Annotated in this window: 60 protein-coding genes (2 of these 60 running past the window's edge); 27 read left to right on the top strand and 33 right to left on the bottom strand. The window is 40.1% G+C overall.

Translation table 11 applies throughout. From position 1 onward, the window contains the following. Positions 1-408, top strand: partial view of a tetratricopeptide repeat protein gene (locus G6W43_RS00915; RefSeq protein WP_103617488.1) — the 3' portion only. Its footprint begins 144 nt before the window's first position; the window shows 408 of its 552 coding nt (coding positions 145-552); the start codon falls outside the window, past its left edge; its stop codon occupies positions 406-408. Between the two features lie 96 nt (positions 409-504). On the opposite strand, the gene G6W43_RS00910 is transcribed toward G6W43_RS00915, so the two are convergent. Together G6W43_RS00910 and prfB are read right to left on the bottom strand one after the other, a co-directional pair. Beyond that, positions 505-741, bottom strand: coding sequence for a hypothetical protein (locus G6W43_RS00910; protein ID WP_103617487.1), 237 nt, complete (start codon positions 739-741; stop codon positions 505-507). Between the two features lie 72 nt (positions 742-813). Continuing rightward, a complete protein-coding gene (gene prfB / locus G6W43_RS00905) occupies positions 814-1,914 on the bottom strand; it encodes a peptide chain release factor 2 (protein ID WP_103568484.1) in 1,101 nt (366 codons plus the stop codon). Between the two features lie 120 nt (positions 1,915-2,034). Here prfB and panC point away from each other — a divergent pair, with 120 nt between their 5' ends. Genes panC through tilS form a run of 3 tightly spaced genes read left to right on the top strand, consistent with a single transcriptional unit; the run spans position 2,035 to position 5,158 of the window. Beyond that, the gene (gene panC / locus G6W43_RS00900; RefSeq protein ID WP_194168923.1) at positions 2,035-2,856 is read left to right on the top strand and encodes a pantoate--beta-alanine ligase; all 822 of its coding nucleotides are present in this window, start codon (positions 2,035-2,037) and stop codon (positions 2,854-2,856) included. A gap of 2 nt (positions 2,857-2,858) precedes the next feature. Then, on the top strand, positions 2,859-4,169 hold the full coding sequence (rimO, locus tag G6W43_RS00895; RefSeq protein ID WP_148824803.1) for a 30S ribosomal protein S12 methylthiotransferase RimO: 1,311 nt from the start codon (positions 2,859-2,861) through the stop codon (positions 4,167-4,169). Continuing rightward, positions 4,166-5,158, top strand: a complete 993-nt coding sequence (gene tilS, locus G6W43_RS00890) for a tRNA lysidine(34) synthetase TilS (protein WP_148824804.1) — start codon at positions 4,166-4,168, stop codon at positions 5,156-5,158. Before rimO ends, tilS begins: the two co-directional genes overlap by 4 nt. 956 nt (positions 5,159-6,114) lie before the next feature. Here the strand turns inward: tilS and G6W43_RS00885 are convergent. Genes G6W43_RS00885 through gmhB form a run of 5 tightly spaced genes read right to left on the bottom strand, consistent with a single transcriptional unit; the run spans position 6,115 to position 9,968 of the window. Then, entirely contained in the window at positions 6,115-6,510 is a 396-nt protein-coding gene (locus G6W43_RS00885; protein ID WP_194168937.1) for an SseB family protein, read from the bottom strand. A 1-nt stretch (position 6,511) separates the two neighbouring features. Next, the gene (gmhA, locus tag G6W43_RS00880; protein ID WP_194168922.1) at positions 6,512-7,081 is read right to left on the bottom strand and encodes a D-sedoheptulose 7-phosphate isomerase; all 570 of its coding nucleotides are present in this window, start codon (positions 7,079-7,081) and stop codon (positions 6,512-6,514) included. Then, a complete protein-coding gene (gene rfaE1 / locus G6W43_RS00875) occupies positions 7,056-8,474 on the bottom strand; it encodes a D-glycero-beta-D-manno-heptose-7-phosphate kinase (protein WP_194168921.1) in 1,419 nt (472 codons plus the stop codon). The genes gmhA and rfaE1 overlap by 26 nt, the downstream gene beginning before the upstream one ends. Beyond that, entirely contained in the window at positions 8,467-9,456 is a 990-nt protein-coding gene (gene rfaD, locus G6W43_RS00870) for an ADP-glyceromanno-heptose 6-epimerase (RefSeq protein WP_107790962.1), read from the bottom strand. Before rfaD ends, rfaE1 begins: the two co-directional genes overlap by 8 nt. After that, entirely contained in the window at positions 9,453-9,968 is a 516-nt protein-coding gene (gmhB, locus tag G6W43_RS00865; protein ID WP_103614362.1) for a D-glycero-beta-D-manno-heptose 1,7-bisphosphate 7-phosphatase, read from the bottom strand. The genes rfaD and gmhB overlap by 4 nt, the downstream gene beginning before the upstream one ends. Before the next feature lie 92 nt (positions 9,969-10,060). Between gmhB and G6W43_RS00860 the strand changes: the two genes are divergently transcribed. Next, positions 10,061-10,363, top strand: coding sequence for a c-type cytochrome (locus G6W43_RS00860; protein ID WP_009294052.1), 303 nt, complete (start codon positions 10,061-10,063; stop codon positions 10,361-10,363). A gap of 24 nt (positions 10,364-10,387) precedes the next feature. On the opposite strand, the gene G6W43_RS10560 is transcribed toward G6W43_RS00860, so the two are convergent. From G6W43_RS10560 to yajC, 14 genes are all read right to left on the bottom strand, one after another. Then, a complete protein-coding gene (locus G6W43_RS10560) occupies positions 10,388-11,173 on the bottom strand; it encodes a hypothetical protein (RefSeq protein WP_242039992.1) in 786 nt (261 codons plus the stop codon). A gap of 31 nt (positions 11,174-11,204) precedes the next feature. After that, positions 11,205-11,756 carry a serine O-acetyltransferase EpsC gene (epsC, locus tag G6W43_RS00850; RefSeq protein ID WP_009294053.1) on the bottom strand — a complete coding sequence of 184 codons (552 nt, stop codon included), beginning with the start codon at positions 11,754-11,756 and terminating at the stop codon, positions 11,205-11,207. A gap of 4 nt (positions 11,757-11,760) precedes the next feature. Next, positions 11,761-12,666: a cysteine synthase A gene (gene cysK, locus G6W43_RS00845; protein WP_002942128.1), complete on the bottom strand. Its 906-nt coding sequence runs from the start codon at positions 12,664-12,666 to the stop codon at positions 11,761-11,763. 93 nt (positions 12,667-12,759) lie between these two features. Next, positions 12,760-13,428, bottom strand: coding sequence for an endonuclease III domain-containing protein (locus G6W43_RS00840; protein ID WP_194168920.1), 669 nt, complete (start codon positions 13,426-13,428; stop codon positions 12,760-12,762). Beyond that, positions 13,425-14,189 (bottom strand): ATP-binding protein, encoded by a 765-nt coding sequence (locus G6W43_RS00835; RefSeq protein WP_194168919.1) that lies wholly within the window; start codon positions 14,187-14,189, stop codon positions 13,425-13,427. Before G6W43_RS00835 ends, G6W43_RS00840 begins: the two co-directional genes overlap by 4 nt. Further along, positions 14,186-17,131, bottom strand: a complete 2,946-nt coding sequence (gene mfd / locus G6W43_RS00830) for a transcription-repair coupling factor (RefSeq protein ID WP_194168918.1) — start codon at positions 17,129-17,131, stop codon at positions 14,186-14,188. The genes G6W43_RS00835 and mfd overlap by 4 nt, the downstream gene beginning before the upstream one ends. Continuing rightward, complete coding sequence (locus tag G6W43_RS00825) at positions 17,112-18,314, bottom strand: glutamate ligase domain-containing protein (protein ID WP_103617475.1); 1,203 nt, start codon at positions 18,312-18,314, stop codon at positions 17,112-17,114. Before G6W43_RS00825 ends, mfd begins: the two co-directional genes overlap by 20 nt. After that, entirely contained in the window at positions 18,311-19,885 is a 1,575-nt protein-coding gene (locus G6W43_RS00820; RefSeq protein WP_103594561.1) for a GGDEF domain-containing protein, read from the bottom strand. The genes G6W43_RS00825 and G6W43_RS00820 overlap by 4 nt, the downstream gene beginning before the upstream one ends. Then, positions 19,866-20,405: an LPS assembly lipoprotein LptE gene (gene lptE / locus G6W43_RS00815; RefSeq protein ID WP_148824812.1), complete on the bottom strand. Its 540-nt coding sequence runs from the start codon at positions 20,403-20,405 to the stop codon at positions 19,866-19,868. Before lptE ends, G6W43_RS00820 begins: the two co-directional genes overlap by 20 nt. A gap of 3 nt (positions 20,406-20,408) precedes the next feature. Then, positions 20,409-22,874, bottom strand: a complete 2,466-nt coding sequence (leuS, locus tag G6W43_RS00810; RefSeq protein ID WP_148824813.1) for a leucine--tRNA ligase — start codon at positions 22,872-22,874, stop codon at positions 20,409-20,411. Between the two features lie 8 nt (positions 22,875-22,882). After that, positions 22,883-23,221 (bottom strand): DUF6394 family protein, encoded by a 339-nt coding sequence (locus G6W43_RS00805; protein ID WP_002942000.1) that lies wholly within the window; start codon positions 23,219-23,221, stop codon positions 22,883-22,885. A gap of 9 nt (positions 23,222-23,230) precedes the next feature. Next, on the bottom strand, positions 23,231-24,202 hold the full coding sequence (gene secF, locus G6W43_RS00800) for a protein translocase subunit SecF (protein WP_009294062.1): 972 nt from the start codon (positions 24,200-24,202) through the stop codon (positions 23,231-23,233). Between the two features lie 2 nt (positions 24,203-24,204). Further along, positions 24,205-25,785: a protein translocase subunit SecD gene (secD, locus tag G6W43_RS00795; RefSeq protein ID WP_103570025.1), complete on the bottom strand. Its 1,581-nt coding sequence runs from the start codon at positions 25,783-25,785 to the stop codon at positions 24,205-24,207. Further along, positions 25,785-26,057, bottom strand: a complete 273-nt coding sequence (gene yajC, locus G6W43_RS00790; protein WP_103617504.1) for a preprotein translocase subunit YajC — start codon at positions 26,055-26,057, stop codon at positions 25,785-25,787. Before yajC ends, secD begins: the two co-directional genes overlap by 1 nt. Here yajC and G6W43_RS00785 point away from each other — a divergent pair. Then, a complete protein-coding gene (locus G6W43_RS00785) occupies positions 26,033-27,325 on the top strand; it encodes an apolipoprotein N-acyltransferase (RefSeq protein ID WP_194168917.1) in 1,293 nt (430 codons plus the stop codon). The two genes, yajC and G6W43_RS00785, sit on opposite strands and share 25 nt — an antisense overlap. A gap of 43 nt (positions 27,326-27,368) precedes the next feature. Here the strand turns inward: G6W43_RS00785 and metK are convergent, their stop codons facing one another. Beyond that, the gene (gene metK / locus G6W43_RS00780; RefSeq protein WP_021084435.1) at positions 27,369-28,574 is read right to left on the bottom strand and encodes a methionine adenosyltransferase; all 1,206 of its coding nucleotides are present in this window, start codon (positions 28,572-28,574) and stop codon (positions 27,369-27,371) included. 138 nt (positions 28,575-28,712) lie between these two features. Here metK and sstT point away from each other — a divergent pair, with 138 nt between their 5' ends. The 13 genes from sstT to G6W43_RS00715 all read left to right on the top strand — a co-directional run bounded on the left by sstT (position 28,713) and on the right by G6W43_RS00715 (position 40,456). After that, positions 28,713-30,080 (top strand): serine/threonine transporter SstT, encoded by a 1,368-nt coding sequence (gene sstT, locus G6W43_RS00775; protein ID WP_411160777.1) that lies wholly within the window; start codon positions 28,713-28,715, stop codon positions 30,078-30,080. 88 nt (positions 30,081-30,168) lie between these two features. Further along, entirely contained in the window at positions 30,169-31,890 is a 1,722-nt protein-coding gene (locus G6W43_RS00770; protein WP_194168916.1) for a M3 family oligoendopeptidase, read from the top strand. Between the two features lies 1 nt (position 31,891). Continuing rightward, positions 31,892-32,341 carry a hypothetical protein gene (locus G6W43_RS00765; RefSeq protein WP_021084337.1) on the top strand — a complete coding sequence of 150 codons (450 nt, stop codon included), beginning with the start codon at positions 31,892-31,894 and terminating at the stop codon, positions 32,339-32,341. Between the two features lie 51 nt (positions 32,342-32,392). Then, positions 32,393-34,462 (top strand): ATP-dependent helicase, encoded by a 2,070-nt coding sequence (locus G6W43_RS00760; protein WP_035143675.1) that lies wholly within the window; start codon positions 32,393-32,395, stop codon positions 34,460-34,462. Continuing rightward, positions 34,459-35,280 carry a tRNA pseudouridine(55) synthase TruB gene (gene truB / locus G6W43_RS00755; RefSeq protein WP_194168915.1) on the top strand — a complete coding sequence of 274 codons (822 nt, stop codon included), beginning with the start codon at positions 34,459-34,461 and terminating at the stop codon, positions 35,278-35,280. The genes G6W43_RS00760 and truB overlap by 4 nt, the downstream gene beginning before the upstream one ends. Then, positions 35,274-35,504, top strand: coding sequence for a carbon storage regulator CsrA (gene csrA / locus G6W43_RS00750; protein ID WP_002941828.1), 231 nt, complete (start codon positions 35,274-35,276; stop codon positions 35,502-35,504). Before truB ends, csrA begins: the two co-directional genes overlap by 7 nt. Then, complete coding sequence (locus G6W43_RS00745; RefSeq protein ID WP_194168914.1) at positions 35,501-36,244, top strand: 4-(cytidine 5'-diphospho)-2-C-methyl-D-erythritol kinase; 744 nt, start codon at positions 35,501-35,503, stop codon at positions 36,242-36,244. Before csrA ends, G6W43_RS00745 begins: the two co-directional genes overlap by 4 nt. A 14-nt stretch (positions 36,245-36,258) precedes the next feature. Further along, positions 36,259-36,711: an SsrA-binding protein SmpB gene (gene smpB / locus G6W43_RS00740; protein WP_107917302.1), complete on the top strand. Its 453-nt coding sequence runs from the start codon at positions 36,259-36,261 to the stop codon at positions 36,709-36,711. Positions 36,712-36,719: 8 nt separating this feature from the next. Next, a complete protein-coding gene (locus tag G6W43_RS00735) occupies positions 36,720-37,316 on the top strand; it encodes a thioredoxin (protein ID WP_107916875.1) in 597 nt (198 codons plus the stop codon). A 62-nt stretch (positions 37,317-37,378) separates the two neighbouring features. Beyond that, positions 37,379-37,813: a flagellar basal body rod protein FlgB gene (flgB, locus tag G6W43_RS00730; RefSeq protein ID WP_009294075.1), complete on the top strand. Its 435-nt coding sequence runs from the start codon at positions 37,379-37,381 to the stop codon at positions 37,811-37,813. An 8-nt stretch (positions 37,814-37,821) separates the two neighbouring features. Continuing rightward, the gene (flgC, locus tag G6W43_RS00725) at positions 37,822-38,322 is read left to right on the top strand and encodes a flagellar basal body rod protein FlgC (protein WP_012139981.1); all 501 of its coding nucleotides are present in this window, start codon (positions 37,822-37,824) and stop codon (positions 38,320-38,322) included. Further along, positions 38,322-38,615 carry a flagellar hook-basal body complex protein FliE gene (gene fliE / locus G6W43_RS00720; RefSeq protein WP_002941937.1) on the top strand — a complete coding sequence of 98 codons (294 nt, stop codon included), beginning with the start codon at positions 38,322-38,324 and terminating at the stop codon, positions 38,613-38,615. The genes flgC and fliE overlap by 1 nt, the downstream gene beginning before the upstream one ends. 8 nt (positions 38,616-38,623) lie before the next feature. After that, the gene (locus tag G6W43_RS00715) at positions 38,624-40,456 is read left to right on the top strand and encodes a peptidoglycan D,D-transpeptidase FtsI family protein (protein ID WP_021085499.1); all 1,833 of its coding nucleotides are present in this window, start codon (positions 38,624-38,626) and stop codon (positions 40,454-40,456) included. A gap of 87 nt (positions 40,457-40,543) precedes the next feature. Here G6W43_RS00715 and G6W43_RS00710 read toward each other — a convergent pair whose 3' ends face one another. Genes G6W43_RS00710 through G6W43_RS00700 form a run of 3 tightly spaced genes read right to left on the bottom strand, consistent with a single transcriptional unit; the run spans position 40,544 to position 42,875 of the window. Further along, positions 40,544-41,005, bottom strand: a complete 462-nt coding sequence (locus G6W43_RS00710) for a hypothetical protein (RefSeq protein WP_009294079.1) — start codon at positions 41,003-41,005, stop codon at positions 40,544-40,546. A gap of 47 nt (positions 41,006-41,052) precedes the next feature. Then, complete coding sequence (gene hemH / locus G6W43_RS00705) at positions 41,053-42,006, bottom strand: ferrochelatase (RefSeq protein ID WP_194168913.1); 954 nt, start codon at positions 42,004-42,006, stop codon at positions 41,053-41,055. Beyond that, complete coding sequence (locus G6W43_RS00700) at positions 42,006-42,875, bottom strand: Gfo/Idh/MocA family protein (RefSeq protein ID WP_148787113.1); 870 nt, start codon at positions 42,873-42,875, stop codon at positions 42,006-42,008. The genes hemH and G6W43_RS00700 overlap by 1 nt, the downstream gene beginning before the upstream one ends. A 170-nt stretch (positions 42,876-43,045) precedes the next feature. On the opposite strand from G6W43_RS00700, the gene alaS reads away from it, so the two are divergent. The 8 genes from alaS (at position 43,046) to G6W43_RS00660 (ending at position 50,467) form a co-directional block, all read left to right on the top strand. Continuing rightward, the gene (alaS, locus tag G6W43_RS00695; protein WP_194168912.1) at positions 43,046-45,604 is read left to right on the top strand and encodes an alanine--tRNA ligase; all 2,559 of its coding nucleotides are present in this window, start codon (positions 43,046-43,048) and stop codon (positions 45,602-45,604) included. Then, on the top strand, positions 45,601-46,098 hold the full coding sequence (locus tag G6W43_RS00690; RefSeq protein ID WP_103617163.1) for a 3-isopropylmalate dehydratase: 498 nt from the start codon (positions 45,601-45,603) through the stop codon (positions 46,096-46,098). Before alaS ends, G6W43_RS00690 begins: the two co-directional genes overlap by 4 nt. Next, entirely contained in the window at positions 46,098-46,640 is a 543-nt protein-coding gene (gene maf, locus G6W43_RS00685) for a septum formation inhibitor Maf (RefSeq protein ID WP_194168911.1), read from the top strand. Before G6W43_RS00690 ends, maf begins: the two co-directional genes overlap by 1 nt. Continuing rightward, positions 46,637-48,565 carry a transglycosylase domain-containing protein gene (locus tag G6W43_RS00680; protein WP_107969512.1) on the top strand — a complete coding sequence of 643 codons (1,929 nt, stop codon included), beginning with the start codon at positions 46,637-46,639 and terminating at the stop codon, positions 48,563-48,565. Before maf ends, G6W43_RS00680 begins: the two co-directional genes overlap by 4 nt. Before the next feature lie 8 nt (positions 48,566-48,573). Further along, positions 48,574-48,888, top strand: coding sequence for a helix-hairpin-helix domain-containing protein (locus tag G6W43_RS00675; protein ID WP_009294086.1), 315 nt, complete (start codon positions 48,574-48,576; stop codon positions 48,886-48,888). Between the two features lie 284 nt (positions 48,889-49,172). After that, a complete protein-coding gene (locus G6W43_RS00670; RefSeq protein ID WP_194168910.1) occupies positions 49,173-49,316 on the top strand; it encodes a phosphoethanolamine transferase domain-containing protein in 144 nt (47 codons plus the stop codon). Between the two features lie 76 nt (positions 49,317-49,392). After that, positions 49,393-49,896: a sulfatase-like hydrolase/transferase gene (locus tag G6W43_RS10735; protein ID WP_194168909.1), complete on the top strand. Its 504-nt coding sequence runs from the start codon at positions 49,393-49,395 to the stop codon at positions 49,894-49,896. Then, positions 49,877-50,467: a sulfatase-like hydrolase/transferase gene (locus tag G6W43_RS00660; protein ID WP_194168908.1), complete on the top strand. Its 591-nt coding sequence runs from the start codon at positions 49,877-49,879 to the stop codon at positions 50,465-50,467. The genes G6W43_RS10735 and G6W43_RS00660 overlap by 20 nt, the downstream gene beginning before the upstream one ends. A gap of 44 nt (positions 50,468-50,511) precedes the next feature. On the opposite strand, the gene glyS is transcribed toward G6W43_RS00660, so the two are convergent. The 8 genes from glyS to leuB form a co-directional block, all read right to left on the bottom strand. Then, positions 50,512-52,530 (bottom strand): glycine--tRNA ligase subunit beta, encoded by a 2,019-nt coding sequence (glyS, locus tag G6W43_RS00655; RefSeq protein WP_194168907.1) that lies wholly within the window; start codon positions 52,528-52,530, stop codon positions 50,512-50,514. Next, positions 52,527-52,679 carry a hypothetical protein gene (locus tag G6W43_RS00650; protein WP_162141601.1) on the bottom strand — a complete coding sequence of 51 codons (153 nt, stop codon included), beginning with the start codon at positions 52,677-52,679 and terminating at the stop codon, positions 52,527-52,529. Before G6W43_RS00650 ends, glyS begins: the two co-directional genes overlap by 4 nt. Positions 52,680-52,682: 3 nt before the next feature. After that, the gene (locus tag G6W43_RS00645; protein WP_194168906.1) at positions 52,683-54,065 is read right to left on the bottom strand and encodes an endonuclease/exonuclease/phosphatase family protein; all 1,383 of its coding nucleotides are present in this window, start codon (positions 54,063-54,065) and stop codon (positions 52,683-52,685) included. After that, positions 54,062-54,541 (bottom strand): tRNA (cytidine(34)-2'-O)-methyltransferase, encoded by a 480-nt coding sequence (locus G6W43_RS00640; RefSeq protein ID WP_021085887.1) that lies wholly within the window; start codon positions 54,539-54,541, stop codon positions 54,062-54,064. Before G6W43_RS00640 ends, G6W43_RS00645 begins: the two co-directional genes overlap by 4 nt. 97 nt (positions 54,542-54,638) lie before the next feature. Beyond that, a complete protein-coding gene (locus G6W43_RS00635) occupies positions 54,639-55,805 on the bottom strand; it encodes a CCA tRNA nucleotidyltransferase (RefSeq protein ID WP_194168905.1) in 1,167 nt (388 codons plus the stop codon). After that, entirely contained in the window at positions 55,765-56,172 is a 408-nt protein-coding gene (locus G6W43_RS00630) for a CiaD-like domain-containing protein (protein ID WP_194168904.1), read from the bottom strand. The genes G6W43_RS00635 and G6W43_RS00630 overlap by 41 nt, the downstream gene beginning before the upstream one ends. Further along, positions 56,169-56,414 carry a hypothetical protein gene (locus G6W43_RS00625; RefSeq protein ID WP_002941772.1) on the bottom strand — a complete coding sequence of 82 codons (246 nt, stop codon included), beginning with the start codon at positions 56,412-56,414 and terminating at the stop codon, positions 56,169-56,171. Before G6W43_RS00625 ends, G6W43_RS00630 begins: the two co-directional genes overlap by 4 nt. Next, a protein-coding gene (leuB, locus tag G6W43_RS00620; RefSeq protein ID WP_149711811.1) for a 3-isopropylmalate dehydrogenase crosses the window boundary here: on the bottom strand, positions 56,395-56,661 show its end. It continues 816 nt past the right edge of the window; only the last 267 of its 1,083 coding nucleotides appear in the window; its start codon lies off the right edge, out of view; its stop codon occupies positions 56,395-56,397. Before leuB ends, G6W43_RS00625 begins: the two co-directional genes overlap by 20 nt.

Below are 56,661 nucleotides of genomic sequence, written 5' to 3'. Positions count from 1 at the left end.
GAAGGCAACTACCAAAAAGCTTGCAAGAGATTTTACGACTACGCAAAAGATGGCAACGTCCTAGCCATGCAGCAAACTGGCGTTTGTTTTCGTGACGGCAAAGGCTTTAGCAAGGATATCTTAAGGGCACTTTTTTGGTTTGAGACAGCTGGCAGATACGGCAACATAGACGGACTAAGAAGCGCTGGATATATCTATGAGTACGGCCTTGTGGTCAATAAAAATTTAGAAAAAGCGATATATTTTTACGAAAAAGCCACAAGCCTTGGCTCAAGCGAGGCCAGCTATGATCTAGGGCTTATCTACCTAGGTAAAAATGACTATAAGAAAGCTAGAATTTATCTTGACGAGGCTTGCTACCATGGCAAAGAAGAAGCCTGCACAAAGCTAAAAGAGATGAAATTTTAGCTCTTAATTAGTTTCGACAGAATTTAGAGCCGAATACCCGATCAAAATCACACTTGCTATCATAAGAACAGATACAAAAATTCCCATTTTTATCCTTTATTTCTTTAACTCTTTTATCTCTTTTAATATCTTTTTAGACTTTGTATTGCCAAGTAATATCAAAATCAATAAAAGAGCTGCGCACATACAAACACTATAAAATTCTAGCTTGTCGGCATAGTCCTTATAGTGAGTAAAAATCCAACTTATAAGGCCAACCAAAATTGTAACAAAAATTCCTAGCCAAAATTTTAGCATGCCTAAGCGCTCTTTAGCCTCATCCAATTTTGGCATTCTCTTCCTTTTTATTTTTGAGTGATTATAGCATTTAACACATAAATTTAACAGCTAGCTATATTTTAGCTCCTACGCCTCAGCCTTTTGAGCGATCAAAACGCCCTCTATCATCTTTTTGATATCCCCATCAAGTATCGCGTCAGTTTGCGAGTATGCCTCGCCACTGCGGTTGTCTTTTACCTGCTGATATGGGAAAAGCACGTATGATCTTATCTGATGACCCCAGCCGATCTCGCTCTTTTCGACGCTGTTGCTAGCCTCTTGCTGCTTCATCAGCTCAAGCTCATAAAGGCGTGACTTTAGCATTTTCATCGCTGTGGCTCTGTTTTTGTGCTGACTGCGGTCATTTTGGCACTGCACGACGATGCCAGTTGGTATGTGCGTGATGCGGATGGCTGATTCAGTCTTATTTACGTGCTGACCGCCTGCGCCACTGGCTCTATAAGTGTCTATCTTTAGATCTTTCTCTTCGATCTCGATCTCTATATCATCATCTACTTCAGGGCTTACCATGACACTAGAAAAGCTCGTGTGACGGCGTCCTGCGCTATCAAATGGGCTTGTGCGAACGAGCCTGTGGATGCCATTTTCTGCCTTGAAATATCCATAAGCGTTTTCGCCTTTTACGATAAAACTCACATCCTTTAGCCCTGCCTCTTCGCCCTCTTGAAAGTCCAGAGTCTCGACCTTAAAGCCCTCACGCTCGCAAAATCTAAGATACATCCTATAAAGCATGCTCGCCCAGTCGTTACTCTCAGTGCCACCAGCTCCAGGGTGGATCGATACGATCGCGTTTTTGCCGTCATCTTCGCCACTTAAAAGCATAGAAATTTCTAAATTTACTATCTTTTCATCTAAATTTTTAGCATCTTCAAAGAGAGAATTTATAGTCTCCTCGTCATTTTCAGAATTTGCTAGCTCAAAGAGCTCTTTTGCGTCGCTAACTGCTTGATGAGCGTCACTAAATTTAGCAAGCATGTTTGAAATTTTTGTCTTTTCTTTATTTAGCGCCCCAGCTTTAGCGATATCTTGCCAAAAGTCAGGGTCTTGCTCGGTCGCCTCGATCTCTTTTAGCCTAGCCTTTATCTCGTCAGGCTTTACGATAGAGCCTATGTTTTCAACTTTTGTTTGTAGCTTCTTTAAAAGCTCGTTGTATTCGTAACTATCCAAGTTTTTCTCCATAAATTTTTGCCGATTTTAGCCAAAAGTTGCTTACATTTTTAAATTTACGCCCTTTTAATCCTTTTTTGTTACAATGCCAAGTTAAAATTTAGATAAAAAGAGTCAAATATGCAGATCATAAGAACTATAAAAGAACTTGAGGATTTCGTCTCAAACGCAAGCGGCAAGATCGGTTTTGTCCCGACAATGGGCGCACTTCATGACGGACACGTTAGCCTTATAAAAAAATGCGTGAGCGAAAATGAGATAAGCATCGTCTCAACTTTTGTTAATCCAACTCAATTTCTACCAGGCGAAGACCTGGAAAAATACCCAAGAAAAGAGCAAAGCGACATCCAAATTTGCGAGCAAAACGGCGTTAGCGCTATCTTCATCCCAAACGAAAATGAGCTTTACTTTGAAGATGAGCCGCTCATCGTCGCTCCAAAGAAGCTTTCGACCATTTTAGAGGGCAAAACTAGGCCAGGGCACTTTGACGGCGTCTTAAGAGTGTTAAATAAGCTATTTCGCCTAACTCGTGCAAATAGCGTCTACATGGGCAAAAAAGACACCCAGCAGCTCATCATCGTGCAAAACATGATAAAGACATTTTTCTTAAACATCGAGCTAGTTGCCTGCGATATCGTTAGAGAACCAGACGGCCTAGCACTTTCAAGCAGAAACGTCTATATCTGCGACGAAGATAAGTGCAACGCGCTAAGACTTTCAAGATCGCTAAATAAAGCACAAAATTTAATCCAAAATGGCGAAGAAGACGCGAGTGAGCTCAAGGCAAATATGCTTGAAGTTTTAGAGCCACTAAAGGTTGATTACGTTGCGGTTACGGATAGAAATTTAAATGAAATTTCAAAGGTAGAAAAAGGCAACACAATAATCTTAGTAGCCGCCTATGTTGGCAAAACTAGGCTAATAGACAACATCTGGATCTAAAAATGCCAAAACTTCATCTAATCTCGCTTGGTTGTAATAAAAATTTAGTTGATTCAGAGATCATGCTTGGGCGCTTGCAAAACTACGATATCACGGACGATATCAGCGACGCTGACGTCATCATCGTAAATACCTGCGGCTTTATCAAATCCGCCAAAGAAGAGAGCATCCAAACCATACTTGAGATGCATGAAGCTCGTAAAAATGGCTCTTTGCTGGTAGTGACTGGCTGTCTTATGCAGCGCTACAAAGATGAGCTAATAAAAGAGCTACCTGAGGTCGATCTCTTTACCGGCGTGGCTGATTATGACAAGATCGATGAGATCATCTTGAAAAAGCAAAATTTATTTAGCCCGCAAACTTATCTGCAGGCAAATGAAGAGCGCGTGATAACTGGCTCAAACTACCACGCCTACATCAAAATTTCAGAGGGCTGTAACCAAAAATGTAGTTTTTGCGCGATACCGACATTTAAGGGCAAACTAAAATCACGCTCGCTTGAAAACATCGTAAATGAGGTTAAAAATTTGGTCAAAAAAGGCTACTACGACTTTAGCTTTTTATCCCAAGACTCAAGCTCATACATGCGCGATCAGGGCGTTAGCGACGGGCTAATAAATTTAATAGACGAGATAGAAAAGATAGAAGGCGTAAGAAGTGCTAGGATACTTTATCTCTACCCAAGCACGACCAGCAAGGAGCTCATTTCGCGCATCATCGCTTCGCCTATCTTTCACAACTACTTTGACATGCCTATCCAGCACATCAGCGAAAATATGCTAAAGATAATGAAGCGCGGAAGTGGCGCTAAAAAGATAAAAGAGCTTTTAAATTTGATGAGAAATGCCAAAAATTCATTCTTGCGAACTGGCGTCATCGTGGGACACCCGGGCGAGAGCGAGGAGGATTTTGAGGAGCTTTGCGAGTTTTTAGAAGAGTTTAAATTTGATAGAATTTCCGCCTTTGCCTACTCAAAAGAAGAGGACACAGCCTCTTTTGAAATGGAGCAAATCCCAGCCAAAATCATCTCAAAAAGGCTAAGCAAGATAGAAAAGATCACCAAAAAAGCGATAAATGAGAGCTTGCAAAAAGAGCTTGGCAAGCAAATTTACGCATCGCTTGAGGGCATTAGCAGCGAGGGTGAGATGTTTTACGCTGCCAAAAAAGATATCTGGGACAAAGATATAGATGGCGAAATTTTGATCAATGAAAGCGACGTAAAAGAGCTTGAGATAGGCTCGCTCTACCTTTGTGAGGTCAGCGACGTGGTTGATCAAAAACTAGTCGCCACCATCATCAAAAAAGCAAAATGATAAGCCAAAATGTGCTTGATAGGCTAAGCTTGGGCGCAAACCTGCTTGCCTTCTCGCACGGCATCGATAGCACTGCACTTTTTTACATTTTGCAAGAAGCTGGGGTCAAGTTTGATCTAGCCATAGTCGATCACAACGTTAGAGAGCAGAGTAAATTTGAGGTTGAAAGCGCCAAAGAGCTTGCCAGTAAATTTGGTAAAAAAATCTACATAAAAAGCGTAAATTTAGATAAGTCAAATTTTGAAAAAAACGCGCGCGAAGCGAGATATGAGTTTTTTGGTGAGATTTGCCAAAAATTTGGTTATGAAAATTTGATCCTAGCGCATCAATTTGACGATAAATTTGAGTGGTTTTTGATGCAGCTTGGCAAGGGCGCTGGGCTAAAAGAGCTCTTTGGTATGAGCGAGCTTGAGAGGAGAAAGCACTTTTGGCTGGTTAGACCGCTTTTAAATTTACGCAAAAAAGAGCTTCAAAACTACCTTGACGAGCGAGGTTTGCGCTATTTTGTCGATGAGACAAATTTAGAAGGCAAGCTTAAAAGAAGCTTTGTGAGACTAAATTTTAGCGAGCCGTTTTTGGACGAGTATTTTAGTGGCGTGAAGAAAAGCTTTGAGTTTTTGGAGGCTGATAGACAAAATTTACTGCCAAATATTACAAAGATAGATGATGAAATTTTCATTATAAAAAATGATAGTAACGTGGTTCGGGGCGTCGATATGGCGGCAAAAGAGCTAAATGTGCTTTTAAGCAAGACTCAAAAATATGAGCTAAACGCAAATTTAGCAAAGCAAACAAGCGTGGTGCTAAGTGGCAAGATCGCCGTTGGATATGCTAATGAATTTATCTTAGTGACACCATTTTGCAAAGCCATAATGCCAAAAATATTTAAAGAAAAAGCTAGAATTTTAAAGCTACCAGCGATAAATAGAGGCTATTTATTTGTAAACGGCGTTCAAATAGAAAATCTTTCTAAATTTTTTAGCAAATAGAGCGTTTCAGGCTGTAAATTTGATCTGCCAAAGGCTAATTTTAAAATTTTTATCACCAAATTTTCTATAAATCTTAACAAGTCTGCAAAAATTTAAAATTTCTATCTGCAAATTTAATCTACAAAGATCAAATTTAAAACTAAATTTTGCTTCAATCCTTAAACTAGAGCACTCACTAACATTGGTATTTAGAGAAAAACTGAAAATTTGGTTTTAGCTATTTTTCTCTAACATAAACTGCTTTTGCATTTAAATTTAGAGTATTACGATATTCACACTAAAGCGTTAAGTCTGCAAAATTTAAAATTTCTATCGGTAAATTTATTTATTTTTATTTTATTGCAACTATTTTTGGGCTTAAATTTAGCTACAAATTTGATCTAAAAAGTCAATTTTAAAGCCTTAAGCAGCAAATTTACTCAAGCTCTCAAGTAAATGCCCGCTTTAATCTTGGCAAATGTGGCACTAAACCTGCAAATTTTCTATACTAAAAGTCAAATTTAATCTATCAAGAGCCAAATTTAGGGCAATAACTAATAAATTTAACTTTATGGCTGCTTTAAATTGCAACCGCGCACCACAACAACAAAAACCATCTGTGATATAAATTTTTCAAGCAATAAAACTCTAAATTAATCCACATATCTTTGTTACAAGATAGCCGCCGATCTTCAGACTTAAATTTAAATCTTTTGGCTTTAATGTCGTATATTAAATTTAATTTTGCTACTAATAACAAAGATATATGAAACCAAATTTTATAAACGAGGTAGTGAAATTAAATTTAGCTCATCTACAATATCAATTTTAATAAATGCGTCCAAAAAGCCAAATTCATAGATCACAGCAAAAGCCAGCCCATAAAACAAATTTAAATAGACCAGCAACTCAAAATCTACCTCATCAAAGCCGTATGCATAAAATAATACGTAAAATTTTATAAATTTTATTACGCACTAGGCTAGAATTTTTTCTATAAGCTCTCTTTTTAGCACGAAGTCATAGCTAAAAGCATCCACCACGACGCCAGCATAACTGCTCTCTTTTAGCATCGCAAGATACTCTTTTAACCCTATCTCAATGCTCTCTTGCTCGCTGTCGTTTCGCCAAAGCTTCATCGCCTCTTTGCTTGTAAATGCCGGAAAATAGCTAAGCTTCTCGCCCTCATCTTCAAGTAGGATAAATTTGATATTTGAGCCCTCCTCCTCATAAACTACGCCGCCATCAGGCTTTGCGAGCGCTTGGTTTAAAAGCACCGGAGCAAAAAAAGTAGCCTTTTTTAAAGCCGATATCAAATTTATCTCATTTTGCTGGCAAGGATCACTTAAAAATTTATCCATCGCTTCTTGCATTTTAGCCCCTAAAAGCCTCATCTACGGCCTGGCAGATCGTGTGTATAAAAAATATGTGCGACTCTTGAATTCTTGCAGTATCGCTTGAGCCAACGACTAAATTTAGGTCACACCCTTCATTCATCGCGCCGCCACCTTTACCACTAAGTCCAAGCACTGATACGCCCATTTTCTTGGCACTTTTTATAGCTTCAAGGATATTTTTGCTGTTGCCACTCGTTGAGATCGCTACGAGCAAGTCGCCAGAGCGAGCTAAGGCCTCAAACTGGCGTGAGAAAACATAGTCAAAGCCGTAGTCGTTACCAATGGCCGTAAGTGCCGAAGTATCAGTAGTTAGCGCGATGCCAGGGAGCGCTTGACGCTCGCTTTTATATCTGCCAGTTAGCTCGGCTGCAAAGTGCTGAGCGTCCGCCGCAGAGCCGCCGTTACCGCATATTAGCACCTTTTTGCCATTTTTTAGCGTATCAGCCACCATCTGGCAAGCACGCTCCAAGCTACCTATCAAATTTACATGCTCGTTAAAGGTCTTTTGGTGAGCCTCGAGCTCATTTTTTATCATCGTTTTTAGCATCTTTTATCCTTTTTATTATCCCTGTTGTGCTTTTGCCCTCGACAAAGTCAATCAGCCTGACCTCTTTTACGATCTGGCTGCCAACGACCTCTTTGCCCTTGTAGTCAGCCCCTTTTACAAGCACGTCAGGCTTTATCTTTGTTATTAAATTTAATGGCGTATCCTCATCAAATATCACGACATAATCTACAAATCCAAGCCCACTTAGCACGCAGGCTCTATCATCTTGCGAGTTTATAGGTCTAGCCTCGCCTTTTAGTCTCTTAACTGAAGTATCCGAGTTTAGCCCGACAACCAAAAGATCGCCAAGCTCCCTTGCGCGCGCTAGGTATTTTACGTGTCCAGCGTGCAAGATATCAAAGCAGCCATTTGTGAAAACGACCTTTTTCTTGCCCTTTTGGCTCAAAATTTCCTCTAACTCCTCGACGCTTTTAAGCTTGTGCTCGAAATTTGCCCCAAATGAGCTATTCAGCAGCTGTTCGATCTCGCTAAAGCTAGCCGTTGCGCTACCTATCTTTGCCACGACGACGGCTGCTGCGAGGTTTGCTATCTTTATCGCCTCTTTTATATCAGCCCCATTTGCTAGCATGTAGCCAAGTGACGCTAGCACCGTATCTCCAGCGCCAGTGACGTCAAAGACCTCTTTTGCTTTTGCCGCAAAGATGTGCAGCCTGTCGTCATATAGCGCGATGCCCTCTTCTGAGATCGTGATGATCGAATAGGTCAAATTTAGCTCGTCTTTTAGCTGTTTTATCGCCTTTTCAAGCTCGGCCTTGTCTTTTATCTTTAAATTTGTAGCCTCGCTCGCCTCTTTTTTATTTGGCGTTAGAAGGGTTGCGTTTTTATACTTTGAGTAGTCGCTGCCTTTTGGGTCTATGAGCACTGGGATATTTAGCCTCACGCACTCGTTTATGATCTCTTGGCAGACCTTTTCGCTAAGCACGCCTTTGCCGTAGTCGCTTAGCAAGACGGCCTTAAAATTTGCAAGATTTTCTTTGACCTTTAAGACAAGCTCATCTTCTAAATTTATCTTGACAACACTCTCTTTATCGATCCTGACAACTTGCTGATGAGATGCCATGATGCGGCTTTTTATCGAGCTCTCACGCCCTTTTTCAGTAAGGATGAGCTCATCTTTTACATTTAGCTCAGCAAGCTTCTCTTTTATCTTTTTGCCAGCCTCATCATCACCTAAGACGCTAGCCACGCTCACATTTGCGCCAAGAGAGAGTAAATTTCTCACCACATTGCCAGCGCCACCAAGTGTGTAGGTTTCGTTATTTATCTTTACAACTTGCACTGGGGCTTCAGGCGATATGCGCTCACAACTGCCCCAGATATAGTGGTCCAGCATGAGATCGCCGACGACTAAAATTTTAACTCTCTTAGCCATTTATCTCTTCCTTATAAATTCTCTTTATCTCTGGCAAGTAGTCTTTTATCGCCTCTTCTAAGCTCCAAGTCGCGCTAAAGCCAAATGCCTCACGAGCTGGGGCTACGTCGGCCTCTGTGTGAAATTGATATGAGCCGATAAATGGGTTTTTGATATATTCGTTGCCTAAATTTACGCCGATCTCACGCTGCAAGATGTCAGCGATATCTTGAAAGCTTCTAGCCTTGCCAGTAGCTGCGTTATAAACGCCACTTGGCGCGTCAAGCGCTTTTATGTTTGCCTCAATGATATCTTTTATATAGACAAAGTCGCGTTTGATCTGGTCGCTACCCTCAAAGAGCCTTGGGGTCTTGCCAGCTAAAATTTGCAAGCCAAACTGAAGCACCATCGAGGCGGTTTTATTTTTGAAAAACTCGCCCTTGCCAAAGACGTTAAAATACCTCAGCCCAACCACGCTCACGCCGCGCTTTGCGTAAATTTTATTGATATTATCCATGCTTAGCTTGCTAAAGCCATAGACGTTATTTGGCGCTTCGCACTCGCCAACGGTTTGCGGGCTCTTTGCGTTGCCATAAGTCGCCCCTGAGCTAGCGTAGATCATCTTTGCGCCCAAACTCTCGCAGATGTCAAGCAAATTTACAAAGGCATTTACATTTGTTTTTATTAGCTCGTCTTGCTCTTTTACGGTCGTGTCCGAGATCGCTGCCTCGTGGTAGATGACGTCTGGACGAAAACTTTTTATCTTCTCAAGCGTGCTAGGATCGTTGATATCGCCAGCGTAAATTTCACCCTTAAAGCCAAGTAAATTTTTAAAATGTCCAAAGCTTTTTAGGTTGCCATTGCTAAATGTCTCGTCGTTTCTAAATTTATCCACGACAAGCACGTGAGCGTCTTTATAGTTTTCATCAAAATAGTGCGCCAAAGCTGAGCCGATAAAGCCAGCGCCGCCAGTTATAACTATCTTTTTTCCGTTTAAATTCATAGTGATTTTTCCTTTTTTAGCTTATTTAAAACATCTCTTACATCTTTAAAATTTATGCCATCAAGCAAGAAATTTCTGCCCACACCCGCTCTTTTACCAGCCTCGACGTCGCTTGGCTTATCGCCTATCATGAGCGAGTTTTCAAGGTCGATGCTAAACTCTTTGCAAGCATCAAGTATCATTTTTGGATTTGGCTTTCTGCAGGTGCATTTTTGCTCTGGAGCGTGCGGGCAAAAATAGACTTTGGTGATAAAAATCTGCTCTTTTTTAAAGCTTTCAAGCATAAATTTGTTTAGAGCGTCAAACTGCTCCTGCGTGTAGTAGCCCCTGCCGATGCCTGATTGATTTGTCACGACAAAGAGCTTATAGCCAGCCTTAGCAAATTCTCTTAGCGCATCAAAAATGCCATCAATAAATTTAAAGTCTTTGATCTCGCAAACATATCCAGCGTCTTCATTTATGACGCCGTCTCGGTCTAAAAAAAGTGCTTTGTTGGCTGTTTCTTTTATCATTTGGTGATTATAGCCAAAATATTTTAACCCGCCCCTTGCAAATTTACATTTTTGTATTATAATGCCGGCACGTTTTTTAAAAAGGATGACAAATGAAAAAACTACTAATCGTTTCAAGTGTTGCAGCTCTACTTTCAACTGCTGCTTTCGCTGCAGATGGCGCTACAATCTATAAAAAATGCGTTGCCTGTCATGGCGCTAAAGCTGAAAAAGTTTTCAATAACAAAGTCCCAGCTTTAACATCACTTGACGCAGCAGCTATCGAAGCAGCTCTAAAAGGCTACAAAACAGGAGCAAATAAATTTGGTCTTGGTGCTATGATGAAACCTATCGCTACTCCAATGAGCGATGAAGATGCAAAAGCAGTAGCTGAATACATCCAAACTTTAAAATAATCACAGGGGCGCTCGCCCCTTTTTCTACAAATTCAAACTCACACCAAATTTCAAAAGCTCTTTTGGCAGATAGTCATCTAAATTGCCGATCTTATCGTTATCTATCTCTATTAAATTTAAATTGTATTTTTTATAAAGCTCTATCTTTTTCTCTTTTCTTTTTAGATATGCCTCATCATCTTCATATCCCAAAAATTCTATATAAATCTTGCCTTTTGGTATGTAAAAATCACAATATATATCCTCTTTTATCGGCACTCTTTTTTCATAAGCCATACCCTCAGCAAAAAGCCAGTTTGCTATAACTAGCTCTGCCCTACTTCTTACATAGTGACCGTCATTAGTTCTATAGTCTGCCTTAAATTTCTCTCTAAAGTCTTCTTTTTGCTCTTTTTTGCTAGATTTTTCGCTAGCTTTTACTATCTCGTTTATGAAATTTTCATTACAAAGTAGCCTCTCGTCCCACCTAACACTTGCTTTGCCCATGTAGAAATTTTGCATGCCGCCATAGTATCTGCCAACATCTGTCACGTTGTAGCCGTTGTCACATTTTTTTATGAAGCCCAAATTTAACAAAACCTCATTTACATCTTTTGCGTTTTTGCCAAATTTTTTTGCTATCTCTTTTGCACTAAACGTATCAGCTATATTTCTTTGGTTAAATTTTACGTAAGATTTTTGATGTAGCTTTCGCCTAATAAATTTTGTTATCAAATTTATTAAAATGACAAATATTATAATAGGCAGTGCAAAGCTAAAAAACGCTGGCAACATTATGGATAGTAAATTTGCCGTATCAAAAATTTGCATTTTTATAGTGCAGTGGGAGTAAATTTAAATTTTAAATGATAAATTCTGGCTCAAATTTTGTCCCATTTACCCTGACAACTCTTGCTGGTATGCCAACGACAGTTGCGTTTGCTGGGACGTTTTTTAGCACAACCGAGTTTGCACCGATCTTAGCATTTTCACCGATCGTTATAGCACCAAGTATCTTTGAGCCAGCGGCGATAGTCACGCCATTTTTAATGGTTGGATGGCGCTTGCCACACTCTTTGCCAGTGCCGCCAAGTGTCACTTGATGATACATCATCACATCATCACCGACCTCAGCCGTCTCGCCGATAACCACGCCCATGCCGTGATCTATGAAAAATCTCCTACCAATCTTTGCCCCTGGGTGGATCTCGATGCCTGTTAGAAATCTTGCTATTTGCGAGATGAGTCTAGCTAGAAAAAACCACTTTTTCTCATATAAAAAATGAGAAATTTTGTGAAATAAAACCGCATGGATGCCAGGAGTGTTTATAAGTATCGCCAAAAAGCAACAACTATGCACCGATGGGTCTTTTTCGCGGACGGTTTGAACTAGCTCTTTTAGACTCTCCCACATATTTTTACGCTCCGTAAAGCTCTGTACTTAGGTATCTCTCGCCGTTATCTGGAGCTATGAAAAGCACTTTTTTTCCAGCGCCAAGTCTTTTAGCCACTCTTTTTGCAGCCACGTAAGAAGCGCCGCCACTTATGCCTATCATCAAGCCATCGCTCTTTGCGATCGCTCTAGCTGCGTTTAGTGCGTCATCGTTGCTTACTTTTTCTACTTCGCTAACTAGGCTCATATCCATTGTATTTGGCAAAAATCCAGCTCCGATGCCTTGAATTTTATGTGGTCCTGGGTTGCCGCCACTTAAAACTGGTGATGCTTCAGGCTCTACTGCGATGATCTTAGTGTCATAGCCTTTTTCTTTTAGAACCTTTGCCACGCCGCTTATCGTGCCGCCTGTGCCAACGCCTGCTACAAAGGCATCAAGCTTGCTAAAATCAGCCACGATCTCAGCAGCTGTTGTTAGCTCGTGAGCTTGTGGGTTATACTTGTTTTCAAACTGGCTTAGCATTACGTGATTTGGCTGAGCAGCTAGCTCAGTAGCTCTTGCGATCGCTGCTTTCATACCGCCAGCTGCAGGAGTTAGCTCAAGATGAGCGCCATAAGCTGCAACGATCTTGCGTCTTTCGATACTCATGCTCTCAGGCATGCAAAGGATCACTTTAAAGCCAAGTGCAGCACCGCACATAGCTACGCCGATACCTGTATTTCCGCTTGTTGGCTCAACGATAGTGTCGCCATGTTTTAGCGTGCCATCAGCTAACATTTTTGTGATCATATTAAATGCGATCCTATCTTTTACAGAGCCGCCTGGGTTAAAAAACTCTAATTTTACGTAAATTTCAGCCTCGTCAGCACCTGTTTTAACCTTTACGATAGGTGTATTACCGATCGTTTTTACGATGTTATCGTAGATCATCACTTCTCCTAAAATAAATTTCTCGTAAATTTAGCATAGAATTTAAAATAAAACATAAAAAGTCCTAATTTACGCTAAATTTAAAATAAAAATTTAATTTTTAATGCTATCAAGCACCTCTTGTCCGCTTTGGCTTAAAATTTTACCTTTGAAATTTTCCTTGCAAAACTCCAAAATAAGCGCATGATAGAGCTTTAAAATTTCAACCTCGTCAAATTTCTCGCTATCAAGAAATTTATAAATTTCATCATAATCAAGCGAGCTAAACCACTCAGCCGCCTCGTCGTAGCTCTCAAAAATGTAGTCAAAATACGCCATTATCCTAAGCGCATAAGCATCAACGACCATATATGGCTTGCCGCAAGCATAAGCAAGTATCGCATCGCAAGTCTCTGCGCCAACGCCTTTTACGCTTATGAGCCACTCGCGGCTTGCGTTTTCTTTGAAATTTTCAAAGCTCTCAAATTCATTTTTTATAGCTAGGCAAAGCGTCTTTAGCCGTTTTGCCTTTGTGTTGTAAAAGCCACTTGGCTTTATGAGCGTGGCAAGCTCGCTGTTTTCAAGCTCGCAAATGCCTTGCAGGCTATCTTTGCCTGCTTTTTTTAGATTAGCTAGAGCTTTTTCTACATTTTTCCAGTTGGTATTTTGCACCAAAATAGCGCCCAAAATGACCTCAAAAGTGCCCTCACCTGGCCATTTTAGATCATCAAAATTTCTACTTTTGTGATTTAGCAGAGCTAAAAACAGATCAGTTGATCTCATTTGAAATTTTCTTTAAATGTTAGATAAAACTGCTTTGCCGTCCTGCCACTTCTGCTAGCTCTTAGGGTAGCGAAATTTTTAGCAAGCGTATGAAGCTCATCTTTGTCGCCAGTGTAGTCTTTAAAGTAAAAATCAACCATTTTTAAATACTCATCGTAGTTGCCTTGATAAAAGCTGATCCAAAGGCCAAAGCGGTCCGAGAGCGAAATTTTCTCCTGAGTAGCGTCGCTGTAGTGAATTTCGCCGTCTATTAGCTCTGAGTTTTCATTTTCGCTTTTAAACTCGCTTATTAGGTGGCGGCGGTTTGAAGTGGCGTATAAAAGGACGTTTTTAGGCGGTTTTTGGATCGAGCCATCCATGATAGGCTTTAGAAATTTATACTCATTGCTGCCATTTTCAAAGCTTAGGTCGTCACAAAAAATGATAAATTTAAACTCACTTTTTCTGATCTCATCGATGATGTCGCCAAGATATTTTAGATCCTCGCAGCCAATCTCGATGATGCGAAGTCCCTCTTTATAAAATTTAGTAAAAACAGCCCTTACAAGGCTTGACTTACCACATCCTCTCTCACCCCAAAGAAGCACGTGATTTGCCTCATCGCCCGCTATAAAATTTCTAGTATTTTTTAGCAAAATTTCTTTTTGTTTCTCTAGTCCATAAAGTGAGTCGATATCGACAAAATCGATATCCTCAACTGGCTTTAACATCCCTTTTGTGCTCTTATAAATCGCTGCGTATTTCACACCCCAATCTATCATTTCTTATCCTTTCTTAGATAGACCAAAATTTCAGCCAAAACATCGTCATCGTCCTTGCTACGTGACTTTAGCCTGATCTTCTCGTCATCATTTTTTGTTATTAGTATATTTTGTTCGCTGTTTGAGATCGTCTTTATGCCAGCTTTTAGAGCTAAAATTTTGATGATGATAAGGTCTAAAAACTGCTTTGTAAATGTATCTATCTTGCCAAATCTATCCTCAAGCTCGCTTTGTATCCCATAGACCTCAGCGACCTCTTTACACTTGCTAAGGCGCCTGTAAATTTCAAGCCTTAGCCTATCTTCTCTTATAAATTCTTGATTTAAAAAGGCGCTCACACTAAGCTTTAGATCGATCTTGTCAAGCTTTGCGGAGTCTTGATTAAGAAGCTTGTTTATCTCATCTTCTAGCATCTTTAGATATAGCGAGTAGCCGATAGCCTCGATGTGACCGCTTTGCGCCTCGCCTATGATGTTACCGCCACCTCTTATCTCAAGGTCGTGATAGGCTAGCACCGAGCCAGCGCCCAAAAATGAGTTGCCTTCAAGTGCGACAAGTCGTTTTAGAGCGTCTCTGCTAATGGCATCTTTATCCTCCACCAAGAAGTAGCAATAAGCCTGCTTGTCGCTTCTGCCCACGCGACCACGCAGCTGGTGCAGATCAGCCATGCCAAATTTATTAGCATTTTCTACGATTATAGTGTTTGCATTTGGCAGGTGGATGCCGCTTTCAACGATGCTGGTGCAAAGCAGCAAGTCATATTCGCCCCGCTCAAATTTCATCATCTCATCTTCAGCGACTTTCGCATTTATCTTTGAGTGAAGTATCAAAATTCTAAGCTTTGGCAAAATTTTTCTTAACTCATTTGCTGTCTGCTCGATGTCTGCGATGTGGTTGTGGATGTAAAAGGTCTGCCCGCCGCGTCTTAGCTCACGCATGATAGCCTCTTTGACGACCTTTTCGTCCCACTCTCTCACGCTCGTTCTCACATCCAGCCTCGAGCTTGGCGGAGTGGCTAAAATGCTATATGTTTTTATCTTGCTAAGCGCCATATTTAGGCTTCTTGGTATCGGCGTGGCGCTCATACTTAAGATGTGTGAGTGCTGAGAAATTTCTTTTAGCTGCTCTTTTTGCTTGACGCCAAATTTATGCTCCTCATCAACAACGATAAGCCCTAAATTTTCAGCCTTTACGCCAAGAAGCGCATGCGTACCCACGCAAACTATGGGCTCATTTTCTTTTAGTGCTTTTTGCAAGCTTGATTTTTCTTTGGCACTTGAGAAGCGATCCAGCCTAAAGACCTTTATGCCAAATTTGCTAAATCTCTGGCTTAACGTCTTGTAGTGCTGCGAGCTAAGAAGCGTCGTTGGCACAAAGAAAAATGCGCTAAAGCCTGACTTTATGCAGGTAAATATGGCATTCATCGCAACTTCGGTCTTGCCAAAGCCTACGTCGCCACTAAGCAGCCTATCCATCACCTTGCCGCTTTTTAGCTCATCTTTTATATCATTTACCGCTTTTTGCTGATCATTCGTGTATGAAAAGCCAGCGTCTTGGACGAAATTTAGATAAGAGATATCCTCTTTTTGTAAAATTTTACCAGCGATTAGCTCCCTTTTTGCCGCCATCGCTACGATCTTTGAGGCGATCGCGAAGAGTTTTTCTCTAACCTTCTCTTTTATCTTGGCAAAATTTGCCTTGCCTAAGCGATCAAGCACCGCCATAGAGCCATTTTGAGCGATGTAGCGATCTATCAAATTTAGATGTTCAACCGGCAAAAGAAGCTTGTCATCATTTTGGTAGGCAATTACTACAAATTCTTTCGTAGCACCCAAAACCTTGATCTTTTCAAGCCCCAAAAAACGGCCTATACCATAATCTTCATGCACGACGTAGTCATTTACTTTTAGCTCATCGACCACGAGGCTTGAGCGTTTAACTCGCCTTTTTTTCTCAAATTTATTTAGAGAGACTACGATCTTGTCGCTTGAGGTTAAATTTACCACAAGGGGCGAAATTTCAAGCTTTACGTTGGCAAAGCCATCAAGCTCATAGCCCTTAAAAAGCCCCTCATTTCTTGAAAGAACGGTTATGCTTTTGCTTTTGTTTAGCTCAAAAAAGTCAAAATTTAAAGTAACTTCTAGATCTTTATAGACCTTTGGCTCAGGCAAAATTTCAATGTCCTTAAATTTCTCCTCAGGCGCATCATAAATTTCAAAATCGATCTTTTTAACAAGCTTTGAGTCAAATTCTTTCAAGTAGTCGCTAAAGCTATCTATCGCCCAAAATCCAAGTGAATTTAGATCGCTCACCAAAGCGTCGCTTTGCATATCCTCGATCTTTTGGCTAACCTTTTCAAACTCATCTTTGCTCAAATTTGCGATAAATGGCACGATCTCGGCTTCGCTTAGCTCAGCTTTATTGCTAATTTGCGTGGCGGTGTTGTAGTTTCTAATGCTCTCCACCTCATCGCCAAAGAGTAAAATTCTAACAGGATCGTCCATATTTACGCCGTAAATGTCGATCACTTCGCCGCGTATGCTAAACTCGCCAACGCTCTCAACGATATCGACGCACTCGTAGCCAAAGCGTATGAGCAAGTCGGCAAATTCGTTTAAATTTAGATTGTCTTTTAGCTTGATCGTTGAGCTTTCTAGGTTTTTTTGCGTTGGAAGTGGGTTTAAAAGCGTGCTAAATGGGCTTATGATGATCTTTTTGCCATCAAATTTATAGTATTTGCTAAGAACTGATGAAATTTCAAAGAGCTCTTCGTTAAAGCTTCTTAGATCATCGCCTTTTTTAGCTCTAAAATCAGGTAGTTTAAATGCGCTAAAGCCAGCAAAACTGGCCGCATCAGCGCAAAGTGCCGCCTCTTTGTCATCTTCGCAGATGATAATTTGTGGGGCGTGCGTTAAAAGATACTCATAGACCTTTGCTTGCATAGTACTCTTTTAAAAAGGCTTCAGCTAGGTGAAACGAGCCAAATGCTAGGTAAATTTTGCCGTTTTTTGCCTCTTTTATATCATTCATATCGCTTGGCTCAAACTCTCTATGCGAAATTTCAAGCTCGTTTAGCGCTTTGTTTATGAGCTCTCCGCCAAGCTCCCTGCCCTCGCAGTGGTAGTGATAAAGCAGCACGCCATCAATAACTGGCTTAAGAGCTGCCAAAACCGCCTTGAAATCTTTATCCAAAAATGAGTTATAAACTAGCGTTAGCTTCTTGCCGCTAAACTCTTCTTGGCTAAATTTCTTAGCCACAGCCTTTGCACCAAGCTCGTTGTGACCGACATCCACATATAAATTTAAAGCGATCTTTTCGCATCTGCCTCGAAGCGATAAAGCGCCAAGCCTTTTGATATCTATGCTGCTATCTAAAATTTTAGCTGCGGCGTAGGCTAGAGTTAAATTTGAGCGCAAAAACTCTGGAAGATTAAATTTATCTGCGTAGTTCGCGATCTCGTTTAAATTTTCTTTGGTTAAAATTTCTCTTGGAAAGCTCAGAGTTGCGCCTTTTTCGCTTGCGATCTCTTTTGCGATAGCCACACTTATCTCGTTCATCTCATCATTTAAAATAGTTCTTTTGCTCATGGCTTCAAATTTCGTGCGTGAAATTTCTTCTAAGCTATTGCCTAATATCGCCGTGTGGTCAAAGCCGATCGGAGTAAAGATACTTAGCTCTTTTTCAAAGACATTTGTCGCATCCAGCACGCCGCCCATGCCAGCCTCGCAGACAAAGTAGTCACAACCCTCAAAAAGCACCGCAGAAAGCAGCGTCATATACTCAAAATAGCTCGTTTTTATCTTGTACTCGTCGCTTAAAAGAGCTTGCAAACGCTCGTGAGCAGCCTCCAAAATTTCATCACTAGCGACCTCGCCATTTAGCCAAAATCGCTCATTAAATTTAAATATATGTGGGCTTGTGTAGTGGCCTACTTTTGCACCATTTTGGCTTAAAATTTGTGCTAAAAAGCGGCCTGTGCTACCTTTGCCATTTGTGCCGATGATGTGGATTATCTTAAAAGGTTTTAGATGACCTTTGATCGTATCATAAGCCCTTATGATCCTACCATAGTCGATCTCTTTGTAGTAAAGTGGCTTGCCATCAAGAAATTTAGCTAGGCTCATTTTTCCTCGATTATCTTTGGCATGACTTGGTTTCTGCCGCCCTCTTTTGAAAGATAGAGCATCTTATCAGCGCCCTCAAGTGTCATCGTGTCACTTAAATTTGCACTTCTTGTCGCCACACCAGAGCTAATGGTAACTTTGATACGCTCGTTTTTATAGATAAATTTGAAATTTTCTATCATACTTCTTAGCTTCTCGCCAAATCTAACACCATCTTTTAGGCTTGTACTTGGTAGCAAAATGACAAATTCCTCGCCGCCATATCTACCGACAAAATCAACCTTTCTAGCATTTTTCTTAAGCACCTGAGCCACGGCTGAAAGGATCACGTCGCCAGCCTCGTGTCCGTAGGTGTCATTTATCTTTTTAAAGAAATCAATATCAACAAAGCAGATCGAATAGTCCGTGCCGTAACGCTTATAAGCCTCTTCGATACGCTGAATTTCACTCATCAAAGCTCTTTTTGTAGCCACTTTTGTCAAAAAGTCCTCTTTGCTCTCAAGCTTAGCAGCTTCAAGCTCTTTTTCTAGGCTTGTGACCCTGTTTTGAAGCTCAGAAATGGTCGCTTGCTTGCTGTTCATCTCAAGGCCAAGCTCCTTGCTCTCGATCTCAAGCGCACCTGCGATCTCGATAAGCATGCTCTTTACATGATCGATGCTATTCTCATTTAAATTTACCTTTTTAAGGTCGTTTTTGATACTTTGCGCCTTAGCTGAGCTACTTTTTGAGCTAGCTGCGATGTCAGAAATTCTATCGCCTATGTTTTGCAAGATGTTATTTATCGAGCCCACTTTTTCGATGATCTCGCTTCTATCCTCTTCTATCCTGCGATCAACAAAGGTCTTTATCTTATCTTGAATTTCTTTGCTATTTAGGCTTTGTGGATTTTGCTTCAAAACGCTTCTAATGCTGCTAAGCTCTTCGCCAAGCTCCTTTGTGATAGAAGGCTCAAGCGCAAAATTTAAAAGCTCCACTAAAGCATTTTCTTCTGCATTTTCATTTTTTTGAGATAAGAATTTCTCAAGCTCAGCGCTCATAGTCTTTAGATCGTCAAAGTCTCTCACGCCGTAATATTTCAAAAAGTCCAAAAATTCAGCATCGTAAGAGCTTACAAAGTCAAACCATTTAAGGCACATCTCTTCAAGATTTTTCTCATCATATCTTCTAGCAAGTAGCTGCATGCCCTGCTCTGCTAGAGCTTTTGCATCTTTGTTGTGAAGCATAGAGATAGCTTGGAGGATTCTTCTTGCAAAGGCGTTTAGTGACTTTAACTTTTTATCATCAACCACTTGTGCTGTGCCATTTTTAGCACCATGAGAGAGCCTAGCGGTCATAAAAGCTACAAACTCATCGACCGTTTTTATATGAAGGCTTATAGCTTGCGCTTTATAGTCATCACCAAGCCTTGAGATATATTTTTCTATCTTTTTGCTCTCTTCGGTAGTAAAGCCATATTTTTTAGAAATTTCATTATAAACTTCGGTGTAATTTTCTGGCGTTAGCATCAAATGGCGATCTTTTATCTCGCTCAAGGCTTCCTTGACTATTTGACTAACGGTTACTGCTGCCATTTTTATATCCTTTTACAGCTAAATTTGCGATGTACTCATCAAATGCCTCTTTTGAGGCCTCTTTTATAGCTTCATACTTTTGAGTATCGCTAATGACGCTATCTGCGTATCTTACGCTCTTTTGACGTCTTGCCACACTAAAATCATACTCGCCAGTAGCAGGTATATCTATGACACGACCATCTTTAAATTTGGTTTCATAGTTTAGAGTTAAAAGAGCTTTATAAGATGTGATATAGCCATATTCATCATAGATGATCGCCTCGTAATTTAAACTTTTTACCGAAACTATTATCGAAGTATCCGCGCTATCTTTGCTTGATAGTGATTTATGCAGCCTTGCGACCATGCCCTCTTTTACTGCATCTTTTATCCAGACACTATTTTTTGGCTCTTCTTTGCTGATGATAACATCAACATAAACTCTATCTCCAACCAAATCCTGCGAGATCTTTGAAACTGGTTTATAGCCACATCCGCAGATAAATATAGCAATAAAAAACGCTAAAAAATATCTCAAAATTTATCCTTTAATGACAAAATTTACTAATTTGCCTTTTATATAAATCTCTTTTAAAATTTCTTTTCCTTCAAGCCATTTAGCCACATTTTGCTTAGCTTGTTTTAAAATTTCACTCTCACTCTCACTCGCTGCTACTTCAAACTCAGCCCTTTTCTTGCCATTGACTGTAACTGCAAGAGCGATGCTATCTTTTACAAAGACCTCTTCTTTTACAGCTATCTTTGTAAAATTCTTTCTGCCAAAAAGCTCTTCGCTAAGCTCATTTGCGATATGTGGCACGATAGGCTCTAGTAAATTTAAGATGATAAAAAAGCCCTCAGCATTTACGTTCTCATTATCCTGCGCATTTATAGCGTTTAGTGCCTCCATACAAGCAGCGATTAAAGTGTTAAAAGCAAACGTATCGCCAAAAACCTCAGTTGATTTTTTAAGCGCTTCATAAATTTTAAGCCTTGCAAATTTCTCATCTTTATTTAGACTTTCGTGATCTATCTCAGGCAGCTTATCTATCTTTTTGATAGTTTGCGCCTTCTCCCAAAGCCTATTTAAAAACCTAAATGCACCCTCAACTGCGCTGTCGTTCCACTCAAGCTCTTTTTGAGGAGGAGCAGCAAAAAGGATAAAAAGCCTTGCCGTATCGGCGCCGTATCTATTTATGATATCATCAGGATCTACGACGTTGCCCTTGCTTTTACTCATCTTTTTACCATCTTTTAAGACCATGCCTTGAGTTAGTAAATTTTCAAACGGCTCATCGTCTCTTAGATAGCCAAGGTCCCTTAAGACCTTTTGGAAAAATCTAGCGTATAAAAGGTGCAAGATCGCATGCTCGATACCGCCGATATACTGATCTACATTCATCCAATAATTCACACTTTTTTCATCAAGCGCTTTTTGCTCCCAACTCTTCTCATCGCTTGCAAATCTAGCAAAATACCAGCTACTCTCTACGAATGTATCCATAGTATCGGTCTCTCTGATCGCGTCTTGACCGCATTTTGGACACTTTGTAAATTTCCAAGTTGGGTGTTTATCAAGTGGGTTGCCCTCGCCTGTGATCTTGACATCTTCAGGTAGCGCGATAGGTAAATTTTCCTCTTTTTCTGGCACTACGCCGCAGCATTTGCAGTGCACGACTGGTATTGGCGCACCCCAGTATCTTTGGCGAGAAATTCCCCAGTCTCTTAGCTTGTAGTTTGTGATCCTTTTACCAAGACCATCTTTTTCAAATTTCTCTATTATAAAGCTTTTGGCATCCTCTGAACTAAGGCCGTTTATAAGCCCAGAATTTATAGCAACTCCGTATTCTGAATACGCCTTAGAGCCGTCACTCTCACCCTCAAGCGGCTTTACGACTGGTTTTATAGGTAGATTAAATTTACTTGCAAACTCGAAGTCTCTTTGATCATGCGCAGGGACAGCCATAATAGCGCCACTGCCGTAGTCAGCTAGGATGAAATTTGCAACCCAAACTGGAATCTTTTCATTTGTGAGTGGATGAACGACGTAAATTCCTAAAAATTCTCCATCTTTATCGCTTGCTTGACGCTCTCTTGGGCTTTGATTAAGTATTGCTTTTATCTTTGCCTTCTTACTTTCATCAAATTTATCACTTTCAAGAAGCGCTTTTACGATAGGATGCTCTGGCGCAAGGGCTGTGTAGCTAACACCATAAATCGTATCAGGTCTTGTTGTAAATACCTCAAAGCCGTCAAATTTACCGCCTAAAGTCTCTTTTGAGGCCTCATCAAGGCTAAATTTAAACTCCAAGCCGTAGCTTCTGCCGATCCAGTTTTCTTGCATTGTGATGACTTGATTTGGCCATTTACCCTCAAGAAGTTTTAGATCTTCAAGTAGCTCGCTAGCGTATTTTGTGATGTTGAAGTAGTATCCTGGAAGCTCTTTTTGCACAACATCATTACCGCATCTCCAGCATTTACCGTCTTCTACTTGCTCGTTTGCAAGCACGGTTTGATCGTACTCACACCAATTTACGATGGCATTTTTTCTATAAACAAGCCCTTTTTCAAACATCTTTATAAAAAAGCTTTGCTCCCACTTTGTGTAAAGCGGGTCAGATGTGGCTAAAATTCTCTTTTTAGAAAAAGAAAAGCCAAGGCTTGCAAGCTCTTTTTTCATATAGTCGATATTTTCATAAGTCCAAATTTTAGGGTGAATTTTATGTTTTATGGCTGCGTTTTCAGCTGGCATACCAAAGCTATCAAAACCGATAGGATGAAGCACGTTAAAACCACTTTTTCTATATGATCTAGCCAGCGCATCGCCGATAGAGTAGTTTCTCACATGCCCCATATGTATGCGTCCGCTTGGATATGGAAACATACTTAGGATATATTTTTTTGGCAAGCTTAGGTCGTCTTTTGGCTCAAATTCATCATTTTTATCCCAAATTTCTTGCCATTTTTTTTCTATCTTTAAAGGCTCATATTTTCTCTTCTCAGCCATTTTTTCTCCTAAAATTCTTCTTGTGATTTGCTTGATTCTATTAGTACCAAGGCTAGTGAAAAGATATTTGCAATGACTGCGCCAATAGCTAACGAATAGCTAAGTGTCGCATTTTCAGAGACTTGCAAAATAACAAAAGCTGGTATAAGGTGCAAATCAGCAACCAGCGAGCTAGCAAAAAGCTCAGCTGAAAGTAAATTTTTAACACCGATCTTAAGCAAAGTTGAAACCAAATTTATACTAGCTGCCACAAAAAGGGCGATCTCGTTTTTATCATATAAAAACTCCGCCGTAGTCGTAAGACTCATCAGCGCAAAAAATATGTAGATAACTTTTCCCCAGTTCATTATCCCTCCTTACACAACGCCTTTTTCAAACATAGCACGCTCTTTATCACGCTCTTTTTTGATCCTTTGCTTCTCAGCCTCTCTAGCTCTAAAATGTTCGATGCTAAATTTAAACCAGATAAGAAATGGTGATGAGATGTAGATCGAGCTGATCGTTCCTATAACTATACCAACGATAAGGATAAATGAAAATCCATGTATCATATCTCCACCGAATAAAAATAACACAACAACAGTCATCATCGTAGTGGCTGAAGTTAGGATAGTTCTTGAAAGTGTGGCTGAAACTGACTCGTTGATAACGCCCTCGATATCAGTTCTCTTGCTCTCTTTTATGCCTTCTCTTATCCTGTCAAAAATGATGATCGTATCGTTTAGCGAGTAGCCAAGCACCGTTAATACAGCCGCTAGAGTGTCTAAATTTACATCGATATCAAATAGTGAAATAGCACCAACAGTTATAACGATATCGTGAATTTCAGTTGCGATCGCAGCAAGCGCAAATCTCCACTCAAATCTAAATGTGATATAAAGAAGCACGCCAATTAGTGAAATTCCAAGAGCCATCAAGCCCTTTTGCCTAAGCTCGTCACCAACCTTTGGACCAACGATATCAACACGTCTTACTTCAAAATTTCCAGTATCTTTTAAAATTTGCTTTATCTCAGTGCCGATGTCACCAGTTAAATTTGAACTTGATCCTGAAAATCTAATAACAGCCTCATCTTCGCTTCCAAACTCAGTAACAGAGGCGTTTTTAAGCACTTCATTTGTGCCAAAAGCGTCGCGAATTTTATCAAGTGGCGCTTTGGTGTCGTATTTTAACTGGATAAGCGTACCGCCAGAGAAGTCGATGCCGTAGTTTAGGCCCTTTGTTGCAAGTAAAAAGATCGAACCAACAAATAAAAATATAGAAAGTGCGAGTGACACAAATCTAAACCGCATAAAATCATAAACTTTTGCCTTAGTGAAAATTTGCATCCCTAGCTCCTTTTATAACCAAACCAAAGTCTGGTATTTCCGCTTTTTTCTATCTTGTCCATGACTGCATCAAACATGCCATGTGTGCCTAAAATGGCCGTTAGCATCGAAGCCATGATACCTATCGCCATTGTCACAGCAAAGCCTTTAACTGGGCCAGTACCATAAGCATAAAGCACAGCAACTGTGATGATAGTAGTTAAGTTTGAGTCGATGATCGCACTCATAGCGTGCTCATAGCCCTTTTGAACGGCTGTCCTTATCGCCACGCCTTCACGCAAAAGCTCACGTATACGCTCATTTATGATGACGTTTGCATCAACCGCCATACCGATAGTTAGCACAATACCAGCCATACCAGGTAAGGTAAGCGTCGCTCCAAAAAGCGCCATGACAGCGACTAATATAACGACGTCTGCAACTAGCGCGATATTTGCAAAAACGCCAGAAATTCCATAATAAACTAGCATAAATAGCACGACTAAAATAGATCCAGCAGCAAGAGCTACCATACTTTGGTTTATACTCTCTTGTCCTAAAGATGGACCGACACTTCTTTTTTCTAGCATCTTAACAGGTGCTAAAAGTGCGCCACTTCTAAGCGCGATCGCTACGTCGTGAGCCTCGTCAAGTGTAAAGCCACCACTGATCTGGCCACTGCCACCACCTATTCTTTCATTTATAACTGGAGCTGAATATACCTTGCCATCAAGCACGATAGCAAGCCTTTTACCGACATTTGCGCCAGTAAAATCACCAAAAATTCTAGCACCTTCTGAATTTAGTGTGAAATTTATGATCGGTAGGTTATTTTGCTGAGAAAATGCAACTTTTGCGTCAGTTAGCATAGAGCCGTCAAGCACAGGGATATTTTTAACAACGTATTTTACGCGATCATTTTTAGCATCTTTAAAGATTACGTCACCATAGCTTTCAGCCTCAGCTTCGCTCATTGTATTAGCCTGATCTTGTCTTTTGTCATCAACTGCCATAAGCTGCAAGTGAGCAGCCTTTGCGATAAGATCTCTCGCTCTTTGCTCGTCTTCTTCGGTTTTTATGCCAGGAAGCTCGACTAGGATATTATCTTTGCCTTGTCTAGCGACTGTTGGCTCAGCTAGACCAAACTGATCAAGCCTGTTTCTAATGGTCTCAACAGCTTGCGAGATCGCATACTCGATCGTATCAAGTCTCTCTTGCTCTGTAAGAGTGATATGATAGTTTAGACCATCTTTTTTGATATCAAGCCCTTTTATCTCAGCCAAAGCCTTATCAACCTTTGGGGCTTCGTCACTATCAAGTAGCGCAAAATCAACACTATCTTCTTTTATCTTAAATTTATCAATGAGCACATCTTCTTTTTTAGCATAATAATTTATGCTTCCAGCGATTGACTTGATCTTAGAGTGGATGGCTTCGTTAGTTTCAACACCAAGAAGCATATGAAGACCGCCTTGAAGGTCAAGTCCTAGCGAAATTTTAGCTCCGCTTTGAGTCTGAAAAAAAGATGGCACCGAAAAGCCAAAACCAAAAACCAAGGCTAATATTAAGATAATCAGCCTATATGTAACTCTTGCGTTACGCATTATTTATCTTCGATCTTTTTAGCTACAAACTCACGTGCTACACGAACGATTACATCATCGTTAAGTTTAACTTTGATAAAATCATTTTCGGCTTTAATCACTTCGCATATAAGTCCGCCATTAGTTACTATCTTATCGCCTTTGTCAAGAGCTGCAAGCATTGCTGCGTGGGCTTTTTGTTGTTTTTGTTGAGGTCTGATAACCAAAAAGTAAAATATGGCGAAAAGCACAACAAGAGGTAGTAATGATGTTAAAAAATCAGCGTTTTGCATGGATTTCCTTATTTGTAAGATTTTTAAACGGACATTTTAGCACTAAAATTATAATAAAAGCCTTTGTCGGTGCTTTTTTGCTTTCTAATTTCATTTTTTTAGCTATGGCTGAAAATCAAATTTTAAATTTCATCTCACCTTTTCTCACGCTAGCTGGAATTTTCGTCATCATAAATTTAAGCAGAGCTGGCTTTTTCGCAGCTGGATTTTTCACTGGGATTTTGTGGTTTTACTGGATTGGCTTTAGTTTTATCTACTATGAGCTTGTCTGGCTTATCCCATTTGTCATCCTCTTTGTAGCCCTTGTTTATGGACTTTTGTTTTGGATAGCCTCTTTTCCAAGCTTTGTGGCACTAAGAGCCGTTTTGCTATTTTTAATAAGCTACGTGCATCCATTTGGTTTTAACTGGTTTAACCTTGAAGCAACGCTTGTTTTAGGCGCTTTTGAGCCAAATACTAGAGGGCTTATATTTATATTTTTAGCAGCCATTTCTTTGAGTTTAAAAGGTAAAATTTTAAAATTTTTCCTAGCTTTTATCTGCCTCATCGCCGCTTTGCAGTTTAAAAGTAACGAGGCAAAGACTCTACCATTTGACGTGGAGCTAGTAAATACCGATGTCGCTCAAAGAGTGCGCTGGGATAAAAGCTTGCGCATGAAATTTACAAATGAAAATTTAGATATGATAAATAGCGCCATAGCCGAGCAAAAACGTCTCATCGTGCTTCCTGAGAGTGCGTTTCCATTGTTTATGACAAATGAGCCACTGCTTGTTGATGAGCTAAAAGAGCTTTCAAAAAAGATAACCATCGTAGCTGGTGCGCTTGCTTATGAAAATAAGCAAATTTATAACTCTGCATTTTTGTTTCAAGATGGCACTCTAAGGCGAATGGATAAGAAATTTTTAGTGCCATTTGGAGAAGAAATTCCTCTGCCAAATTTCATGCAAGATGCAGTAAATAAGATATTTTTTGGCGGAGCTAGCGACTTTAAAAAGGCTGAAAATTTTAGCGACTATGAGATAGACGGAGTTAAGATCAGAAACGCTATCTGCTACGAGGCAACAAGAGAGGAGCTCTATAAGGGCGAATTTGACGTGGTCGTGGCTATCACAAACAACGGCTGGTTTGTGCCAAGTAGCGAACCTGTGCTTCAAAGGATTCTTATAAAACACCTTGCCACAAAGTATAATAAAGCGGTCTATCACAGCGTAAATGGCTCAAAAAGCGAGATCATAAAGCCTAAAAAAGCGTTTTTGGATGAGTTTTAAAAGGGATATTTAAAGTGGCTTTTAGATAAAGCCACTTTTTTGATTATTTTTTTAATAAAGCCTTGAAAGTATCGACTGCATCAAGCTTTTCCCAAGGGTATTTTGCATTTCCCACTTGGCCTTTTGCAGCTACTTTAGCATATAAAAATGTCTCTTTACTTGGCTTATCAAGACCAAATTTATTAGTTATCCAGCGAGGCGTTAGAGAAAAATGCTCGCTTACAAAATTTGAAAGCATATCGTCATTTACGCCGTTTGCGTGAGTTCCCATAGTATCAACACTAACTGAAGTTGGCTTTGCAACGCCGATCGCGTAGCTTATTTGGACGATACATTTTTTAGCAAGGCCAGCAGCGACTATGTTTTTAGCTATCCAGCGTGCTGCGTAAAGTCCGCTACGATCAACCTTTGTGTAGTCCTTACTTGACTGAGCGCCACCACCTATTGGGCTATATCCGCCAAAGCTATCAACGATTAGTTTTCTGCCTGTTAGGCCGCTATCGTGAAGCGAGCTGTGATTTACATATCTGCCTGTTGGGTTTATATAGATGATCGTTTTTTCTTTATTATATAGCTCTTTTGGAAGGCCAGTTTCGTCTATTAAATTTTGTATTAGTGCGCGAAGCTCTTCTATCTTCATGCTCTCCACGCAAGGCGCAGAAACGACGATAGTGTGGATGCTTTGAGGTTTGCAGTTTTCAAAGTTATCTTTGCTGCCGTAATCAATCGTAACTTGTGTTTTTATATCAACACCAAGTTTATCAGGGTTTGCTTTGGCAAATTTATAGACTTTTTCACAAAGCATTCTTGCATAAGTTATAGCTGCTGGCATAAATTCTTTTGCTTCGCAGCTCGCAAAGCCAAACATAATGCCTTGATCACCTGCTCCAATCTCGCCGTCACTTTGATCAACGCCTTGATTTATATCTGGACTTTGTTGATTTAGGCAAACTTTGACTTCGATATCGTCTGGATGCAAGCACTGCTCTTTTGTAAAGTTGCTCTTTCCGTCATATCCAATATGCGCAAGAGCATCTTTTACGATCTTTTCGTAGTCTTTATAAGAGAGTTTTACCTTTGAGTTTATCTCTCCGCCTATTACTATATTTTTTCCAGCTACAAAAACTTCGCTTGCGACGCGTCCATTTGGATCTTGCGTTAAAATAGTATCAACAATGCTATCAGCGATGATATCAGCGCATTTATCTGGATGACCTGGACTTACAACTTCAGAAGTAAATAGATACATTTTAGTCCTTTTCCTTGGTTAAATTTTCGTGCAATTGTAACAAATCTATATAAAAAGCTAATTAATCTTTTTAAATTTCTTTATATTTAAAAATCATTTAGCTAAAATCAACAAAAAACTAATTTATTAAGGTGTCAAATGAATATGTTTAAAAACATTGCAAGAAGATACGCCGACGGAAATTTGATCGTTCAAATTTTAGTTGGTATCATCCTAGGTGCCCTAGTTGGCTTTTACACACATTATCAAGCAACCCCTTACAATCAAATCTCAGCTAAAATTCAAACCATCCAAAAAGAGAGTGGCTTAAGCGTAGATGAAGTCATAAAAACTCGCCTTAGCCAAGATGAAGCAAAACAGCTTGATGAGGCCAAAGAAAAGGCTAGTTCGGCTGATTCTATCGCTGCTTCAGCCTCGGTTTTAGGAGATTTGTTTAAAGGCGCTCTAAAAGCGATCGCACCTATTCTTGTATTTGTTTTAGTTGCAACCTCTATCATTTTAAAAGATTTTGGCCATACAAAAGGCATGCAAAAGATCATCACACTCTACCTTGTTGGCACCTTTTTAGCAGCTGTTGTGGCGGTTATTGCTAGCTTTTTATTTCCTATCGAGATACCGCTAAAAGGTCTGCAAAGCGCTGATATGTCAGCACCTCAAGGCATCACAAACGTGCTAAAAGATCTTATCTATAAAATGGTCGAAAATCCGATAACCGCCCTAGCAAACGGCAACTATATAGGCATCATCACTTGGGCGATAGGTGGTGGTATCGCTATGAGATATGCTACACCTGAGACCAAAAAAGTATTTAAAGATATAAGCGACGGCGTAACTCATATCGTTAAATTTATCATCAGACTAGCTCCGTTTGGTATCTTTGGTATGGTTGCTATCAGCATTCATGACACTGGATTTGAGGCACTTGCAGGATATCTAAAACTTATCTTAGTTCTTGTTGGAGCGATGCTTGTAGTGGCATTTATCGTCTATCCAGCGATGGTTTTTGCACTAACTAGGAAAAATCCTTATCCACTTGTGATGATCTGCCTAAAAGAGAGCGCGATCTCAGCGTTTTTTACAAGAAGCTCAGCTGCAAACATCCCTGTAAATATGGCGCTTTGCAAAAAGCTTGGACTAAAAGAGGAGCTCTACTCGATCTCTATCCCACTAGGAGCCACCATAAACATGGGCGGTGCGGCAGTTACCATTAGCATCCTAGCGCTTACTGCGGTAAATTCTATCCCATCTATCACAGTTACATTTGGCGATGCGCTTCTTCTTTGCTTCATCTCAGCCCTTGGTGCGTGCGGCGCATCTGGCGTGGCTGGAGGATCGCTTCTTCTAGTGCCATTAGCGTGCGGACTTTTTGGCATCGGCAACGATATCGCTATGCAGTTTGTCACAGTTGGCTTTACGATAGGCGTCATCCAAGACTCAGTTGAAACTGCGCTAAATAGCTCATCAGACGTGCTTTTTACAGCCGTAGCCTCAGAGACTTCAGAATAATCCTCAGTAAAATTTCAGCTAAATTTTAGCTGAAATTTTACTTTTATCCATTTTTTTGTAAAATGTCCCAAAAATTTAAAGGATAAATATGCAAATTTGGGATCTAAAAGCACTTTTTGCAAACGAAAAAGAGTGCGAAAAAAACGCACTAAATTTACAAAAAGAGTGCGAGAAATTTAAAGATAAATACCTTGAAATTTATGAAAATTTAAAAACAGACGAGTTTTTAAAAGCATTTTGCGAATATGAAAGCTTGATAGCTAAAATTTCAAAAGTAATGACTTACGCTTTTTTAAATTTTGCTAAAGATACAAGCAAGGGCGCATTTTACGCAAAGATCGATGAGATAGCGACAAAAGCAAATGAAAATTTGATATTTTTTGAGATCAAATTTAATGAGTTTGCCCCTAAAAAACAAGAAGAGATCATAAAAAGCTCCAAAAAATATGGCTACTATCTAAGCAACCTCGCCAAAGCAAAACCGCACCAGCTAAGCGTTGCAGAAGAGAGAGTCTTGCTTCGCACGGCAAGCACCGGAGCTGAGGGCTTTTCAAGGCTTTTTGATGAGAGTATGAGCAAGATGAGGTTTAAATTTAAAGGCGAGCTTTTAAATGAAGAAGAGATTTTAGCCAAGCTTCATGAGAGCGACCAAAGCGTGCGAAAACTGGCCGCCAAAAGCCTTTCAAACGAGCTTAGCAAGCACCAGCACCTCCTTGGTTACATATATAATATGATAAAAACTGATCTAAAAACGAGCTGCGAGCTGCGAAATTTCAAGCTTCCTGAAGAGCCAAGACACCTTGAAAATCAAATCAGTAAAAAAAGCGTTGATTCGCTAATTGCTGTAACGGAGAAAAATTTTGATCTAGTCGCTAAATTTTACGAGCGCAAAAGAGAGATTTTAGGCCTTAAAAAGCTTTATGACTACGATAGATACGCACCTCTTAGCAGCGAAGGCGAGTATAAATTTGATGAGTGCAAAAAGATAGTTTTAAAGGCGTTTGGGACATTTTCACCTAAATTTGGCGATATAGCCAAAAGTGCCTTTAATGACGGCTGGATCGACGTTTATCCAGCGCCAAACAAGCGAGGTGGCGCATTTTCTCACTCAGGATCAAGCGACACTCACCCTTATGTTTTGCTAAATCACACAAACCAACGAAGAGACCTTTTCACGCTAGCTCACGAGCTTGGTCACGCTGTGCATCAAAAGCTCTCATATAGTGTAAGCTACCTAAACTCAGACACCCCACTAACCACGGCTGAGACAGCTTCAGTCTTTTGCGAGATGCTAGTTTTTGACCACGTAAAAGAAAACCTTAGCAAAAAAGAGAAAATTTCACTGCTTGCTGGCAAGATCGAGGACATATTTGCCACGCTTTACCGCCAGATAAATTTCACCACCTTTGAAAAGGCCGTGCACGCACATGAAGGCGAGATCAGCCTAGATGAGCTAAATAAAATTTGGCTAAGAGAGAGCAAAAAGATGTTTGGCAAAAGCGTAACGCTAAATGACTACTACAAAATTTGGTGGAGCTACATCCCACACTTCATCCATACGCCATTTTACTGCTACGCTTACTCTTACGCGCAGCTTCTTGTACTTGCACTTTTTGGGCTTTACAAAAGCGGCAAATGCAAAAATTTTGTCGAAATTTACACCGAGTTTTTGAGCCTTGGTGGGAGCCTCAGTCCAAGGGAGCTTGTGGGTAAATTTGGCTTTGACATAGATGATAAAAATTTCTGGCAGATCGGCATAAACGAGGTCAAAAAACTAGTAGATGAGTTTTTAGAAATTTCAAAGGATTAAGATGTTAGACGAAATTTTAGACGACGAGAAATTTGCGCTTTTGATGAAGATGCATGTCTATGAGTGCATTGATTTTTTGCTTGAAAAGGGGCTAAATTTCTCAGTTATGGCAAATTTGCCTCTAGTTAGCTTTGAGCCTAGCTTGCCAGATGAGATAAGTGGCAGCTTTAGCATGCCAGTCATTATGTTCTCACTTGGTGGCTACACGCTTGAGAGTGCGAGGCTAACGCAAGATGAGCTTAGCTTTGAGGCTGGCTTTGGTAGTGAGAATTTTGCCTCAGTGGTATCATTTCCACTTGGCGCGGTGGTTCAAATTTTGGTTGAAAATAGCCCGATCCTTGTAAATTTCTCCATTTATAAGCCAAAAGAGAAGCAAGTCGATCACGCTAAAAAATCAGCCTCAGTCTTTTTGCAAAACCCAAAAAATAAAGATATATTTAAGAAAAAATAGTAATTTTAAGCATTTTTGGCTAAAATCAAAAGAAAATTTAAAAAGCGAAAAATGGAAAATTTACTATCAAATTTAAACGAAGCCCAGCGCGAAGCAGCCACCCACATAGATGGGGCGATGCTCATACTAGCAGGTGCTGGCAGCGGCAAGACAAAGACTATCACGACTAGGCTTGCCTATCTCATCGGCGAGGTCGGCATAGACGCGGCAAACACGCTAACTCTTACTTTTACAAACAAAGCCGCCAACGAGATGCGCAGCAGAGCCATGGCGATGCTAAGCCAAAGTGGCAAAAACTACTCGCCGCTGCTTTGCACATTTCACAAATTTGGACTTTTGTTTTTAAAGCTCTACATAGAAAAGCTTGGCAGAAAAAATAACTTCGTCATAATCGACACAGACGATAAAAAGCGCATCATCAAAAGCTTTGAAAGCCCAGTCGCCACTGCGATTTTATCAAGTGAAATTTCAAACTATAAAAACTCACTTTTAAGCGTCGAAGAGGTCTATAAAAATGCAAATTTCTCTTCATTTGACAAGAGCAAGGATAACTTTTACAAGCAAGCAGCGCAAATTTATGAAAAGTACGAGGACTATTTAAAGGCGAACAACCTTGTTGATTTTGACGATTTGCTAGGGCTTACGTATAAAATTTTAGACGAAAACGAAGATCTTGCTAGAGAAATTTCAAACCGCTACAAATACATAATGGTCGATGAGTATCAAGACACAAACGACCTTCAGTATAAACTGCTAAAAAAACTCTGTCTATGCCACGAAAACATCTGCGTAGTGGGCGATGATGACCAGAGTATTTATGGCTGGCGCGGTGCAAAGATAGATAATATCTTAAATTTCAAAGATCAGTTTAAAGATGTAAAGATCATCAGACTTGAGAAAAACTACCGCTCTAGCGAGGCGATACTAAAGGCTGCAAACGAGCTGATAGATCATAACCGCAACCGCCTTGGCAAGAAGCTTGTGGGCACAAAGGGCGAAGGCGAAGCCGTAAATTTGATAGAGAGCTTTGATGAGAGCGTCGAGGCTGGCAAGATCGCAAAAAATATAAAAGAGCTTTTAAGTAAAGGCGTGCAGGCAAAAGATATCGCGATCTTGTACCGCATAAACGCGCTCTCTCGCTCACTTGAAGATGGGCTAAACAAAGAACAGATCGCTTATAAAATGGTAGGCGGCGTTAAATTTTACGAAAGAGCCGAGATCAAAGATATCATAAGTTATCTAAGACTGATAAACAATCCAAACGATGACTTTTCAATAAGACGCATTATCAACCGCCCAAAGCGAGGACTTGGTAAAGTGAGCCTTGATAAGCTCGAAAAAATGGCCTTTGAGGGCAAAATTTCCATTTTTGAAGCAATCTCAAACATCTCTGATAACGATGAAGCCTTTAGTAAAAAGGTAAAATCAGCCCTTCTTGAGTTTGCAAACAACCTAAAAGAGCTTCAAGAAAGCAGCTCGGTTTTTGATCTAATAGATAAATTTGAAGCAAAATTTGGCGTGAAAAAATACTACGAGAGCTTGCCAGATGGCGCTGAAAGAGCAGCAAACATCGACGAATTTTACGCTGTTTTAAAAGACCAGATCAAGCAAAATCCAAGCTTTGATCTGGAGGAGTTTTTAAACGAGATCACGCTAACAAGCGAGCAAGACGGCATTAGCGATGAGGCTATTAGCATCATGAGCGTGCATGCTAGCAAGGGGCTTGAGTTTGAGCACCTTTTTGTAATAGGCCTTGAAGAGGGATTTTTTCCGCTCATTGGCGATGGTAGCGACATCGAAGAGGAGCGCAGGCTCGCTTACGTGGCGATAACAAGAGCCAAAAGGACACTTAGCCTAAGCTTTGCAAATTCGCGCTTTTACAAAGGTCAGCGCACGAGGCTAAATAAGAGTAGATTTTTAAGCGAGAGCGGTATAACGCATGGCTCGCTGGTTATCGAACAAAGCAATGAATTTAAAAAAGGCGACCTTGTTAAGCATAAAATTTTTGGTATCGGCAGGGTGAGCGCGGTTAGTAAGATCAAAAAAGAATTTAAACTGACTATAAATTTTGGTGGCAATGTAAGAGAGATCATGTCAAGCTTCGTGGAAAAGGCCGTATGAACGCCATTTTCGTGGCAAACAAGCCTGCTGGCATGAGCTCAAACCACTTTTTAGGACGACTAAAGAGAAAATATGGCGTTAAAAAGGCTGGATTTTCAGGCACGCTTGATCCATTTGCGAGTGGCTGTCTGATAGTCGCTTTTGGCTCATATACAAAATTTTTTAGATTTTTAGATAAAAACCCAAAGGTCTATGAGGCGACGATTTGGCTTGGGGCGAGCAGTCCTAGCATAGATAATGAAAATATCACTGAAATTTCAAATGTAAAAGAACTAAATTTAGAAAAAATTGAAGCTATAAGAGCCGAGCTAATCGGCAAGATAAGCTATGTCCCACCAAAATTTAGCGCCAAACATGTAAATGGCACAAGAGCTTACAAGCTAGCAAGAAGTGGCGAAGAATTTGAGCTAAAGCCAGAGATAATGGAAATTTATGAGAGTGAAATTTTGAATTATTCACACCCTTTTTTGACACTTCGTTTAAGTGTAAGTGAGGGGAGTTACATCCGCTCTTATACAGAAATTTTTGGGCAAAAAGTTGGTTATAATGTAACTTTAAGCTCATTAAAGAGGGTAAGTGAGGGTAAATTTCGCTATGAAAATGAAAAATTTTTAAATATTTGCAATTTTTTAAATATTGAGCAAAACACGTATTTTGGGGATATTAACAACATACTTTACGGCAAGAAATTAAAAATTAACGATTTTGAAACACAAACACAAGGAATTTATTTGCTAAATTATGATAAATTTATGAGCGTAATCCAAATCATGGATGATACTATAAATTACACTTTAAACAAGGTAGAAAAATGTTAATCTTAGCAAGAAAAGAAAACGAAGAAATTTTACTAGGTAACGACATAAAAGTCGTCGTAGTAAGTATCTCAAAAAGCACCGTTAAGCTTGGTATCGAGGCTCCGCGCAACACAATGATACTAAGAAGCGAGCTGGCAAACGATATCAAAAACGAAAATATCCACGCCACTAAAAAAGCAAGCGAAGCCGATATCCACGAGCTTGCGAAAAAAATCGAGAAATGAAAAGCTTTGCAAAGATCAACGTATTTTTGAAGGTAGTTGGCACCAGAGGCAACTACCACGAAATTTTGTCACGTTTTGTTCTTTGCGAGCAGCTTTTTGATGAAATTTATTTTAAAAGGTCAAATTCTTTTGCTATCGAATGCGACAACAAAGAGATAAAAGATAACATCATACAAAAAGCGATAGATGAGCTGAAAAAGGCTGGCTTTTCAAATGAGCTAGATGAGTTTTTTAGCTCTCAAAAAATCATCATCAACAAACAAATCCCAATAGGTGCTGGTCTAGGAGGAGGCAGTTCAAATGCTGCCACTTTTTTACTTATGGTAAATGACGAGCTAAATTTAAATATAAAACGTGAAAATTTGATGCAAATAGCCTCTAAAATCGGCGCAGATGTGGCCTTTTTTGTAAGCGGATATAGGGCAGCAAATGTAAGCGGCATAGGCGAGATCATAGAAGAATTTGACGATGAAGTGCCAAATTTAAATATCTTCACGCCAAATGTTTTTTGCTCCACACCGACGGTTTATCAAGAATTTAGAAGCAATTTCTTACAATACATAGACGTTAATGCTGCAAAAAAGATGCAAATTTTAAAGAGCAAAGAGCTACTTGAAATTTATAAAAACGAGGAGCTAAACGATCTTTTTGCCCCATGCTTTAAGCTCTATCCACAGATGAACGAGTTTAGGGATAAATTTCTAAGCGGCAGCGGCAGTAGCGTATTTAGCGTAAAATAAAAGGTAAAATTTTGATAAAAGATCTAGCAAAAAACAAAAAAGCTTTGCATGACTTTAGCATACTTGAGACCTTTGAAGCTGGCATCGTTTTAAAAGGCAGCGAGGTCAAGGCTCTAAGGGCTGGCAGAGCAAATTTAAAAGATAGCTTTGTGCGCGTCATAAAGGGTGAGCTTTTCTTACTAAACGCTCATATCAGCTATCTTGAAACCACACACAGCACATTTCGTCCAAATGAGCGAGCAGCCAGAAAACTTTTGATGCACAGAAAGCAGATCGATAAAATTTTCGGTCAAGTCTCACAAGATGGGCTTACTTTGGTTGTTTTGGCACTTTATCTAAGCGATAAAAATATCGTAAAAGCAAGGCTGGCCCTTGCAAAAGGTAAAAATTTACACGACAAGCGCGAGACTTTAAAAAGACGTGAGGCAGACAAAGAGGCAAGAGCTGCCATAAAAAGATATGTTTAAGGGATAAGATGAAAAATTTACTTGTTTTAATAATCGCTTTATTTGCTTTTTTTGGGTGCGGCGAAGATGAGAGCAGCAGTGCAAATTTTAAAGAATTTAGCCTAAATGAAGAGGTCAAACTTGTAGATGTAAGCGGTAAGGAGCTTACTTTGGTTCGAAAAGATCATGGTTTTGCTATCAAAAATGATGAAAATAAAGTTTTAATGATCGACATTTTTGGCACATTTTGCCCGCCTTGCCAAAAAGAGGCAGCCGAGCTTACAAAATATCAGCTTGAAAACAAAGATAAATTTACGCTAATCGGACTAACTCACTTTGAAAATGTCACAAATGAGTATGTTTTGCATGAATTTATGCAAAAATTTAACGCCTACTACTTCATAACAAACGATCAAAAGATAAATGACAGGCTTGCCGAGCAGATCGTAAGAGATATCGAATACAAACATGAGATCGCACTACCTTTTAAAGTGGTGATCAAAAACGGCGAATATCAAATTTTAACAGACGTAGATAGCGGACAATACGGAGTAAAATACTATCTTGGCGGCATAAAAGTCACAAAAATGAAAGAAGATTTGGCAAAAATTTATGAAACAAAATAAATTTGCCTTATATTTGGAACATCATTTGCTTATAAAAATGTGAAAATTTATAAGGATTTTAAATGTTTGTTTTAGATAGATCAAAATCTAGCCCCCTTGTCGAATCAGCCCTTGCAGGCAGAGAACTACGCCAAAAGCTCATTTCTGGCAACCTTGCAAATGTTGATACACCATTTTACAAGGCTAGAGATGTAAGATTTGAAGATGTTTTAAGAGAAAAAGCAAATGAAATTTATAACGTTTCAGAGAGCAAAAAACTAAATTTAGCTAAAACAAACGAAGCGCACATGGCTGCGGTTGATTTTCCAAAAAGTGACACAGCTCAAATTTTCTTGCGTGATGGTCACATGGCTAGAAATGACGCAAATACGGTTGATCTTGATGTTGAGACAACAGAAATGGGCAAAAACACAGTTATGATAAACGCCCTTGATAGCGCTTACAAGGCTCAGGGCAATATCTTTAAAAGCGTAATAGATGCAAGCGCTAAGAACTAGGAGAGATGATGTCATACTTAAATGATTTTGATATTAGCGGATATGGACTAAGCGCGCAACGCTTCAGAATGAACGTCATCAGCTCAAATATAGCAAATGCTCAAACCACAAGAACGGCTGAGGGCGGCCCTTACAGAAGGCAAGAGGTCATTTTTAAAGAGATGAACTTTGATAAAATTTTAAACGATCAACTTAAAAACTCACAAAGTCTGCTTGATTATGAAAATCCACTAGACGATCCAAGCTCACCCAAAAACGCTCACCCTGCCCTAACTAGCGTGATCGTAGATAAAGTGGTGCGCGATGACAAGGATTTTCAACTAAAATACGACCCTAGCCACCCGGACGCAAATGCAAATGGTTACGTCGCATTTCCAAATATAAACCCAGTCATCGAGATGGCTGACTTGCTTGAGGCGACAAGGGCCTATCAAGCAAATGTAGCGTCATTTCAAAACGCAAAAACAATAGCACAAAGTGCGATATCACTTATTTCAGGACAAGCATAATGATAAATAGTATAAATTTAGATAAGTTAAATAAAAACGAAAATTCAAACAAAATAGCAAAAGCAGGCGAAGAAGGCGGCTTTGAAAACGCACTAAACGACTCTTTAAAAGAGCTAAACAAGGTTCAAATCAATGCTGATAAAGCCATCGCAGACCTTGCAACTGGCGAGGTAAAAGACCTTCATCAAGCAGCTATCGCGATAGGCAAAGCAGAGACTAGTATGAAGCTTATGCTAGAAATTCGCAACAAAGCGCTAAGCGCATACAAAGAAATTTCAAGAACGCAAATTTAAGCCATTGAATGAATTCCAGAAAATCAAAAATAACCATACTTTTTTTATTAATTACTTTTGGAATTTCAATCTTTGTGCTTGTTATATTTTATAGAGCGAGCATCGAGCGAAAGCTTCCTAAGCTTCAAACAAGCGACGTAAATACCGCGATCCGCGGCAACATCGTCACAAAAGATGGCTTTAGCATCTCATCAAGCCAAAAACTCTACAAAGTAATGCTTGACACCAGAAATATCGACCCAAACAAAAAAGAGATGTTTATCAAGCTCTACTCGCTTTACAGCGGTGACGATCCAAACAAAGTAAGAAAGATCATAAACGGCACAAAAGGTCTTGTCACGCTCTCTTACAGCATCGATGCAAAGGGCGCTACTTATCTTCAGGAGCTCTCTAGAAAGCTAAACCGTAAGGGCATTTTGATCTCATATCTTGACCCAAAAACAGGTCTTGCCTCATTTCAAGGTATGCGCGTAATGGAGAGCGGTCAAAACCGCAAATTTATGTCAAAAGACGCCCTAACGCCAGCTATCGGCTATGTGAGCAAAACAGAGAGCGACGCACTTACCAAAAGCAAAGGCGTAAAAGGGCTTGAGAGATACTACGAGGACTACCTAGCTCCGATACAAAACGCCAAAATCCTTGGCCCACGCGATATTGGCAACAATATAATCTTAACTAGCGATTCAAATTTAGCAACGAGGGTTGATGGCTACAACGCAGTGCTTTCTGTACCGCTTAAATTTCAAACCAAGTTAGAGCAAATTTTAGATGAAAAACGTGAATTTCTAGACGCAAAAGAGCTAATCATCTGCATAATGAATAGCAAAAATGGCGAAATTCTAGCACTAGCTTCTAGTTCAAGATACGACCCCTCAAACATAAGAAAGCAAGATTACAGCGCGCTAAATTCAAGCGCAAGCGAGTATGCATACGAGGTTGGATCGGTTTTTAAGCCATTTATCTTCTCCATACTACTTCAAGAAAAAAAGGTAAATCCTTTTGAGCTAGTAAATACCTACAACGGCCGCTATCAGCTAGGCAAAAGAATCATCAAGGACACCCATCCAGAGCCTTTTATGAGTGCTGAAGACATCATCGTGCACAGCTCAAACATCGGTATGATCCAGCTAGTAGAACGCCTAAATGGTCCGCAAATTTATCAAGGGCTTTTAAATTTTGGCTTTTCAAGAAAGACTGGCATCGACCTGCCATACGAGCAAGTAGGCATGATGCCAACGGTTACCAAGCTAAACTCATCGACCTATAAGGCAACAGTTAGCTACGGATACGGCCTTCAAGCGACATTTATGCAGCTTTTAAAAGCTTATAACACATTTAACAACAAAGGCATCGAGGTGACGCCACACATGGTGGCATATCTGGAGCGAAACGGCAAGCGCTACGATCTGCCAAAAGCAGAGCCAGCACAGGTCATCTCGCAAGAGACCGCAAAGATAATGAAGAGAATTTTGATAAAAACAGTTGAAAAAGGTACTGGTCTAAAGGCATTTACGCCAGGTCTTGAGATAGGCGGTAAAACTGGCACCGCGCACATCGCTTCTGGCAAAGGCGGATATAGCAATACCTATAACGGCTCGTTTTTTGGCTTCGTAAATGACACAAGAGGCAACAGCTACACCATAGGCGTTTTGGCAAGAGACCCTAAAAAACCTTACTACTACTTTGGTGCGCAAAGTGCGTTGCCGACATTTAAAAAGGCCGTTGATCTAATGGTTGAAGATGGTTATTTATTCCCAGATCCTAATGTCATAGCTGAGTTTGAAGCCAAAAAAGACAAGCTTAAAAACGACAAAGCAAAGCAAAAACCAGCATTAGATTAAATTTAACTTCTAAGATATAAATATTAAATTCAAATTTAGAGTTTAAAGTAGAAATTTGGATCTAGGCAAGCGGCCTAAATCCAGAATTTATGCAAGTCCAAGTTCATTTAAGACAGAGCTTAAATTTACAGAATTATTTGTATTTTTGCCAAGGCTATTTTGCTTCTCAAGCAGTGTTTGGCTCGTAAGCGCCATGTTTAGCTCTTTGCGGTAGTCACTTAAAATTTTATCCATGATTTTAAGTAGCTCATTTTTTTGATCCTGCGTTTTGGTCGGATCATTTATGCTTAAAAGCTCAGTTAGCTCCTCTTTTTTCTGAGCTATTTTCTCTTCTATCTTGTTTGAATTTAGCTCATTCATAAAGCCAGCAGCACCGATCTCTGTAAGCCTTTTCTTAAACTGCTCAAGCTTATCTGAAACCTTTGCCTCGCTTGTGATCTTATCAAGCGTTAGACTTAAAATTTCATCAAAACTATTTTTTTTATCTTTAGCTTTGCTTGAGCCTGACTGCAACAAATAATCGATAATATCGTTATTTTGAACCTTCATACATCTCCTTTTAAATTTGAGATGCTTTTCATAAGCAAGATTTATTCCTAAAGGCTAAATTCTCTAGTGTTTTTTGATTTTTCTAGGATAAAACTGGCAAATTCATCGCTAAAATTTGGACACTGGGCGACTTTGTAAAAGCTAAAATTTAGCTCTTTTGCAAGCTTGGCATACTCGATAACTAACTCAAAAATAGTCTCAGAGTTATCTATACAAAAAGAGAGCGGATAGATAAGTGCTTTTTTATTTTCGCACTTTGCCAAAGCCTCATTTAGTGATGGTTCTAGCCATTTAACAGGGCCAAGACGCGACTGATAAGCAAGGCTCACATCTTTAAAATTTAGCCCCTGCTCTTTTAGTATTTTGCCTAAAATTTGCACATGTTCGTTTATGTGTTTTTCGTAGATATCACCCTTTTCTATGATCTTGCGAGGTAAAGAGTGAGCTGAAAAGATGAGGCTAATATCGCTTATATCGGTATCATTTATCGCTTCACGGATATGAGAGATAATGATCTTATTGTAAGCGTCATCATCATAAAATGGCTCGCAAAGTGAAATTTTAGCTTTTAGTTTAAGCTCCTCTTTTGCCTTTTTAAAATCAGCTAAGCTCGAAGTTATCGTAGTTTGCGAGTGATGAGGGTAGAGTGGCAAAAGCACTATCTCATCAAATTTTTCATACTTTTTAAGCACATCTTTTACAAATGGCGAAGTGTAGTTCATCGCAAAATCAACCGCATCAAATTCACTTTGCAAACTTGAAATTTTCTCACAAAGCTTAGCAGTAAGCTCGCAAAGTGGCGACTTTCCGCCTATTTGCTCGTAGTTGTGCTTCGCGGTTTTTAGCCTGCCTTTTGTGATCATGAAAGCTACAAATTTTCTTAAAAATTTATTTTTTATACCCAAAATATATGGGTCATTAAACATATTTGTTAAAAAAATTTCGACATCATCTAAGCTATTTGCACCGCCCATATTTAAAAGCAAAAGAGCTTTTTTCATCAAAATAGTTCTCTTATTTTTATCGCGTCATCGATGTTTGAAAGTTCGCTACTCTCGCCACTTTGGCAAAGATCGTAAAAGGCCTCGTATTGCGCTTTTAGTTCGCTATTATTTGTATCTATCTTTAAATTCATCTGTCCATTTTCGCTCACTTGATGAAGCTTGTGATCGATGAGATCGCCAAAATAGACGCCATTTTTCGCATTTACCTCTATCTTAAAGCGCTCTAGTGAGCCACAAAATGAGTTTGTGATATGCACTAGAATTTGATTTTTACTTTTAAAGCTTATCGCCGCGTTATCGGCACTTTTGGCATTTGTCTTGTTTGTTTGAGTGTAGTAAAAGTCGCTGACTTCAGAATTTATGATATTTTTTGCTAGGTCGATGTCAGAAACTGAGAGCTCATTTATGATATTTCCGTCGCAAAGTGGCTTAAAATGAGCGATTGATATGCTATAAATTTCCTCTTCTTTTAAAAGTGCTTTTTTAAGCGACAAGATAGTTGGATTAAAACGCTCTGAAATGCCTGTGCAAACCCTAGTTTTATTTGTTTTGGCGGCATATTTTATCTCTTTAAGATCGGCGATACTTTTAAAAACTGGGCGTGAGATGAGGATATTTTGACAGTATTTTGCACACTGGCAAAATGCCTCCACCATCTCCTCTCTTGGCGAGCAAAGCACGACTGCTTGAGGCTGGGCAACCTCTATAAATTCTTTAAAATCAGTATAAAAATCAGCTCTGCAAAACTCATCAACATTGTCTTTGTCAAAAATGCCACAAATTTCAAACTCGTTTGAGCGTCTAAGCTCTAAATAATGTTTTTTACCTGTGCTGCAATAGCCGATAATGCCGATTTTTAGCTTCACATTCACCCTTTAAAACTTTAGAAATTTTTAATTATTTTATTTACAAATCGCTTTTAAATAGATAAAACAAGAGATAGTTTTCAAAATATCACTATTTTTTCTCTTTTTAGAATTTCGCAAACGAATTTTGGCTAAAATCAAGCAAAATTTTAAAACTAACGAGGATAAAAATGCAAAATTTAGATATAAGAAAGGCATATCTTGATTTTTTTAAATCAAAAGGTCACGAAGTAGTAGCTTCTGCACCACTCGTGCCAAACGATGCAACACTACTTTTTACAAATGCTGGCATGGTGCCATTTAAGAGCATTTTCACAGGCGAAGTGCCACGCCCAACACCACCTATCCGCACTAGCTGTCAGACCTGCATAAGAGCTGGTGGTAAGCACAACGACCTTGATAACGTCGGCTACACAGCGCGCCACCACACATTTTTTGAGATGCTTGGCAACTTTAGCTTTGGCGAATACTTCAAAAAAGAGGCGATCGCTTACGCTTGGGAATTTGTCACAGAGGTGCTAAAACTACCAAAAGATAAGCTTTATGTAACCGTTCACGAAAGCGACGATGAGGCGTTTGAAATTTGGAGCACTCACATCGCAAAAGAGAGAATTTACCGCTTTGGCGATCATGATAACTTCTGGCAGATGGGCGATACTGGACCATGCGGCCCTTGCAGTGAAATTTTTTACGATCAAGGGGCTGAACACTTTAACACACCAGAAGATTACATGGGCGGCGATGGAGATAGATTTTTAGAGATCTGGAACCTTGTTTTCATGCAGTATGAAAGAAGCGCGGATGGCAAACTAAGCCCACTACCAAAGCCAAGCATCGATACTGGCATGGGACTTGAGCGCGTTACTGCTATCTTACAAGGCAAATTTAGCAACTACGACAGCACACTTTTTATGCCACTCATAAACGAAGTGGCAAAGCTTTGTGGCAAGCCATACGTCTATGAAAGTGGCGCTAGCTACCGCGTCATAAGCGATCACATCCGCTCAGTCACATTTTTGCTAGCTCAAGGCACTACATTTGACAAAGAGGGCCGTGGCTACGTGCTTCGCCGCATCTTACGTCGTGCGATCCGCCATGGATACTTGCTAGGCATAAAAGAGCCATTTATGTATAAGCTTGTCGATAAAGTTTGCGAGCTTATGGGCGGACACTACACCTATCTAAACGATAAAAAAGCAGCTGTAAAAGAGCAGATAAAACTTGAAGAAGAGAGATTTTTAGCGACTATCGCAAGCGGACTTGAACTATTTGAAAGTGAGCTAAAAAATACAAAAGAAATTTTTAGCGGAGAGGCTGCGTTTAAGCTCTATGACACATTTGGCTTCCCACTTGATCTAACGGCTGATATGCTTAGAGAAAAGGGCTTAAAGGTCGATGAGGCAAGGTTTGATGAGCTTATGAGCGAGCAAAAAGCACGTGCAAAAGCTGCTTGGAAAGGCAGTGGCGACAAGAGCGCGAAGGGCGATTTTAAAGAGTTACTTGAGAAATTTGGCGAAAATAAATTTATAGGCTACGAAGAGCTTAAGAGTAAAAGTAAAATTCTAGCCTTGCTTGATGAGGAATTTAAAAATATAGATAGCTTAGAGGCTGGCAAAGAGGGCTGGGTGATGTTTGATGTCACACCGTTTTACGCTCAAAGTGGCGGCCAGTGCGGCGATGGCGGCAAGATAATAGGCAAAGCAAATGTGCTTGATACGCAAAAATTCCACGGGCTAAATTTATCTTTAGTAAAAACTAGCGCGGCGCTAAAAGTTGGCGATGAAGTTGAGCTTGAAGTTTCTAGCGATAGAGCGGAGATCGCGCGTCATCACAGCGCTACACACTTGCTTCACGCAGCCCTTAGAAGCGTGCTTGGCACACACATCGCTCAAGCTGGCTCAAACGTCGAGGCAGATAGGCTAAGGTTTGACTTCTCTCATCCAAAGGCGCTCACTAGTGAAGAAATTTCAAAGGTCGAAAACCTTGTAAATGAGTGGATCTTAAACGGTGCAAATGCAAAAACGCAGGTTATGGACCTTGAAGACGCCAAAAATAGCGGTGCGATCGCACTATTTAACGAAAAATATGCCGATAAGGTAAGAGTCGTGAGCTTTGGTGACGTCAGTAAAGAGCTTTGCGGCGGCACACACGTAAAAAATATAGATGAGATCGGCTCATTTTTCATCACAAAAGAGAGTGGCGTAAGTGCTGGCGTTAGGCGTATAGAGGCTGTTTGTTCAAGGGCTGCGCTAAATTTAGCAAGGTCATTTAGAGCTGAGCTTGAAGAGCTAAAAGATGAGCTAAAAAGTACAGAACCACTAAATGCCATTAAAAAGCTAAAAGGCGAGATAAAAGGCTTGAAAGATAAGCTAAAAAACGCTAAAAGCTCTGGGGAGCTAGCCTTTATAAATGTAAATGATACCAAGCTTTGTGTGGCACACATCGATGGTGGCGACATAAAAACTTTGATAGATGAGTTTAAAAATGGGCACGAAAAGGCTGCTATTTTACTGATCCAAACAGATGAAGAGGGTAAAATTTCTCTTGCAGCTGGCGTAAAAAATGCTCCACTAAAAGCTGGCGCTTGGGTTAAATTTGCAGCGCAAATTCTAGGCGGCAATGGCGGCGGAAAAGACGACTTTGCAACAGCTGGCGGCAAAAACGCTCTAGCCATAGACGAAGCCATAAAAAGCTCACTTGAGTATGCAAAGCAAGCTTTAGAAAAATGATTCATCAAGAGATCGCTTTTTTTAAATTTGATCAACTAATCATCTTCTTGCACATTAGCTTCGTAGCTCTTTTTATAGGGCTGCAAGCTGGTCTGGTGCTCACTGGCAGCTACTTTGTCAAAAGCAAATTTGAAGATAAAGAGCGCTACCACATCTTGCTTCACATCATAAGACGCTTTGGTATCGCCATTTTCACGCTCGTTCTTTGTATCGCAGTAACTAGCTTGGTGATGATATATGGCTCTGAGTGTAACAAAACGGCAAATCCTATGGCAAGCGCAGCAGCTGCGACAAAATGGGCGATAGAGCTGTTTTTGGTCTTAAATTTAGGCTACATTTTTTATAAATACAAAACGGCCATAAAAGCGCTTAGGTCACACGAGATGATCGAGCTAAACGAGAGCCTCATCGTCATCATCTATTATTTTACGCCGCTAAATTTATTAGTCTCGCTTGGCGCTCTTTATCTTGGCATAAGCTATAAGGATTTTTGATGATAGTACTCGCCTCTAGCTCGCCAACAAGGGCAAATTTACTAAAAAATGCCGGCATAGAATTTAAACAAATTTCTTTTGACTTTGATGAGAGCAAGATAGCAAAGAGCCTAAAGCCAGAAATTTATGTCCAAAACGTCGTTAAGGCAAAAAAGGAGCAGTTTTTAAAGGCAAATGGAGAGCTTTTAAATTTACTCTTTGCAGATAGCTGCGTGGCGTGCGGGGATCAAATTTTAGGCAAGGCAAAGGACGAAAACGAAGCGCTTGATATGTTAAATTTACAAAGCGGCAACGAGTGCAGCGTATATACGGCGATGATATTTTTAGGCGAATTTGAGCTTATAAATGTGAGCAAGACTACATATAAATTTGCTAAATTTAGCGAGCAAGAGCTAAAAAGTTACCTAGAAAGTGGCGAGTGGCGAGGCAAAGCTGGAGCCATGACGATAGAAAATTTTAATAAAAAATACATCACCTCCCAGCACGGCGAGACAAGCACGGCAATGGGGCTAAATTTAAAAATATTAAAGGCATTTTTATGAAATATATCTTGGCATTTATCTTTGTAGTTGCCATCGCACTTGGTGGAGCGTTTTTATACTTTTATTCGCAGGTGAGATTTGACGCTTATACCATCATCGACTACAAGCCAAAGCTTGCGACACAAATTTTTGATAGAAACAACGAACTCATCGCAAATATCTTTGAAGAAAATAGAATTTACGTCAAATATAACGACATCCCACCACGTGTCATCGAAGCGCTCGTGGCTATCGAGGATACGAGCTACTTTGAGCATGGCGGTATCAACGTAGAAGCCATGGCAAGAGCAGCGATAAAGGATATCAAAGCTAGAAAGCTGGTAGAAGGCGCATCTACGCTAACTCAGCAGCTCATAAAAAACCTAGCCCTAAGCCGCGAGAAGAAATTTACAAGAAAGATAAAAGAGGTTGTGCTTGCTATGAAGCTTGAAAGCGAGCTTAGCAAAGAGGACATCATTGAAAGATACCTAAATCACGTATATTTTGGGCATGGTTACTACGGCATCAAAACGGCTGCAGAGGGCTACTTTAGAAAAGAGCTAAATGAGCTAAGCATAAAAGAGATAGCGATGCTAGTTGGCATGCCAAAAGCGCCAAGCACCTATGATCCTACAAAGCACCTCGACCTCTCGCTTAGCCGCGCAAACAGGGTTCTTGAAAGGATGTATAGCATCGGCTGGATAAACGAGGACGAGTACCGCAAGGGCGTGCTTGAAGAGCCAGCAGTCTTTGACGATACGCTCACAAGAAATAAAGCCCCTTACGTGGTTGATGAGATCATAAAAGAGGCTTCAAAGAAATTTGACGATATAAAAACTGGCGGCTACAAGATACAAAGCACCGTCGATCTAAACGTGCAAAAGATTGCTCAAGACGCCCTAGTCTATGGCTACAATGAAATTTTAAAAAGAGATAAAAAAGCAAATCCAGAGATGCTAAATGGCGCTATCGTCGTCACTCATCCACAAAGCGGACAAATTTTAGCTCTAATTGGCGGTATCGACTACGCAAAAAGTAGCTACAACAGAGCGACACAAAGCAAGCGCCAGCCAGGATCTAGCTTTAAGCCATTTATCTATCAAATAGCCCTTGATAGCGGCTACTCAGTCGTCTCTCAAGTAGCTGACATCGCTAGGACATTTGACATGGGCAATGGCAAAGAGTGGACGCCAAAGAACTATAGCGGTGGTTTTCAAGGCTACATCACGATAAAATCAGCCTTAACCCAGTCTCGCAACCTCGCAACCATAAATTTACTAAACGATCTTGGTCTTAGCTCGGTTCGCAAACAGCTTACGGATATGGGCTTTAACGACATCCCTGAAAATTTATCAATCGCACTTGGTAGCTTTGGGATTTCGCCACTTGACTTTGCGAAATTTTACTCGATGTTTCCAAACGATGGCGAAGTGGTCGAGCCTACGCTCATTAAGCATATAGAAAATAGCTTTGGCGCGTCGATGGACTACGAGCCTCAAAAGAAGCAGGTACTAAAACCTGAGCAGGCATTTTTGATGACTACCTTGCTTCAAAACGTCGTAAATAACGGCACCGGACGCAACGCAAAGGTAAATGGCATCCAGATCGCTGGCAAAACTGGCACGTCAAACAACAGCATCGATGCTTGGTTTTGCGGCTATTCGCCTGATATCGAGGCCATCATCTGGTACGGAAACGACGATAACAGCCCTATGAAAAAGGTCGAGGGCGGCAGCAGGACAGCTGCACCGGTCTTTAAGAAATTTATGGAGGGCTACATCAAGCTCTACCCTACCCTAAGACGTGCGTTTGAGCAGCCTGATGGCGTTTATAAAGGATACTACAACGGCGCTGATGAGTACTACACGAACGACTCGCCGTTGCCGCAAAATACGCCAACAAATGACATCATTCAAGATCAAGAAAACGATGGATTATTATTTTAGGAGATAAGATGAAAAGATTAAAAATTTTACTTTGTCTAGCGCTTGCAAGCCTTGCATACGGCGCTGATCTAAACACAGCTAGCAAGAGCGAGCTAATGAGCCTTGGACTAAACAAAAGCCAGGCACTAAACGTCATAAAGTATAGAAAAGCTCATAAATTTACAAGTGTCGAGGAGCTTGAGAAGGTTCAAGGTATCGGCTTTAACGACATGCAAAAGGTCAAAGAAAAACTTAGTGTAAAAGATAGCCAAAAGGCGAAAAAGGCTGAGCCTCAAAAGAAGTCAAAAAACAAGAAACTAAAAAGCAAGAAAAAGAAAAAATAATTCTTCTTTTATAAATTTCTAGCCATTTACATTTTAGCTCTATCATCACGCCGCTGAAAGAATGTGGCTAGAAATGCTAAACGTCGACAAAATAAGACATATAAGCTTTGCTAAATTTTTAATTTTATTTGTAGCTTATATGTTTTTCATAAACTACATATTTTTATTCAAAGGCGTGTTTTTAGGGTTTTTATCGGGCGACACTTTATCTTTTTCTATACTGCTTTTTGCTCTATAGCATATTTTTTCTTTTACTCTTTGCGGGAGCTTTTTGCATTTTGCTTATGCCATTTTTGTTAAAACCTCTTGCTATCTTTCTCATCATGATTAGCAGCATCTCTGCTTACTTTATGCAAACTTATGGCGTCATTATAGATAAAGGCATGCTATTAAACGTCTTGAATATATGTTGCGCTTATAGAGATTAGCTATGGCAGTTTTAAAAGTGCGCTTAGATCAAGGGTAAAAATAGTCATTAGTGCTTTGCAAGTGCAGCTATAATCTTTGCATTCATGTCTAAAATTTTTATACCATTTTTTAAAGAGCCACAACGCCTCAACCATAAGCGTTTTACTCCCATACTATCCCATCTACTCTGGCATAAGATTAGCAAAGTCTTTGGCACAAAAACCGCTCCCTTTTACCTACGTGGCAGATGACGCAACTCTTACTAACGATAAAAAGAAAATTTTAGTTTTGATAGTTGGTGAGACACAAAGAAGCAAAAACTACTCGCTAAATGGCTACACTAAAAACGATACAAACAAATTCACCAAGCAAAAAGATGTGGTAAGTTTTACAAATTTTTACTCATGCGGGACTGCGACAGAGACTAGTGTGCCTTGCCTATTTTCAGACTTAAAGCGAGAAAATTTTAGTAACCGCGAAGCTAAAGCTCGTGAAAATTTAGTTGATATCATCAATAAACTTGGCATAAAAACATACTTTTTTGGCAACAATAGTGGCGGATGCGAAAAAAATAGGAGTAGTGGTTTGCGACAATCTTGATCAAAACCACACCTCAGAGCACAGAGCAGAAGGCTTTGATGAAGTGATATTTGATGAGGCAAAAAAGGTCATAAAAGATGCAAATTCCACTACCTTTATCGTGCTACATTTGCAAGGCTCACATGGCCCTATCTACTACAAAGGCTACCCAAGCAAATTTAAAGAATTCACCCCAACATGCGACACCGCCGAGCTAAACAAATGCACGCCAGATGAGATAGCAAACACCTATGACAACACCATTTTATATGAGGACTATCTACAAAGCGAGCTGATAAACGCCCTTGAAGCAAGAAAAGATAAATTTGAGGTTGCCATGTTCTTTTTCTCAGATCACGGAGAGAGCCTAGGCGAAAATGGCATATATTTACACGGCCTGCCTTACTCTATCGCTCCAGATGAGCAAAAGCACATCCCAGCCATCATCTTTTCAAGCGATAGCGAGCTTTTAAAAAGGCTAAAAGCTAGAAAAGACGAAAGTCTTTCGCATGATTTTATCTTTAGCTCAGTTCTTGGATATTTTGGGGTAAAAACTAAGGCTTACGAGCCAGAATTTGATATTTTTAGGTAGTAAATTTAAAGCCAGCCTAGGCAAAGCCCGAGGCTGGCGTAAATTTAAAAGCTGATCTCTTTTATATCGGCTACTTTTAGTATCTCGCTATAAATTTGACCGATGATTGCGACGCGGTTATTTCGCACTTTCTCGTTTTCAACGTTTATCATAACTTTGTCAAAAAACTCATCTATCTGCGGCTTTAGTGCAAATAGCGCTTTTAGCCTTGGCTCGTATGCTAGGCTCTCATCGACAGCTTTAAACGCGTCATTTAATGCCTTTTCAGCATCTATCTCAAAGAGGCTCTCATCGACCTTGCTAAATTTATCATCTTTTATAATGTTTGCAAGGCGCTTAAATGTCGAGAAATTCTCTCTAAAATTTGGCTCACTTGAAATTTTAGCAAGCGCCTCTATCATCTTAGTTAGCTCCAGGATGTCCTTTTCGCCGCTTTTTATGCACGCTTTTACGATAGAAGCGTTTGCATCAAAGAAGGTATAGAGCCTATCAAGGATGAAATTTATAAGCACTTCAACATCAAATTTTTTATACTCTTTTGCGATATCTTCTAAAATTTCTTTTACGTTAAATTTCAAACTATGCGCCAAAACGATCTTTATCACGCCATTTGCCGCGCGTCTTAGAGCGTATGGGTCTTTCGTGCCGCTTGGGATTTTACCGATGCTAAAAAGTCCCATTAGCGTATCAAGCTTATTTGAAAGCGCCACAACCGAGCTAAAGACCTTGCTTGGACACTGCGCCTCCTCGCCGTCTGGTAAATACTGCTCTTTTATAGCCAAAACGACGTTTTCATCCTCATTTTTAGCCTTTGCGTAGTAAGCACCCATGACGCCTTGAAGCTCGGTAAATTCATAAACCATCTGAGTTGTAAGATCAGCCTTACTTAGCATCACAGCTCGCTCTAGCTTAGCCCCGTACTCACCAGCCTCTTTTTTAAGTAGCTCACCATAGTTGCCAGCAAGTTTTTTAGCCACTTTTAGCTCTCTAAGCTCTTTTTCATAGATGCTTCCAAGCTCTTTTAGGTAGGTTATATTTTTTAGTTTTTCTGGACTAAATTCTGCCTTAAGGTCGCTTTGCCAAAAGAACATCGCATCGCTTAGCCTTGCTCTTAGCACCTTTTCATTGCCCTTGATGATGAGTGAGTAGTCTTGCGTTATGGCGTTGCTAACGACCACAAAGCCATTTGCTAGCTTGCCATCTTTAAAGACTGGGAAGTAGCGCTGATTTTCTTTCATCGATGTGATAATGACCTCGCTTGGCACCTCCAAAAACTCCTCTTCAAACGAGCCAAGAAGCGCTGTTGGATACTCAGTGATCGCCACGACTTCAGCTAGCAAGTCTTTATCTATCTCGATCTTTAGCCCGCTTTTTTGGCTGATCTTTTCAAACTCATCAAGGATTATTTTTTCTCTCTCGTCCGCTTCAAGCACGACGCCACGGCTCTTTGAGCCATCAAAATACTCTTTTATATTTGAAATTTTTATCTTGTCGTAGCTGATGCTTCTGTGAGGATAGGTAGAGTTACTGCTCTCTACGCCAAATTTGTTAAATTTAATGACCTCATCACCAAGCAAGCATAAAAATGATCTTATCGGGCGGATAAACTCAAATTCGCCGTTGCCCCAACGCATAGACTTACCAAAGCTAAGGCTCTTTAAAAACTCCTCGACCATGTCGCCCATTATCTTAGCAACCGGCTCGCCCTTCACCTCTTTTTCATAGTAAAGCACATCTTTGCCGTCTATCTCTTTAAATTTAAGCTCGCTCTCACTTATGCCACATTTATTTGCAAAGCTAAGTGCTGCTTTTGTGAAAGCTCCGTCTTTTAGCGCTACTTGCTTTGGCGCACCAACGAAGCTAGCCACGCTATCTGGTTGAGCCTGCGGGAATTTCTCATGGAAAAAGACCAAACGACGCGGCGTGAAATAAAATTTAAACTCGCTTGTGATGTTGTATTTTTCAAGCACAGCCTGCCATTTAGCGTTGATGTTTGGCAGCTCCCTTAAAAATGGTATCGCTGGAAGCTCCTCGACTCCGATCTCTAGTAACAACTCTTTCATATCTCACTCTTTTTATTAAAATTTTCTCTTTTTTCTCTTATCATCTCTCTTGCTCTCTCCTTCTCTTGCGCCTGCAAAATGACACCTCTTATCATAAATATCACAAACAAAACAAACGCTGCGATCATAAAAATATCTAAAATTTGCACCATCTACTCCACAACGATCTCTTTTTCGTTTTTATAAATTTTCACCCTCGCCCGCTCAAAGCTATACTCACCATCTTTTAGTCTTTTTTTGCTATAAACTCTGATCTTACCATGTGGCGTATGCAAGTAGCCACCCTCTAGCCTGCCTGAAATTTTAGCGATCACATCGCCGCTTCTTGCAATGCTTAACTTTGAGCTATCAAGTAAATTTTCGCTCACATCTCTTGTGCCATGCTCATTTATGATCTCATAAGAGCTTACTTCAAGCGCCTCTTTGTAAAATTTCACTCGCCTAACCAAAATGTCAAGCTCATCGCCCACGCCGACGCTATTTTTAGGATCATAAACGTAAATTCCACGGCGATTTTTTGAGATGATAAAGCCATGCTTATCTTTTAAGATGACAACAGCTCTTTCAACTAGTACTGGCACATCCTCAGGATGCTCAAAAAGCGTCTCTATGTCAGCTTTTTTATAGTTTTGATCATCTACTTTTTTAGCTTCTTTTTTTAAATTTTCGTTTGATTTAACAGGACTTGGTTTGGTTGAGATTTTAAATTTAAGCGCAAAGTGGTCTGAATAAAGATCGCTCTTTGCAAAACCATGCTCATCAAGCACAAAGCTTGGCTTAAAGACTTCAAAACTGCCATCAACGTAGCTTAGATCGCCATTTGCTATAAAGCTAGGCGAGAGCAAAACGTGATCAATGGCTCGCTTTTTGCCATGGACTGCATGAGAGTATCTATCTTTTGGAGCTAAAAAGCTATAAAGATCGTAATATCCACGAGTTGCGATGATATCGTTTAAGATGGATTTTTGCCCATAAGGTGAGTTAAAATCACCCAAAACAATGGCGTTTTGTTCATCAATAAGAGCTGCTCTTAGCGTTCTTTCGGCCTTTTTTTGCATATTTATGCCGTTTTTATAAGCTGGGAAGTGATTAACAAAAACGCTAAATTTCTTACCCTCCACCTCAAAAACAACCTTTAAAATGTTTCTAGTTTTTACATTTGGCACTTCAAAAATTTCACTGCCACTTGGCTTTATTTTTGACACAAGAGCTAGCCCAACTGGAGAGTTTTTTGCCTTGCTAAAGGCTATAAATTTATACTCGCTGCCACCGACCAAAGCCTTTAAAACCTGCTCGTTTTCGACCTCTTCAAGTGCGATGATGTCGGTATCTATGGCGTCTATAACCTGCCTTGTTCTTTTTAGTTTTGAGCTGGCCGCCTCGCAATCCCACTTTGAAGTGCTAGATTTAAAGTCAGGATATTCGCTGCCATCGTCCTTGCAGTCAAATAAATTTTGCACGTTATAAGTTGCGATGCTTATCTCGCTAGCAAACGCCATCAAAACGGCAAAGACTAACGCAAAGAGCGCTCTCAAACCTCGCTCCTAAAGTCAAATTTAGAGATGTTTTGCCTGATCGCCTCATACGCGATGATGCCAGCACTCATAGCTAAATTTAAGCTCCTGCCCTCTTTTCCCATTGGGATCGTTATGGCATTTTTGAAATTTATATCCATAAATTCCCTTGGCAATCCAGTGCTCTCTCCCCCAAAAAATATAAAATCTCCTGGCTCAAATTTAGCGTCGTAGTAAAGTCTATTTGTCTTAGTCGTAGCAAAGAAAAATCGCTCTTTGTGGCTTAAATTTGCCTCCAAAAATTCATCTAGGCTCTGCCAAATTTGTGGCTTTAAGATTTTCCAATAATCAAGCCCAGCACGTCTAACAGCCTTTTCGCTCAGGTCAAACACGGTTGGCTTAACGATGTGAAGCTTTAAATTTGCATTTACGCACATTCTGCCGATAGCTCCGGTGTTTTGCGGTATCTGAGGATGGACTAGGACTATGTTAAACATAAGTTTTTCTTGCCTTAAAAAGTGTTATAAACTGGCTCATTTTAGCCAAAATGGGCTTTTAAGAGTTTTAAAATTTAAATTTTATTTATCTATAAATTTAGCGTTTTGCAAGAGTTTCAAGGTGCTTTGTGATAGCAAGCAACTGCCTTCGTTTTATCTCAGCGGCGATCATCTCATTTTTAAAGCCAGCCGATAAGATCTCGCTCATATCGACCTTTGCGTCAAATTTAGCTTCATAAACTCCAAGCTCTTTTGCGCGCTCTATGCGCTCTTTGCTATAAGCTCCTAGCCATGATTTTAGTGGCATATTTAGAGCAATTTCTAGTAGCTCATTGTCACTTGGCATATCTTTAAAATAGGGCTCTTTCAAGATAGAAAAGTAGCTCTTTGGCAGGCGCATTTTCTCTAAAATTTCCTTTGCGTCAAGCTCAAATTTACCAAAAAGCATATATAAAAATAGCCGCTCATCATCCACGAAATTTCTAGCACTCTTAAGTTCGCTCAAAAACTCATCATTCTTGCGAATTTGAACGCCAAAAATTTGCTCAAAAAGAGAGAGCTTAAAAAGATAAAACGCCCCTTTTTCAAGCTCCTTTGCCCTAAAAAATTTAATGAGCTCGGTATTTATCCTATCACGGCTTAGATGCGCTAAATCAAGCGTTTTCATAAGCTCTAGCGTCTCGTCAGCTAAGCTAAAGCCAAGCCTTGCGCTAAACTGCACGCCACGCAGCACCCTTAGCGGATCTTCTTTAAATTTCTCACTATCGATGTGCCTTAGTGTCTTGCTTTCAAGGTCCTTTTTGCCGCCATGAAAGTCTAAAATTTCGCCGTTAAAGATATTCATCATCATGGCATTTACCGTAAAATCACGCCTAAGGCTTGCAAGGCTTGGATCATTTATGTAGCTTACGGCAAAGTCTTTGTGCGAATTTCCCGTCTTACTCTCGCTTCGTGGCAGACCAAGATCGTAGTTTTTGTATTTGTAGATGAAGTAGCTTTTGCCAACACCACTAGCCTTTATGACAGCCATCAGCTCGTCAAATTTGAGAGGCTCGATGTCATAAACTTCGATGTCGAAGTCATAAATTTCTCGTCCCAAAAGCGCATCTCTCACGCAGCCACCGACTAGATAGACACGCTTGCTAAATGGAGCAAATAGCGATCTAAAGAAGTCTAGCTCGCTATTTTTGTAAATGCTTGTACCAGTTTTTGCCTCAAATTTATTATTTTGAGAGATTTTGTAGTCTATTTTCGATGTTTGCAAGGGTAAATTCTAAAAATTTAGTCGTTAGCTCGAGCCTTTGGCCAAGGTCTTGCTCGTTAGTTTGTTTAAGCCCTTCAAAAAGCACCTCGATGCGCTCAGCAAGGTTTGATAAGAAAATTTCCTCCTCGCTTATCTCCCTGTTCTTTGGCGAAATTTGCGCTATCTTTGGCTCTGGTTCGATTTGCTCACTTGCTTCAAGCTCTGGCTCATCAGCCGCCTCTTGCTCACTAGCCTCCATAGCCAAAAGCTCTTTTTTTAAATTCTCCCTTTCAAGCTCTTCTTGCTTTTTGTTTTGCAGTGCCTCTATCTTTTCAAGCTCGGCGCTAACCTCACTAATAGCCATCCTAGCGATATCATCAAGCTTCATAATCTTATCAACCACCTTTTAAATTCATTTATCTCTTCGTCACTTTTCATCCTGATAAAAAACTCTTTCATCTGCTCGTTTTTTATCACGCGCTCCTTGCGAAGTCCGCTCAGGCGGTTTATCGCGCTAAGGGCGTCCTTGTTTGATGGGTCTTGCTTTAAGATATTTTTATAAATTTCAAGCGCATCGTCTTTTAGCCCTTGAGCCTCGTAGATCAGTGCTTCAGTGATTGTGTTTTTCATTTTTGATAAATCCTGCTATAACGTCGCCTATCTCGCTTGTTGAGCAAATTTCAACTGCGTTAAAAGCGGCGATATCTTTTGTTCTATATCCCTTTGCAAGCGCTGTTTTTACGGCACTTTCTATCGCGTCCGCTGCTTCGCTCTCGCCAAATGCGTATCTTAGCATCATCGCTGCGCTTAAAATGGTCGCGATCGGATTTGCTATGCCCTGCCCTGCGATGTCTGGCGCTGAGCCGTGGATAGGCTC

The organism is Campylobacter concisus (assembly GCF_015229965.1).
Taxonomy (GTDB): domain Bacteria; phylum Campylobacterota; class Campylobacteria; order Campylobacterales; family Campylobacteraceae; genus Campylobacter_A; species Campylobacter_A concisus_BD.
Note: the sequence above shows the minus strand (reverse complement) of the source record. Positions and strands in the feature narration are given on the sequence as shown.

Excerpts from the sequence above, each read along its gene's own strand:
- G6W43_RS00910 (WP_103617487.1), bottom strand. The coding sequence starts at position 741 with ATGCCAAAATTGGATGAGGCTAAAGAGCGCTTAGGCATGCTAAAATTT.
- panC (WP_194168923.1), top strand. The coding sequence starts at position 2,035 with ATGCAGATCATAAGAACTATAAAAGAACTTGAGGATTTCGTCTCAAAC.
- rimO (WP_148824803.1), top strand. The coding sequence starts at position 2,859 with ATGCCAAAACTTCATCTAATCTCGCTTGGTTGTAATAAAAATTTAGTT.
- tilS (WP_148824804.1), top strand. The coding sequence starts at position 4,166 with ATGATAAGCCAAAATGTGCTTGATAGGCTAAGCTTGGGCGCAAACCTG.
- G6W43_RS00885 (WP_194168937.1), bottom strand. The coding sequence starts at position 6,510 with ATGCAAGAAGCGATGGATAAATTTTTAAGTGATCCTTGCCAGCAAAAT.
- gmhA (WP_194168922.1), bottom strand. The coding sequence starts at position 7,081 with ATGCTAAAAACGATGATAAAAAATGAGCTCGAGGCTCACCAAAAGACC.
- rfaE1 (WP_194168921.1), bottom strand. The coding sequence starts at position 8,474 with ATGGCTAAGAGAGTTAAAATTTTAGTCGTCGGCGATCTCATGCTGGAC.
- rfaD (WP_107790962.1), bottom strand. The coding sequence starts at position 9,456 with ATGAATTTAAACGGAAAAAAGATAGTTATAACTGGCGGCGCTGGCTTT.
- gmhB (WP_103614362.1), bottom strand. The coding sequence starts at position 9,968 with ATGATAAAAGAAACAGCCAACAAAGCACTTTTTTTAGACCGAGACGGC.
- G6W43_RS00860 (WP_009294052.1), top strand. The coding sequence starts at position 10,061 with ATGAAAAAACTACTAATCGTTTCAAGTGTTGCAGCTCTACTTTCAACT.
- G6W43_RS10560 (WP_242039992.1), bottom strand. The coding sequence starts at position 11,173 with ATGCAAATTTTTGATACGGCAAATTTACTATCCATAATGTTGCCAGCG.
- epsC (WP_009294053.1), bottom strand. The coding sequence starts at position 11,756 with ATGTGGGAGAGTCTAAAAGAGCTAGTTCAAACCGTCCGCGAAAAAGAC.
- cysK (WP_002942128.1), bottom strand. The coding sequence starts at position 12,666 with ATGATCTACGATAACATCGTAAAAACGATCGGTAATACACCTATCGTA.
- G6W43_RS00840 (WP_194168920.1), bottom strand. The coding sequence starts at position 13,428 with ATGAGATCAACTGATCTGTTTTTAGCTCTGCTAAATCACAAAAGTAGA.
- G6W43_RS00835 (WP_194168919.1), bottom strand. The coding sequence starts at position 14,189 with ATGATAGATTGGGGTGTGAAATACGCAGCGATTTATAAGAGCACAAAA.
- mfd (WP_194168918.1), bottom strand. The coding sequence starts at position 17,131 with ATGCAAGCAAAGGTCTATGAGTATCTTTTAACGCACGCCCCACAAATT.
- G6W43_RS00825 (WP_103617475.1), bottom strand. The coding sequence starts at position 18,314 with ATGAGCCTAGCTAAATTTCTTGATGGCAAGCCACTTTACTACAAAGAG.
- G6W43_RS00820 (WP_103594561.1), bottom strand. The coding sequence starts at position 19,885 with ATGGCAGCAGTAACCGTTAGTCAAATAGTCAAGGAAGCCTTGAGCGAG.
- leuS (WP_148824813.1), bottom strand. The coding sequence starts at position 22,874 with ATGGCTGAGAAGAGAAAATATGAGCCTTTAAAGATAGAAAAAAAATGG.
- G6W43_RS00805 (WP_002942000.1), bottom strand. The coding sequence starts at position 23,221 with ATGAACTGGGGAAAAGTTATCTACATATTTTTTGCGCTGATGAGTCTT.
- secF (WP_009294062.1), bottom strand. The coding sequence starts at position 24,202 with ATGCAAATTTTCACTAAGGCAAAAGTTTATGATTTTATGCGGTTTAGA.
- secD (WP_103570025.1), bottom strand. The coding sequence starts at position 25,785 with ATGCGTAACGCAAGAGTTACATATAGGCTGATTATCTTAATATTAGCC.
- G6W43_RS00785 (WP_194168917.1), top strand. The coding sequence starts at position 26,033 with ATGTTAAAAAATCAGCGTTTTGCATGGATTTCCTTATTTGTAAGATTT.
- yajC (WP_103617504.1), bottom strand. The coding sequence starts at position 26,057 with ATGCAAAACGCTGATTTTTTAACATCATTACTACCTCTTGTTGTGCTT.
- metK (WP_021084435.1), bottom strand. The coding sequence starts at position 28,574 with ATGTATCTATTTACTTCTGAAGTTGTAAGTCCAGGTCATCCAGATAAA.
- sstT (WP_411160777.1), top strand. The coding sequence starts at position 28,713 with ATGAATATGTTTAAAAACATTGCAAGAAGATACGCCGACGGAAATTTG.
- G6W43_RS00770 (WP_194168916.1), top strand. The coding sequence starts at position 30,169 with ATGCAAATTTGGGATCTAAAAGCACTTTTTGCAAACGAAAAAGAGTGC.
- G6W43_RS00765 (WP_021084337.1), top strand. The coding sequence starts at position 31,892 with ATGTTAGACGAAATTTTAGACGACGAGAAATTTGCGCTTTTGATGAAG.
- G6W43_RS00760 (WP_035143675.1), top strand. The coding sequence starts at position 32,393 with ATGGAAAATTTACTATCAAATTTAAACGAAGCCCAGCGCGAAGCAGCC.
- truB (WP_194168915.1), top strand. The coding sequence starts at position 34,459 with ATGAACGCCATTTTCGTGGCAAACAAGCCTGCTGGCATGAGCTCAAAC.
- csrA (WP_002941828.1), top strand. The coding sequence starts at position 35,274 with ATGTTAATCTTAGCAAGAAAAGAAAACGAAGAAATTTTACTAGGTAAC.
- G6W43_RS00745 (WP_194168914.1), top strand. The coding sequence starts at position 35,501 with ATGAAAAGCTTTGCAAAGATCAACGTATTTTTGAAGGTAGTTGGCACC.
- G6W43_RS00735 (WP_107916875.1), top strand. The coding sequence starts at position 36,720 with ATGAAAAATTTACTTGTTTTAATAATCGCTTTATTTGCTTTTTTTGGG.
- flgB (WP_009294075.1), top strand. The coding sequence starts at position 37,379 with ATGTTTGTTTTAGATAGATCAAAATCTAGCCCCCTTGTCGAATCAGCC.
- flgC (WP_012139981.1), top strand. The coding sequence starts at position 37,822 with ATGTCATACTTAAATGATTTTGATATTAGCGGATATGGACTAAGCGCG.
- fliE (WP_002941937.1), top strand. The coding sequence starts at position 38,322 with ATGATAAATAGTATAAATTTAGATAAGTTAAATAAAAACGAAAATTCA.
- G6W43_RS00715 (WP_021085499.1), top strand. The coding sequence starts at position 38,624 with ATGAATTCCAGAAAATCAAAAATAACCATACTTTTTTTATTAATTACT.
- G6W43_RS00710 (WP_009294079.1), bottom strand. The coding sequence starts at position 41,005 with ATGAAGGTTCAAAATAACGATATTATCGATTATTTGTTGCAGTCAGGC.
- hemH (WP_194168913.1), bottom strand. The coding sequence starts at position 42,006 with ATGAAAAAAGCTCTTTTGCTTTTAAATATGGGCGGTGCAAATAGCTTA.
- alaS (WP_194168912.1), top strand. The coding sequence starts at position 43,046 with ATGCAAAATTTAGATATAAGAAAGGCATATCTTGATTTTTTTAAATCA.
- G6W43_RS00690 (WP_103617163.1), top strand. The coding sequence starts at position 45,601 with ATGATTCATCAAGAGATCGCTTTTTTTAAATTTGATCAACTAATCATC.
- maf (WP_194168911.1), top strand. The coding sequence starts at position 46,098 with ATGATAGTACTCGCCTCTAGCTCGCCAACAAGGGCAAATTTACTAAAA.
- G6W43_RS00680 (WP_107969512.1), top strand. The coding sequence starts at position 46,637 with ATGAAATATATCTTGGCATTTATCTTTGTAGTTGCCATCGCACTTGGT.
- G6W43_RS00675 (WP_009294086.1), top strand. The coding sequence starts at position 48,574 with ATGAAAAGATTAAAAATTTTACTTTGTCTAGCGCTTGCAAGCCTTGCA.
- G6W43_RS00670 (WP_194168910.1), top strand. The coding sequence starts at position 49,173 with ATGCCATTTTTGTTAAAACCTCTTGCTATCTTTCTCATCATGATTAGC.
- glyS (WP_194168907.1), bottom strand. The coding sequence starts at position 52,530 with ATGAAAGAGTTGTTACTAGAGATCGGAGTCGAGGAGCTTCCAGCGATA.
- G6W43_RS00640 (WP_021085887.1), bottom strand. The coding sequence starts at position 54,541 with ATGTTTAACATAGTCCTAGTCCATCCTCAGATACCGCAAAACACCGGA.
- G6W43_RS00630 (WP_194168904.1), bottom strand. The coding sequence starts at position 56,172 with ATGAAGCTTGATGATATCGCTAGGATGGCTATTAGTGAGGTTAGCGCC.
- G6W43_RS00625 (WP_002941772.1), bottom strand. The coding sequence starts at position 56,414 with ATGAAAAACACAATCACTGAAGCACTGATCTACGAGGCTCAAGGGCTA.